This is a genomic window from Brevibacterium sp. GP-SGM9 (genome assembly GCF_047300845.1).
Taxonomy (GTDB): Bacteria; Actinomycetota; Actinomycetes; order Actinomycetales; family Brevibacteriaceae; genus Brevibacterium.
This window is the reverse complement of record NZ_CP178563.1, coordinates 971132-1027019: the sequence shown is the minus strand read 5'-3', so window position 1 is coordinate 1027019 and position 55888 is coordinate 971132. Positions and strand designations below refer to the sequence as shown.

Annotated in this window: 53 protein-coding genes (2 of these 53 cut by a window edge); 15 read left to right on the top strand and 38 right to left on the bottom strand. The window is 64.2% G+C overall.

Annotated features, from left to right (window positions below; translation table 11 throughout):
• From ACH82I_RS04645 to ACH82I_RS04630, 4 genes are all read right to left on the bottom strand, one after another.
• Window positions 1–1566: the 5' portion of an iron ABC transporter permease gene (locus ACH82I_RS04645; protein ID WP_413335832.1), read on the bottom strand. It extends 543 nt beyond the left edge of the window; only the first 1566 of its 2109 coding nucleotides appear in the window; the start codon lies at window positions 1564–1566; its stop codon lies off the left edge, out of view.
• A 3-nt stretch (window positions 1567–1569) separates the two neighbouring features.
• Window positions 1570–2607 carry an ABC transporter substrate-binding protein gene (locus tag ACH82I_RS04640; RefSeq protein ID WP_413335830.1) on the bottom strand — a complete coding sequence of 346 codons (1038 nt, stop codon included), beginning with the start codon at window positions 2605–2607 and terminating at the stop codon, window positions 1570–1572.
• 72 nt (window positions 2608–2679) lie between these two features.
• Window positions 2680–3504 (bottom strand): ABC transporter ATP-binding protein, encoded by an 825-nt coding sequence (locus tag ACH82I_RS04635; RefSeq protein ID WP_230743494.1) that lies wholly within the window; start codon window positions 3502–3504, stop codon window positions 2680–2682.
• Between the two features lie 16 nt (window positions 3505–3520).
• Window positions 3521–3688, bottom strand: a complete 168-nt coding sequence (locus tag ACH82I_RS04630) for a hypothetical protein (protein ID WP_413335828.1) — start codon at window positions 3686–3688, stop codon at window positions 3521–3523.
• An 85-nt stretch (window positions 3689–3773) separates the two neighbouring features.
• On the opposite strand from ACH82I_RS04630, the gene ACH82I_RS04625 reads away from it, so the two are divergent.
• Both ACH82I_RS04625 and ACH82I_RS04620 read left to right on the top strand, forming a co-directional pair.
• The gene (locus tag ACH82I_RS04625) at window positions 3774–4907 is read left to right on the top strand and encodes a metallophosphoesterase family protein (RefSeq protein WP_413335826.1); all 1134 of its coding nucleotides are present in this window, start codon (window positions 3774–3776) and stop codon (window positions 4905–4907) included.
• Complete coding sequence (locus ACH82I_RS04620) at window positions 4904–7555, top strand: AAA family ATPase (RefSeq protein WP_413335824.1); 2652 nt, start codon at window positions 4904–4906, stop codon at window positions 7553–7555. The genes ACH82I_RS04625 and ACH82I_RS04620 overlap by 4 nt, the downstream gene beginning before the upstream one ends.
• Window positions 7556–7583: 28 nt before the next feature.
• Here the strand turns inward: ACH82I_RS04620 and ligK are convergent, their stop codons facing one another.
• From ligK to ACH82I_RS04595, 5 genes are all read right to left on the bottom strand, one after another.
• The gene (ligK, locus tag ACH82I_RS04615) at window positions 7584–8267 is read right to left on the bottom strand and encodes a 4-carboxy-4-hydroxy-2-oxoadipate aldolase/oxaloacetate decarboxylase (protein ID WP_230743498.1); all 684 of its coding nucleotides are present in this window, start codon (window positions 8265–8267) and stop codon (window positions 7584–7586) included.
• Between the two features lie 62 nt (window positions 8268–8329).
• Window positions 8330–9373, bottom strand: a complete 1044-nt coding sequence (locus ACH82I_RS04610) for an amidohydrolase family protein (protein ID WP_230743499.1) — start codon at window positions 9371–9373, stop codon at window positions 8330–8332.
• On the bottom strand, window positions 9370–10563 hold the full coding sequence (locus ACH82I_RS04605) for a 4-oxalomesaconate tautomerase (protein WP_413335822.1): 1194 nt from the start codon (window positions 10561–10563) through the stop codon (window positions 9370–9372). The genes ACH82I_RS04610 and ACH82I_RS04605 overlap by 4 nt, the downstream gene beginning before the upstream one ends.
• A complete protein-coding gene (locus tag ACH82I_RS04600; RefSeq protein WP_413335821.1) occupies window positions 10560–11945 on the bottom strand; it encodes an MFS transporter in 1386 nt (461 codons plus the stop codon). Before ACH82I_RS04600 ends, ACH82I_RS04605 begins: the two co-directional genes overlap by 4 nt.
• Before the next feature lie 27 nt (window positions 11946–11972).
• Entirely contained in the window at window positions 11973–12848 is an 876-nt protein-coding gene (locus ACH82I_RS04595) for an amidohydrolase family protein (protein ID WP_413335819.1), read from the bottom strand.
• A gap of 180 nt (window positions 12849–13028) precedes the next feature.
• Here ACH82I_RS04595 and ACH82I_RS04590 point away from each other — a divergent pair, with 180 nt between their 5' ends.
• Entirely contained in the window at window positions 13029–13724 is a 696-nt protein-coding gene (locus ACH82I_RS04590) for a GntR family transcriptional regulator (protein ID WP_413335817.1), read from the top strand.
• A 122-nt stretch (window positions 13725–13846) separates the two neighbouring features.
• Here ACH82I_RS04590 and ACH82I_RS04585 read toward each other — a convergent pair whose 3' ends face one another.
• From ACH82I_RS04585 to ACH82I_RS04565, 5 genes are all read right to left on the bottom strand, one after another.
• Window positions 13847–15547: a class I adenylate-forming enzyme family protein gene (locus tag ACH82I_RS04585; RefSeq protein WP_413335815.1), complete on the bottom strand. Its 1701-nt coding sequence runs from the start codon at window positions 15545–15547 to the stop codon at window positions 13847–13849.
• 130 nt (window positions 15548–15677) lie between these two features.
• The gene (locus ACH82I_RS04580) at window positions 15678–17414 is read right to left on the bottom strand and encodes a class I adenylate-forming enzyme family protein (protein ID WP_230743505.1); all 1737 of its coding nucleotides are present in this window, start codon (window positions 17412–17414) and stop codon (window positions 15678–15680) included.
• A gap of 50 nt (window positions 17415–17464) precedes the next feature.
• Window positions 17465–18667 (bottom strand): acyl-CoA dehydrogenase family protein, encoded by a 1203-nt coding sequence (locus ACH82I_RS04575; protein ID WP_413335812.1) that lies wholly within the window; start codon window positions 18665–18667, stop codon window positions 17465–17467.
• Entirely contained in the window at window positions 18651–19484 is an 834-nt protein-coding gene (locus ACH82I_RS04570) for an SDR family oxidoreductase (protein WP_413335810.1), read from the bottom strand. Before ACH82I_RS04570 ends, ACH82I_RS04575 begins: the two co-directional genes overlap by 17 nt.
• Window positions 19481–20518: a phosphotransferase family protein gene (locus ACH82I_RS04565; RefSeq protein WP_413335809.1), complete on the bottom strand. Its 1038-nt coding sequence runs from the start codon at window positions 20516–20518 to the stop codon at window positions 19481–19483. The genes ACH82I_RS04570 and ACH82I_RS04565 overlap by 4 nt, the downstream gene beginning before the upstream one ends.
• Before the next feature lie 193 nt (window positions 20519–20711).
• Between ACH82I_RS04565 and ACH82I_RS04560 the strand changes: the two genes are divergently transcribed.
• On the top strand, window positions 20712–21683 hold the full coding sequence (locus tag ACH82I_RS04560) for an NADPH:quinone oxidoreductase family protein (protein WP_413335807.1): 972 nt from the start codon (window positions 20712–20714) through the stop codon (window positions 21681–21683).
• On the opposite strand, the gene ACH82I_RS04555 is transcribed toward ACH82I_RS04560, so the two are convergent.
• Both ACH82I_RS04555 and ACH82I_RS04550 read right to left on the bottom strand, forming a co-directional pair.
• Complete coding sequence (locus ACH82I_RS04555) at window positions 21680–23302, bottom strand: NERD domain-containing protein (protein ID WP_413335805.1); 1623 nt, start codon at window positions 23300–23302, stop codon at window positions 21680–21682. The genes ACH82I_RS04560 and ACH82I_RS04555 overlap by 4 nt on opposite strands.
• A gap of 168 nt (window positions 23303–23470) precedes the next feature.
• Window positions 23471–24856, bottom strand: a complete 1386-nt coding sequence (locus ACH82I_RS04550) for an MFS transporter (RefSeq protein WP_413335803.1) — start codon at window positions 24854–24856, stop codon at window positions 23471–23473.
• Window positions 24857–25212: 356 nt separating this feature from the next.
• On the opposite strand from ACH82I_RS04550, the gene ACH82I_RS04545 reads away from it, so the two are divergent.
• Entirely contained in the window at window positions 25213–26739 is a 1527-nt protein-coding gene (locus ACH82I_RS04545) for an APC family permease (protein WP_413335801.1), read from the top strand.
• Window positions 26736–27626: a universal stress protein gene (locus ACH82I_RS04540; RefSeq protein WP_230743513.1), complete on the top strand. Its 891-nt coding sequence runs from the start codon at window positions 26736–26738 to the stop codon at window positions 27624–27626. The genes ACH82I_RS04545 and ACH82I_RS04540 overlap by 4 nt, the downstream gene beginning before the upstream one ends.
• A gap of 145 nt (window positions 27627–27771) precedes the next feature.
• Here ACH82I_RS04540 and ACH82I_RS04535 read toward each other — a convergent pair whose 3' ends face one another.
• From ACH82I_RS04535 to ACH82I_RS04515, 5 genes are all read right to left on the bottom strand, one after another.
• The gene (locus ACH82I_RS04535; protein ID WP_413335799.1) at window positions 27772–29241 is read right to left on the bottom strand and encodes an amino acid permease; all 1470 of its coding nucleotides are present in this window, start codon (window positions 29239–29241) and stop codon (window positions 27772–27774) included.
• Window positions 29242–29407: 166 nt separating this feature from the next.
• The gene (locus tag ACH82I_RS04530; RefSeq protein ID WP_413335798.1) at window positions 29408–30130 is read right to left on the bottom strand and encodes a DeoR/GlpR family DNA-binding transcription regulator; all 723 of its coding nucleotides are present in this window, start codon (window positions 30128–30130) and stop codon (window positions 29408–29410) included.
• A 42-nt stretch (window positions 30131–30172) separates the two neighbouring features.
• Window positions 30173–31216: a 4-hydroxythreonine-4-phosphate dehydrogenase PdxA gene (gene pdxA, locus ACH82I_RS04525; RefSeq protein ID WP_413335796.1), complete on the bottom strand. Its 1044-nt coding sequence runs from the start codon at window positions 31214–31216 to the stop codon at window positions 30173–30175.
• A gap of 48 nt (window positions 31217–31264) precedes the next feature.
• Window positions 31265–32650 carry a four-carbon acid sugar kinase family protein gene (locus ACH82I_RS04520; RefSeq protein ID WP_413335795.1) on the bottom strand — a complete coding sequence of 462 codons (1386 nt, stop codon included), beginning with the start codon at window positions 32648–32650 and terminating at the stop codon, window positions 31265–31267.
• Entirely contained in the window at window positions 32647–34152 is a 1506-nt protein-coding gene (locus tag ACH82I_RS04515; RefSeq protein WP_413335793.1) for a GntP family permease, read from the bottom strand. Before ACH82I_RS04515 ends, ACH82I_RS04520 begins: the two co-directional genes overlap by 4 nt.
• Before the next feature lie 311 nt (window positions 34153–34463).
• Here ACH82I_RS04515 and ACH82I_RS04510 point away from each other — a divergent pair, with 311 nt between their 5' ends.
• Window positions 34464–35252: a MerR family transcriptional regulator gene (locus ACH82I_RS04510; protein WP_413335791.1), complete on the top strand. Its 789-nt coding sequence runs from the start codon at window positions 34464–34466 to the stop codon at window positions 35250–35252.
• 93 nt (window positions 35253–35345) lie between these two features.
• The gene (locus ACH82I_RS04505; protein ID WP_413335789.1) at window positions 35346–36059 is read left to right on the top strand and encodes a CPBP family intramembrane glutamic endopeptidase; all 714 of its coding nucleotides are present in this window, start codon (window positions 35346–35348) and stop codon (window positions 36057–36059) included.
• 81 nt (window positions 36060–36140) lie between these two features.
• Here the strand turns inward: ACH82I_RS04505 and ACH82I_RS04500 are convergent, their stop codons facing one another.
• The 3 genes from ACH82I_RS04500 to ACH82I_RS04490 form a co-directional block, all read right to left on the bottom strand.
• Entirely contained in the window at window positions 36141–37091 is a 951-nt protein-coding gene (locus ACH82I_RS04500; protein WP_413335787.1) for a VOC family protein, read from the bottom strand.
• A gap of 116 nt (window positions 37092–37207) precedes the next feature.
• Complete coding sequence (locus ACH82I_RS04495; protein ID WP_413335785.1) at window positions 37208–37465, bottom strand: hypothetical protein; 258 nt, start codon at window positions 37463–37465, stop codon at window positions 37208–37210.
• A gap of 64 nt (window positions 37466–37529) precedes the next feature.
• Window positions 37530–37946, bottom strand: coding sequence for a hypothetical protein (locus ACH82I_RS04490; protein ID WP_413335783.1), 417 nt, complete (start codon window positions 37944–37946; stop codon window positions 37530–37532).
• Window positions 37947–38120: 174 nt separating this feature from the next.
• Here ACH82I_RS04490 and ACH82I_RS04485 point away from each other — a divergent pair, with 174 nt between their 5' ends.
• The gene (locus tag ACH82I_RS04485; protein WP_413335781.1) at window positions 38121–38618 is read left to right on the top strand and encodes a hypothetical protein; all 498 of its coding nucleotides are present in this window, start codon (window positions 38121–38123) and stop codon (window positions 38616–38618) included.
• 189 nt (window positions 38619–38807) lie between these two features.
• Here ACH82I_RS04485 and ACH82I_RS04480 read toward each other — a convergent pair whose 3' ends face one another.
• The 5 genes from ACH82I_RS04480 to ACH82I_RS04460 all read right to left on the bottom strand — a co-directional run bounded on the left by ACH82I_RS04480 (window position 38808) and on the right by ACH82I_RS04460 (window position 43706).
• Window positions 38808–39869, bottom strand: coding sequence for a 2,3-butanediol dehydrogenase (locus tag ACH82I_RS04480; protein WP_413335779.1), 1062 nt, complete (start codon window positions 39867–39869; stop codon window positions 38808–38810).
• 153 nt (window positions 39870–40022) lie between these two features.
• Window positions 40023–40490, bottom strand: a complete 468-nt coding sequence (gene rraA, locus ACH82I_RS04475) for a ribonuclease E activity regulator RraA (protein WP_413335778.1) — start codon at window positions 40488–40490, stop codon at window positions 40023–40025.
• A gap of 81 nt (window positions 40491–40571) precedes the next feature.
• Window positions 40572–41597, bottom strand: a complete 1026-nt coding sequence (locus ACH82I_RS04470; protein WP_413335776.1) for a D-cysteine desulfhydrase — start codon at window positions 41595–41597, stop codon at window positions 40572–40574.
• A 42-nt stretch (window positions 41598–41639) separates the two neighbouring features.
• The gene (locus ACH82I_RS04465) at window positions 41640–42080 is read right to left on the bottom strand and encodes a hypothetical protein (RefSeq protein ID WP_413335774.1); all 441 of its coding nucleotides are present in this window, start codon (window positions 42078–42080) and stop codon (window positions 41640–41642) included.
• 279 nt (window positions 42081–42359) lie between these two features.
• On the bottom strand, window positions 42360–43706 hold the full coding sequence (locus tag ACH82I_RS04460; protein ID WP_230743534.1) for a dicarboxylate/amino acid:cation symporter: 1347 nt from the start codon (window positions 43704–43706) through the stop codon (window positions 42360–42362).
• A 279-nt stretch (window positions 43707–43985) separates the two neighbouring features.
• On the opposite strand from ACH82I_RS04460, the gene ACH82I_RS04455 reads away from it, so the two are divergent.
• Window positions 43986–44168: a hypothetical protein gene (locus tag ACH82I_RS04455; protein ID WP_230743535.1), complete on the top strand. Its 183-nt coding sequence runs from the start codon at window positions 43986–43988 to the stop codon at window positions 44166–44168.
• A 137-nt stretch (window positions 44169–44305) separates the two neighbouring features.
• Here the strand turns inward: ACH82I_RS04455 and ACH82I_RS04450 are convergent, their stop codons facing one another.
• The 4 genes from ACH82I_RS04450 to ACH82I_RS04435 all read right to left on the bottom strand — a co-directional run bounded on the left by ACH82I_RS04450 (window position 44306) and on the right by ACH82I_RS04435 (window position 47222).
• Window positions 44306–44533 (bottom strand): hypothetical protein, encoded by a 228-nt coding sequence (locus ACH82I_RS04450; protein WP_230743536.1) that lies wholly within the window; start codon window positions 44531–44533, stop codon window positions 44306–44308.
• Window positions 44534–44671: 138 nt separating this feature from the next.
• Complete coding sequence (locus tag ACH82I_RS04445) at window positions 44672–45007, bottom strand: hypothetical protein (RefSeq protein ID WP_230743537.1); 336 nt, start codon at window positions 45005–45007, stop codon at window positions 44672–44674.
• A 108-nt stretch (window positions 45008–45115) separates the two neighbouring features.
• Entirely contained in the window at window positions 45116–45811 is a 696-nt protein-coding gene (locus ACH82I_RS04440; RefSeq protein ID WP_230743538.1) for a response regulator transcription factor, read from the bottom strand.
• Between the two features lie 55 nt (window positions 45812–45866).
• Window positions 45867–47222, bottom strand: a complete 1356-nt coding sequence (locus ACH82I_RS04435) for a sensor histidine kinase (protein WP_230743539.1) — start codon at window positions 47220–47222, stop codon at window positions 45867–45869.
• A 258-nt stretch (window positions 47223–47480) separates the two neighbouring features.
• Between ACH82I_RS04435 and ACH82I_RS04430 the strand changes: the two genes are divergently transcribed.
• Window positions 47481–48332: a DUF4352 domain-containing protein gene (locus ACH82I_RS04430; protein ID WP_230743540.1), complete on the top strand. Its 852-nt coding sequence runs from the start codon at window positions 47481–47483 to the stop codon at window positions 48330–48332.
• Window positions 48333–48448: 116 nt separating this feature from the next.
• On the opposite strand, the gene ACH82I_RS04425 is transcribed toward ACH82I_RS04430, so the two are convergent.
• Genes ACH82I_RS04425 through ACH82I_RS04410 form a run of 4 tightly spaced genes read right to left on the bottom strand, consistent with a single transcriptional unit; the run spans window position 48449 to window position 51654 of the window.
• The gene (locus tag ACH82I_RS04425) at window positions 48449–49237 is read right to left on the bottom strand and encodes a fructosamine kinase family protein (protein WP_230743541.1); all 789 of its coding nucleotides are present in this window, start codon (window positions 49235–49237) and stop codon (window positions 48449–48451) included.
• 52 nt (window positions 49238–49289) lie between these two features.
• Window positions 49290–50051, bottom strand: coding sequence for a 3-keto-5-aminohexanoate cleavage protein (locus tag ACH82I_RS04420; RefSeq protein WP_230743542.1), 762 nt, complete (start codon window positions 50049–50051; stop codon window positions 49290–49292).
• Window positions 50052–50057: 6 nt separating this feature from the next.
• The gene (locus ACH82I_RS04415; RefSeq protein ID WP_413335769.1) at window positions 50058–50960 is read right to left on the bottom strand and encodes a macrolide 2'-phosphotransferase; all 903 of its coding nucleotides are present in this window, start codon (window positions 50958–50960) and stop codon (window positions 50058–50060) included.
• Window positions 50941–51654, bottom strand: a complete 714-nt coding sequence (locus ACH82I_RS04410) for a DUF998 domain-containing protein (protein ID WP_413335767.1) — start codon at window positions 51652–51654, stop codon at window positions 50941–50943. Before ACH82I_RS04410 ends, ACH82I_RS04415 begins: the two co-directional genes overlap by 20 nt.
• 198 nt (window positions 51655–51852) lie before the next feature.
• On the opposite strand from ACH82I_RS04410, the gene ACH82I_RS04405 reads away from it, so the two are divergent.
• From ACH82I_RS04405 to ACH82I_RS04395, 3 genes are all read left to right on the top strand, one after another.
• Window positions 51853–52773, top strand: a complete 921-nt coding sequence (locus tag ACH82I_RS04405) for a hypothetical protein (protein WP_413335765.1) — start codon at window positions 51853–51855, stop codon at window positions 52771–52773.
• Window positions 52774–52855: 82 nt separating this feature from the next.
• Complete coding sequence (locus ACH82I_RS04400) at window positions 52856–52999, top strand: GPGG-motif small membrane protein (protein ID WP_230743546.1); 144 nt, start codon at window positions 52856–52858, stop codon at window positions 52997–52999.
• Window positions 53000–53156: 157 nt separating this feature from the next.
• Window positions 53157–54413 (top strand): phospholipase D-like domain-containing protein, encoded by a 1257-nt coding sequence (locus ACH82I_RS04395; RefSeq protein WP_413335763.1) that lies wholly within the window; start codon window positions 53157–53159, stop codon window positions 54411–54413.
• A gap of 7 nt (window positions 54414–54420) precedes the next feature.
• Here ACH82I_RS04395 and ACH82I_RS04390 read toward each other — a convergent pair whose 3' ends face one another.
• The gene (locus ACH82I_RS04390; RefSeq protein ID WP_413335761.1) at window positions 54421–55356 is read right to left on the bottom strand and encodes a LysR family transcriptional regulator; all 936 of its coding nucleotides are present in this window, start codon (window positions 55354–55356) and stop codon (window positions 54421–54423) included.
• A gap of 112 nt (window positions 55357–55468) precedes the next feature.
• Here ACH82I_RS04390 and ACH82I_RS04385 point away from each other — a divergent pair, with 112 nt between their 5' ends.
• Window positions 55469–55888, top strand: partial view of an MFS transporter gene (locus ACH82I_RS04385; protein ID WP_230743549.1) — the 5' portion only. The gene runs 915 nt beyond the window's last position; only the first 420 of its 1335 coding nucleotides appear in the window; the start codon lies at window positions 55469–55471; its stop codon lies beyond the right edge, outside the window.

Below are 55888 nucleotides of genomic sequence, written 5' to 3'. Positions count from 1 at the left end.
GAGCACGAGCCGATCCGTGTTCATCCCGCCGCGCCAGGCCAGGGCGTAGACGAGGGCGAAGGCCAGGAGTGCGCCGATGATTCCGACGGTGGAGATGAGGACGATGTTCGCGCTCGGCACGAGGGTGATGACGATGACCGCGCCGAGGCCCGCACCGCCGGTGATGCCGAGCAGCCCCGGCTCGGCGAGCGGATTGCGGGCGCTGGCCTGAACGAGGGTGCCCGAGAGACCGAGGGCGGCTCCGGCGGTCAGGGCCGCCGCCACCCGCGGGGCACGCGAGTCGAATGAGAAGTCGATGACCGGAGCCGCCTGATCACGCAGCCATAGCATGACGTCGCCGAGGAGGTAGAAGCGTTCGCCGGTCAGCAGAGCGAGAACTACCACGATCACCACCAGCACACAGCCGCAGACGATGACGACCGCGGCCCGCCGTGTCCCGTGCACGCGTGAGCGTGCCGCCGAGGTGGCCTGAGCCGGACCGGAGGAACGCATCGAGCGGGCGAGGAGGACGAGGACGATGGCGCCGAAGATCGTCGTCGTCACCCCCGAGGGCAGGGTGATCGCCGCGGTGGCCCCGACGAGAGCGCGCAGCACGGCATCGGCGAGGATGACGATGATCGCACCGATCATCGCGGTGGCGGGAATGAGCACGGCGTGCTTGGACAGCACGGGAACGGCGCGCGCCAGCAGACGGGCGATGACGGGAGCGCAGAGACCGACGAAGCCGATCGGTCCGGCCAAGGTCACGGCTGTGGCGGTGAGGATGACGGCGAGCAGGATCCCGATCGCCCGGGTCGAGCGGATCGGAACCCCGAGCACCGAGGCGGCGTCATCGCCGAGGCTGAGCAGATCGAGGCGACGGGAGAGGACGACGGCCAGGACGATGATGATCCCGATGACCGGAATCGAGCGCAGTGCCGCGGTGCCGTCGAGCTGATTGAGCGTGCCCGACCCCCAGGAGAACAGGCTCGTCGTCTCCTCCTGGAAGAGGATGAGCAGGGTCGAGGTGCCCGCCTGCAGAGCCATGGCGGTCGCGGTGCCGGCGAGCACGAGGCGCGTGGTCGAGGACGCCGCACCCCCGGCCAGGCCGAGCACGAGGGCGGCCGCGAGCAGCCCGCCGATGAAGGCGACACCGCCCGAGGCCCAGACCGGTATCGCGATCCCGAAGGCCGTGACCACGGTGACCGCGAAATAGGATCCACCGGTGACCGCGAGAGTATCCGGTGAGGCCAGCGGATTGCGCGCCAACGACTGGAACAGTGCACCGGCGACGCCGAGGGCGATCCCGACGAGGATGCCCGCACCCACGCGCGGCAGCCGGGACCCGATAAGGATGTCACGGGCACTGGGGCCCGCCTCGGCGGGGGAGGAGGTCAGACCGACGAGCGCCCGGAACAGGTCGCCGAAGCCGATCCCCGAGGTCCCCTGGGTGATGTGCCAGGCGGAGAGGAGAACGAGGACGACGAACAGCCCGAGCAGGGCCCCGGTGGCCGAGAGGGCCCCGGCGACGCCGACCTTCTTCGTCGACGTCGCCAGCTCCTGGCGCTGATCTGTGGGTGCGAGCATGGACTACTTGGTCAGAGCGTCGACATAGGCATCGAGGGCCTGCTCCGAGGACTTGGGTCCACCGAAGGTCCAGATGCCGGCCGGGAAGGCATAGGTGCGGTCATCCTTGACGGCGGGGATGTTCGCCCAGATGTCGTTCTTCTTCAGCAGCTCGACGTAGTCCTCGGATTCCGGATCCTCGGTGCCGGTGTAGAAGAAGTTCGCGTCGCCGACCTTCGAGATTCCCTCGATGTCGGTCTGGCCGAGTCCGTAGGCGGGGTCGACCTCGCCGTCCCAGACGTTGTTGAGTCCGAGTTCCTCGCCGAGTTCGCCGAACAGCGAGCCCTGGCCGAAGGGACGGATGGCGACGTTCGAGCCGTTGACCCAGCCGTCGAAGTAGACGAAGTCCTTCGTCGGCAGATCGGCATCGGCGAGAGCCTTCTTCGACTCCTCGACCTTGGTGTCGAAGTCGGCGAGCACGGACTCGGCGCGCTCGGTCCGGCCGGTCGCCTCGGCGACGGTGGAGAACGTGTCCTTCATGTACTTAACGGGGTCCTTCCCGTCCGCGCCGGTCATGGCCATGACCGGAATGTCCTGCTCCTCGAGCCGCTTGGAGATCTTGTCATCGCGCGAGGTCGCCTCGATGATGACGAGGTCCGGGTCGGCCGAGAGGATGGTCTCGACGTTCGGTTCCTGGCGGGTGCCGACATCGGTGGTGTCCTCGGGCAGCTTCTCCGCGGTGTCCCACGTGGTGAAGCCCTTGGCGTCGGCCACGGCTGCCGGGTTGACGCACAGGGACAGCAGATCCTCGGTGTACTGCCATTCGAGCGAGACGACCTTCGCCGCCGGCTTGTCGAGGCTGATCTCCTCGCCCGTGTCATCGGTGAGCGTGACCGGGTCCTCGGAGGTCGCGGTCGAATCGTCGGCGCAGGACGTCGAGGCGGTCGACGTCTCGGCGTCCTGCGCTTCGGTGTCGGTGGTTCCGCAGCCGGCCAATGCCAAGGAGCAGATCGCCGTCGCCGAGGCGAGGGCGACGAGGGACTTTCGCGGCAGGGTTGTCATGGGCTGGGTTTCCTTCTGCTGAGCCGATCGGCGGATTCGCCGATCGGGATGGTGGTGTGGTTGGTGCCGTAGTCAGCGGGTCGCGGCTGCGCGGCGACGTCGCTTCGGAAGAGCCTCAACGCGGACGAGTCCGGTGTCCTCGTCGATTCGGGTGGTGATCGGCAGGCCGTAGACCTCGGTGAGGTCCTCGGCCGTGAAGACCTCCTCGCAGGTGCCCGCCGAGCGGATGCGCCCCTGTTCGAGGAGGACGACGTGATCGGCCACGGTGGCTGCATGGCCGAGGTCGTGAAGGACGACGCCGATCGCGGTGTCGTGGTCCTCGGCGAGTTCGCGCATGAGGTCGAGGATCTCGGCCTGGTAGCGCAGATCGAGGTGGTTCGTCGGTTCGTCGAGCAGCAGGACGCCGGTGTCCTGGGCCAGGCAGGTCGCCAACCATACGCGCTGGAGCTCACCGCCGGAGAGCTGGTCGACCGGACGGTCGGCCATGCGGGCGGTGCCGGTGAGCTCGAGTGCCTGGTCGATGGAGGCGCGGTCGGCATCGGTGAGTGCGGCGAATCGCTTGCGATGCGGGTGCCGACCGTAGGCGACGACCTCGCGGACGCTGACCCCCGACGGATGCGGCCGGGACTGTGAGAGCAGGGTGACGACGCGGGCGAACTCCTTGGCCGTCAGCGCAGAGGAGGGGGTGTCCGTGCCGTCGGCATGGATCGTCACCTCGCCGGTGGAGATGGGATGGAGGCGGGCGAGTGAGCGGAGCACGGTGGATTTGCCGCTGCCGTTGGGCCCGATGAGAGCCGTGACCCTGCCAGGAGTGATCGACAGGGAGACGTCGTGGACGACCCGGGTGCGGTCGTAGCCGAGGTTGAGGTCGGTGGCGGTCAGAGCTGTCGCATTCACAGTTGATCAGCCTAACCTAAGTCTGCGGTTCGAGTCTCGCACTTGAGATGTCGTATTCCTGCGGGGCGGGGGCTGAGTGAGTCTCGGACGCTCCGATCCGGCCATCTGCCCAGGTGGTGGCCAGCCCTGCGTGGTCACGGGCGACGTGGTCGGCCGTCGAGAACGCATCGCTGATGATGAACATCACATCTCGTGTCAGTGACGATCCGTAGGGTGGGCAGTCAATCATAGGATGGTGTCGAGGACGAGCCGAGGTCGAGGAGAAGCAGATGAGGTTCATCGCCACGGGTGACTGGCAGCTGGGCATGACGGCGCACTATCTCAGTGCCGAAGCCCGTCCCCGGTTTCATCGCGCTCGCCTCGATGCGGTCAAGCGGATCGGACAGATCGCGGCAGAGCAATCGTGTGACTTCGTCCTCGTCTGCGGTGACGTCTTCGAAACCAATCAGCTCGATCGGGCGATCATCGCCCGCACCTTCGAAGTCTTGGCCGCATTCACCGTGCCGGTCGTCCTGCTGCCGGGCAATCACGATCCCCTCGACGCCGCCTCCATCTACGACTCCCCGGCCTTCACCTCCCGGAAACCCGAGCACGTCCACGTGCTCCGTGACAGCGAACCCTTCGAGGTGAGCGAAGGCATCGAGGTAGTCGGTGCGCCCTGGTTCTCCAAGCGTCCGCAGACGGATCTCGTCACCCAGGCGACGGAGAACCTCGCCGAGGTGGCCCCCGGGTCCGTGCGCATCATCGCCGGCCACGGGGCGGTGAGTTCCCTCGACCCGGATCGAGAGTCGTTGGCAACGATCGATGAGACCGGGTTGAGGGCCGTGCTCCGGGAGGGGCGGGCGCAGTTCGTCGCGCTCGGCGACCGGCACGCGAGCTACGAGGTCGACGACCGAATCTGGTATCCGGGAGCCCCGGAGGTGACCTCGCGACGGGAAGACGATCCCGGCAACATCCTCCTGGTCGACATCGATGCCCAGACTCATGAGGCATCCGTCGAGAAGATCCACATCGGGCAGTGGTCCTATGTCGTCATCGAAGAGGACCTCAACTCGGACGAGGATGTCGCCCAGTTGGAACAGCGCCTCTCGGACATTCCCGATAAGGACAGAACGGCCGTGTGGCTGGTCCTGCAGGGAACCCTGTCGACGGCCGCGAAGGCGCACCTCGATGACATCCTCGACCATGCCTCCGACCTGTTCGCGATGGTGTCCGAGTGGGGACGGCACACCGACATCGCCGTCATCGCCGCCGATGAGGATTTCGCTGGTCTGGGCCTGAGCGGATATCTCCAGGCCAGCCTCGATGAGCTGGCCGAAACGGCCACCGGGGAGGACCAGTCGGCGTCGGCCGCCCAGGATGCTTTGGGCCTGCTCTACCGGTTTGCGAGGAGCGGATCATGAAATTCCATTCCATCCACCTGCGCAGCTATCGGGGCATCGAGGACGCGCGGGTCGAATTCGCCGAGGGCGTGACCATCGTCGAAGGACCCAACGAGGTCGGCAAGTCCTCGATCCATGAGGCCATCACCCACCTGCGTGAGGACAAATCCAGTTCCCGCAAGGCCAGCATCAAGGAGACACAACCGGTCGGAGTCGACGCCGGTCCCGAGGTCGAGCTGCACCTGAGCACTGGAGACTACGAACTCAAGTACCGGAAGCGATGGATCAGGCAGCCCTTCACCGAGCTCAACGTCATCCGGCCCCGTCCGGAGCAGCTGAGCAGCGATGACGCCCACGACCGTTTCCTGGCGATCCTTGCAGAGACGGTCGACGTCGACCTGCTCGTCGCCCTCGACGTGGCACAGGGGGAGAGTCTCGCACAGGCGCCATTGGCCCAAATCAAAGCCCTGCACAATGCCCTGAGCGAATCGGGCGCCGAGGTCGCCGATCACGACGACTTCCTCGAACGCATCGAAGCCGAATACTCAAAGCACTTCACGAAGTCCGGGAAGCAGACGGGGGAGTACAAGGACGCGAATGCCCAAGTCCCGATCGCCGAGGCCGCCTTCGACGAACTGCGCAAACGCAGCGAGGCGATGGACGAACTCGTGGAGAACCATGCTCGAGCGAGTGCGCGGCTGGGATCGGTCCGCACGCAACTGAGTGAGGCGGTGGAGGAACGAGAAGCAGCGGAGGAATCAGCGCAGGCAGTCGCGGAGCTCAAGGCGGTGCTCGAAAGGGCCGAAGACAATGCGAAGACCGCCCACCGCGACGCCCAGATCGCCCGCGAGGCGCTGGACCGTCGCACCACGCTCATCGGTGATGTCGCTGCCGCCGGTGAGACTGTGGCAGCGGTGGACAAGACGGTCACCGAATTGGAAGCCTCGCAGAGCGACAAGGACGCCGAGGTCGATGGAGCCCAGAAGGCTCTCGACGCGGCCCAGACCGTGCTCGATGCCGCTCGAGCACGTGCGAAGAGAGCATCCAAGGCGGTGGCTCGGGCCCGCGCCAGAGCCGAACTCTCCGACCTCACCCGCCGTCTCGAGGCGATCCGCGAGCACGAGGAGAAGAAGAGCCGGGCGCAGGCGACGATCGGGTCGAACACGGTCACAGGCAAGGACGTCGAGAAGCTGAGTTCGCTCGAGACGGAAGTGCGGATCGCGGAGAATGCGAAGACCGCCGCCGCGGCGCAGATCGACGTCAGGCAGCTCGGAGACCAGCCGGTCAGCGTCGACGGATCCGATCTCGGCGAGGGGAGGACCGAGGAATTCGCGGCCGTCAAAGACGTCAGCATCCGAGTCGAGGGCATCACCGAGATCGCGGTGCGCCCCGGCGCCTCACCGGTCGAATTGGACCGAGCTCTGTCCTCGGCGAAACAGGAATTCGAAGCAGAGCTTGACCGCCTCGGCGTCGAGACGGTGGCACAGGCGCGGGAACGATCCCACACACGCGCCGACGCCGAGGCTGATGTGGCCGAGGCGAATTCCACGCTGGCTGTGCTGCTCGATTCCGAGAAGCGTGAAGACCTCGAAGCCAAATTGGCTCGCGCCCAGCAGCTCGCCGGCGGAGAAAGCTCCGATGGGGACGAAGGCGAGGTCGCTGACCACGCTGACCGCGGCGACAGCCCGGATGAGAGCGGCCTACGATTGGCGGATCTGGAGACAGCTGTTGCCGCTGCGGAGAAGGACACCGACGAGGCTCAGTCCGAAGTGGATGCCTCCCGTCTCCGCCTCGACCGCAGTCGCGCCTCCCGGGACGAGGCGCGAGTCGAAACGGTTCGAGCTCAGACCAGTCTGCAGGAGGCCCGGACTCAGCGCGATCGGCTGACGGCGAGCCTCGAGACTGCGCGTTCGGCAGAGTCCGATGAGGTGTTGCAAGCCGCGGTTGAAGCGGCCGACGCGAACGCGGCGAATGAGAGAGACGAAGTCGAGATGGCTCGGGCGTCCTATCAGGCAGCGGATCCGCAGACGCTGGAGATGCAGCTGCAGAATGTGCGCCAGCTCGTCGGCAGCAAGGAGACCCAGCGCGAAGAGGTCCGGCAGGAGGTCGATCGGCTTTCTGCTCTCATCGACGATCGGGCGAGCGAAGGCATCTACGACAGACTCAAGGCAGCCGAAGAGGAACTGGAGTCGGCCCAGAAGAAGCAGACGCGATTGGAACGGCAGGCCACGGCGATCGACCTGCTGCGCTCCACGGTGCTCAAGCACAAGGACGAAGCGCAGCGGAAGTACGTTGCTCCCTTCAAGGAGCAGATCGAGAAGCTCGGCCGACTCGTCTTCGGGCAGGGGCTGTCAGTGGAGGTCTCCGAGGATCTCGAGATCGTCTCCCGCACCCTGGGTGAGCAGACTGTTCCCTTCGAGTCGCTCTCCGGCGGGACGAGGGAGCAGCTGGCGCTGATCGGCCGACTCGCGGTCGCGACCCTTGTCGACGGGGACGCGGGGGCACCGGTGGTCCTCGATGACGCCTTCGGCTTCGCCGATGCCGAGCGCCTCAACGCGCTCAACGTCATCCTCAGCACCGTCGGTCAGAGCGCCCAGGTCATCCTGCTCACCTGCCAGCCCGACCGCTTCGCCCGCCTCGGCGGAGCGAAGACGGTGAGCCTGAGCTGACTGTCGACTGTCTGCTTTTCGACACAGTTCAGTCGAGGTACTGCAGGCCAGCCTTCTCCAGTGGCCCACGCATATCGTAGATGTCGAGACCCAGCTTTCCATCCATGAATTGCTGGCGTTTGGATTCTTCATTGTCTTCTCGTTTCTGCGCAGCGTCTGCGACCTCCGCAACTCGAGCACGGGGCACCACGACAACCCCGTCGCGATCGGCGGCGACGACATCGCCGGGATGCACCAAGGCGTTTGCACAGATAACGGGGACATTGACTGAGCCGAGCGTTGCCTTGACTGTTCCCTTGGCGTTGATGGCACGAGAAAAGACCGGGAAGCCGAGTTCCTCGAGTTCGGCCGTGTCACGGCATCCCCCGTCTATCACCAAGCCGCGGCCGCCGCGGGCAATAAGCGAGGTAGCGAGGAGCTCGCCGAAGAAGCCGTCCTCGCTCTCGGTGGTGCATGCGGCGACGACGACATCCCCCTCTTGCACTTGTTCGGCTGCGACGTGCATCATCCAATTGTCGCCAGGTTGCAAGAGCACTGTCACCGCTGGGCCACACAACTCGGCGGTGGGGTAGATCGGTCGGATATAGGGTCTCATCAGACCCACGCGCCCCAGTGCCTCATGGACGGTGGCGACTCCGAACGCACTCAAACGCCTGACGTCTTCAGGATCGGGGCGAGCGATCTTCGTATGGACTTTGCCGAGGTCGAACATGGTGACTTCCCTTGCTGCCGATGACCCTGAGGTGCTGACGGCGATATTGTGAGTGTTTTGGTCTAGACGTGCTGCGTCGATGTTCGACGCGAGTATGAGGCAATTCGCGCCTCGAGCCGCGGGTAGACCCGCCGAGCATTGTGCTCGAAGATGTCCGCGCGCTCCTCTTTGTCCAAGTCGGCATTGTCGATATATCGGACAGTGTCGTCGAAATTGAAGCCCGTAGTCGGATCTACAGTCCTCACGGCTCCGATCATCTCCGAAGCGAAGAGAATGTTCTTGATGGGGATGACTGAAAGGAGCTCGTCGATCCCCGGCTGGTGATAGACACAGGTATCGAAGTACACGTTCCCGAGAATGTGCTGCTCAAGATCGGGCCTCCCGAGCGCCTGTGCCAGCCCGCGGAAACGTCCCCAATGATATGGGGCAGCACCACCGCCATGAGGTATGACGAGCCGGAGTTCGGGATATCTGCCGAAGAGGTCTCCCTCGATCAGCTGCATGACCGCAGTTGTGTCGGCATTGAGATAGTGGGCACCCGTCGTGTGAAACGCAGGATTGACGGATGTCGATACGTGGACCATCCCCGGCAGTCCGTGCTCGATCATCTTTTCGTAGATCGGAAACCACGATTCGTCTGTCAGCGGGGGCGAGGTCCAATGGCCGCCGGAAGGGTCAGGATTGATGTTGAGTGCCACTACGTCATGCTCATTTACGCACCGGTCGATCTCCTCAATGCAGCTGGCAGGATCGGCGCCGGGGGACTGGGGGAGCATAATCGCCGGGGCAAACCGGTCAGGGTACAGACGAGACACTCGCGAACATAGGTCGTTGCATATACGTGCCCAGGCGCTGGATGCCGAGAAGTCACCGAGGTGGTGAGCCATGAATGACGCGCGGGGAGAGAAGACTGTCAGGTCTATTCCGCGCTCGTCCATCAGCTTCAGCTGATTGCCCTCAAGAGATTCTCTAATCTCGTCATCGCTGATCTCAGGTCCGCTCGCGTGTGGCATCGGCCCATTGTCAAGCGAGGCTATCTGGTCATCCCTCCAATCACCGAGCGGAGATGGCGCAGTTGTGTAGTGTCCGTGGCAGTCGATGATCAACTATGTGTTCTTTCTATGCGGCTATCTGACGTGCTGTGCTCCGGAGCCCAGACTTGTTTGGGGACCAGGACCTGACCCGCCATGATCATGCGAGCTGTTCTGGTCAGCCCGGCCCGAATGATGTGGCCCTCGTGGATGTGGAGGTCGACCGGAAATACTCCGCTGGGATGCTCGATCTTAAGAGTGCGTTGATCCCCGTCTCCTGAGTCGGCAAGCGGATGAGCAATGGTTCCGTCCATGCAAGCAGCAGTTGCCACTGTCAGTGCCGCTAGGACCCCGATCGATTGGTGAACTGTGCGTGGAATGAAGCTCCTCGTCGCGATGGCGCCGCCCTGCGTAGGCGGCGAGAGAAGGGTCATCTTCGGGTAGTTTTTGTCCTTCACATCGCCGAGGCCCATCATTCGACCTGCTTCGAGCCGAAGGTGCTCGATCTTTTCCCCAAGGTCGTTGGACGTCATGAGTTCGTCAGGAGTCTCTGTGCCGTCGACCCCGAGGTCGCGAGCCCGCAGCAAGACCAGTGGTTGGCCGTTGTCAATCATTGTGCCTTCGATACTGTCGCCGCTCGGAAGGTTGAGAGAGTCGATCGGCCTACCAGTCGGCAACAGGCCCGGCGCTATTGAACCCGCAGTATTGACGAACATGATCGATATTGGACTCGACCCCCCACTGACACCATCGATTTCAGTAGATCCGTCATAGCTGACTGTTCGTCGATCATCACCGGGAATTTGAGGCGTTCGGATCGAGATGGTGGCAATGAGGCCCGTGTTGGTGGTTCTTACGGTGACTTCTGTCGTGTCCGAGCTCGGAACGATAAGCCCTGTCTCGACAGCAAATGGGGCGACCGCGGCGAGCATGTTCCCGCAGTTGGCGGTGGTCTGTACCGACGAGGCGTCGGGTTGCAGCTGCGCGAATTCGAAATCGAGATCTACTTCTGGAAGCGGCGATTGGGAGACGATGCCTACTTTGCTTGTCAGTGAGTTCCCGCCCCCGATCCCGTCGACCTGGAGCGGATGGGGACTGCCCATCACAGACAGAAGAATCTGATCGCGTTTCTCGACATCGGCAGGTAGATCGGGCCCGAGGAAGAAGGCCCCCCTGGAAGTGCCTCCGCGCATCAGGCACATCCGGAGCGCAGTCTGGTCGCTTCGAGATGTGAAGAGTTGACGCGCGTTGTCAGTTGGATTCATTGCTTGTCCCCAATCGGTGAGTTAGCAGGTGCCTCGAGGAGGATTTCGCCATTCTGGACGGGTGCCACTTTGGTGTTCTTGCCAAACAGGGCAAGCACGATTGCTCCGAGCACCCAGGTGGCCGCAATGAATACGAACACCGATGCGTACCCCGAAGATGTGTACAGCGAAGCGATGACCAATGGGCCGACCGCGTTGGACAGACGGCCGATACCGTAGGCGATGCCGGTTCCCAGCGACCTGGTGCGGGTGTCGAACAGCTCGGGAGAGTAGGCGTAGGCCAAGGATGTGTAGCCTCGTTCGAACATATTCACCAAGAAGCCGAATACGACGATCATGATTGGGTTAAATGTGAGGCCGTAGAGCAGTCCCGAGAGACCGATAGTCGTTCCGAAGATGACGAGCAGCCATTTGCGTTCGAACTTGTCGGTGACGAAGGCCGCCAGGAGCGAACCAAGCGGTGCTCCGATCGTGGCCAGCGCGACGTAGAGAATCGAGTCCTCTACACTGATGCCCTGTTTCGACAGGAGCGTCGGCGCCCAGCTTGAGTAACCGAAGAATCCGACTGTCTGCGTCACCCACAGGACTGCAAGCACGAGCAGGGGAACGAAGTAGCGCCGCTGCAAGAGGGTGCGAAAGCCGGACTTCTTCTGTTCGCGAACCTCGGCGACTGGGGCCAGCGGTCGGGGGAGAGGTTCACCTGAGAAATCCGAAACCTTGGTTTCCATTTCTCTCAGGACGTCCTCGGCGCGGGCGAAGCGTCGTTTGCTCTCAAGCCACAGCGGCGACTCTGGCAGGTACCGAAACATGAAGATGATTACGACGCCGAGCGTGCCCCACAGGAAGACAAGACGCCAAGACCAGTCGCTGATCGGCACGACCGCACTTGCTATGAGGTTGGTCGCGGGAGTGCCGCAGATGCCGATCACCATGGCGTATGCCAAGTATTTTCCGCGGACCTTTGCGGGAAAGATCTCGTTGACATAGATGACGGCGACGACAGTCATTGCAGATAAGCCGGCACAGGTGAGGAATCTCAGGATTCCCATCGCATAGACATTCCAGGCGAACACTGTTCCGGCGGAGAAGATCGAAAACCACAGGGTTGTGTAGAGGAATGCTCCCTTCCGCCCGACTCGATCTGCCAGCCATCCGCCGCCGAGCGATCCGATGAACATGCCAATAAACGAGATTGATGTGATGTAGGCAATGTGATTGACGTCCAGCCCCCAGACCAGTGCGATCTTGGGAGCTGTCGTCGAGAAGGTATTGATATCGGCAAATTCGAAGAAGTAGGCCACCGCCACCACCACGATGATGACTTTGTGGAATCGGGTGATGGGCAGCCGGTTGATTCTATTGGCCGAGTTCGTCGTCTCCATGGTTCAGTACGCTCAATTCGGAAGAGGTCAGGCCCAATAGAGGGCGTTTGGGTTGTCGACCAGGAGTCGGCGCAGCTGTGCATCCGATTCCGTGATCTCAGTGAGGTAGTTCAGCAGGACAGCGTCGTCGGGCATGTGGGTCTTGAGATTCGGGTGTGGCCAGTCGGTGCCCCACAGCACGTGGTCCGGAAATTCAGCGATGACCCTGCGCGCGAATGGCACAACGTCTTCGTAGATACGTGTGTTGCCTGCTACGGCAAATGGCCCTGATTGGGAGAGTCGCTCCGGACAACTGACTTTGACCCACGCCGATGTGCGGTCGACAAATGAGATGAAGCGAGAGAACTCGGCGTCAGCTGCCGATGCGGAGACATCTGGTCGGCCCATGTGGTCGATGACGAGAGGCACTGGCAGTCCGGCGAGAAAGCCTTCGAGCTCGGGCAGGTCGGCGGCTTCGAAGTAGATGACGATATGCCAACCGAACGCTTTGATCTTCTCTGCGATGAGCGAGAGCTCGTCGTACGGAGAATGGTCCACAAGTCTCTTGACGAAGTTGAAACGTACACCGCGAACCCCCTGTTCGTGCATCCCTGAGAGTTCCTCTTCCGTGATGTCCGAAGAGACTGATACTACGCCACGGGTTGAGGCGGGAGCGCTGGCGAGAACGTCTATCAGGGCTGCATTGTCGGTGCCGTGGCAGGTGGCTTGGACAACCACTCGCCGTGCGATTCCGAGATCCTGGTGGAGCCGGAACAGGTCTGCCTTTGAGGCATCGCAGGGTGTGTATTTTCGTGTCGGGGCGAAAGGAAATACCTCACCCGGTCCGAAGACATGGCAGTGCGAGTCGATGCTTCCCTCGGGAAGCACGGTCTTCGACTGAGTTCGGTTGCGTTCCCAGTCCAACCAACCTGGAGTTGGTGCAAAGGACATCATTGTCGCCTTTCTGACGTAGCTATCGTCGCTGATGTAAGAGACTCTACATGTTAACAATATTGTTGACAATCGCGACCGGAATCATCGTTCGCCTTCACCACCAGATAGTCTGTGGAAGTTGAGTTCACGTAGATTGTGGGAAGGGTAAGAATGGGCGTCTCACCTGAGGCATCGTCGGCAGAACCGAACGCACAGTCGAAAGCCGTGCCCCGAATGACGGCTGCTGAACTGGGTCGTCGGCTTCGTGATGCCATTATGAGCGGACAGCTTGTGCCCAATCAGCGGCTGGTCGAAGCGGATCTGGCCGCGGAGTACGGTGCTTCGCGGGGCAACGTGAGAATCGCCCTGACCGAGCTGAGTTCGGAAGGGCTGATTGAGCGAGTGCAGAATCGAGGTGCGCGTGTGCGTGCCGTCTCACCGGATGAAGCAGTTGAGATCACTGAGGTCAGAGGGGCACTCGAATCATTGTGTGCGCGAAAGGCCGCCGAACGGGTATCTCAATCGGAAATCGAACTGTTGCGTGATATCGGCAGGCGGATGACGCAGGCCGTGGAGCGCGGCGACCGGGACGCCTATTCTGCTGGAAACACGGAACTGCACGCGCTCATCATCAAGGTCAGTGGCCAGCAGGTTGCTGCCGAGACGATCAACCGGCTGAGAAGCCAGGCCGTCCGCTACCAGTACAGGCTCGCGCAGAGACCGGACCGGCCTGCCCAGTCGTTGCCCCAGCACCTGTCAATAATCGATGGAATCTGCAGTCAAGACGCGGAGGCGGCTGCCAGCGCAATGCAGGACCATCTCAGAAGCGTTGCGGCAGAGATAAGTGCAACGGAAGCTTCCGTCTAGAACTTCCCGCATCAGTGTGTCGCTGATGGCACACATGCGAAATTGCCGGCGGATTGACATCGCCGAGCATCGAGACGGCCGCCCGTGCCTGTTTCCGCAACTCTCTTCTTGAGGAACTCAGGTCACTCCGAGGCGCTAGCCTGCTCTCTCGCTGCCTCGGCCGCGGCGACGGCATCCGCGCGGATCGTGCGGCGCAGGATCTTGCCGGAGCTCGTCTTCGGCAGTTCCTCGATGAAGGTCACCTGGTGGGGTGCTTTGAAAGCGGCGAGGTGTTCGCGGCAGTAGGCGATGATCGATTCGGCACTCGCCTCGGCGCCGGGACGGACGGTGACGAATGCGGCGACGTCTTCGCCCCTGTAGTCGTCGGGGAGACCGATGACGGCGGCTTCCTGGATGGCCGGGTGGGTGTAGAGGACATCCTCGACTTCACGAGGCCAGACCTTGAATCCGGAGGCATTGATCATGTCCTTCATCCGATCGACGATGTAGAGCCACCCGTCCTCGTCCATGAAGCCCACATCGCCGGTGAGCAGCTCTCCATTCGGGATCTCGGAGGCCGTCGCTTCGGGGTCATTGAGATAGGCAGGGACGACGGCCGGCCCCGAGATCGCGACCTCGCCGACCTGATCGGGGCCGAGGGGCTGTCGGGAGTCGTCGAGGATTCGGATCATCGTGTCCGCCTGCGGCAGTCCGCAGGCGAGATTTCCGCTGGCCGGATCGACCGGAGCTCGCAGACCGGCCGGGACACTCGCGGCCTGGGCGCAGGTCTCGGTCAGACCATAGCCCTGCCCGAGGTAGAGGCCTGTCTTCTCCTCGAACCTGATGGCGAGGCCTTCGGGCAGGGGAGCGCCACCGGACTTGACCCGCTTGAACGACGCGAAATGGTCCTTCGTGAAGTCAGGATGTCCCAACATCGCGGTGAAGACGGTGGCGGGGCCGACCATGAAGGTCGGCTTCTCGCAAAGGCACAGTTCAAGCATCGCACCGGCATCGAAGCGATAGTTGAGGATGAGCCGAGCACCTCCGGCGACCGCCGAGAGGAACTGGCTGACGAATCCGGTGATGTGGAAGAGCGGAGCCAGCGTCGCATAGCTTTCCTCGCCCGGAGCGAAATGCGAAGTGCGCACTGCCTGCCGGGAATTGCTCGACAGGTTCGCATGAGTCGGCGTTGCTCCCTTCGGCTTACCCGAGGTGCCGGAGGTGAACATGACAAGAGCGGTGTCCTCGGGCGAAGGAGTGTGCGGGGTGAACTCGGGACCGAGACGCTCCTCGACGACGGTGCGGAAGTCGAAGCGCTCGGGAACCTCGGGAAGTGCGGCGAACTTTCCGAAGACGCGTTCGGGTCCATCCATCTGGAAGTCGAGGTCATTGCTGAGCACGACCAGGGGCAGAGCATCGGCATAGGGCTTGACGCGGTCGAGATAGGCGGCTTTCGAGACGACGAGGCCCCGGACCTCCGCCGCCTCGAAGATGTGCTCGAGTTCCCCGCGATACATCGGATTGAGAGGCAGCACGCTGCCGCCGGCCTTCCAGATGCCGTAGGTGGCGATCATGAAGGCGGGAGTGTTCTGCTCGTAGATGCCGATTCGGTCGCCGGCCCTGATGCCCTGCTCGGTGAGGAATAGAGCGAAGGCCGAGGTGTAACGGTCGAATTCGCCCCAGGTGAGTGAGAAGCCGTAGTAGCTCAGGGCGATCTCGTCTCGGTGGCGTTCGACCGTGCCTGCCAGATCGGCCAAGGTGGTCGAAGGTTCCAATTTGTACGGGCGGACGGCTTCGTCCCCCATCGTCGCCAGCCACGGCCGAGACTCGAACCAATCGCTCATGTCCGAAACACCTTCTTCGCTCTGCATCGTGGATCTCATGGTCGGCGGTGCTGTCGACCCCACGAGTAAGAACGCTACTTCTTCGCTCCTTCAGAAGCAATCGAACGATCGCTCAGACTGAGCGCCCGCCTCACTCCGAGGAGCTCGCCGCGGCCCTCGCTTCCTGTGCGGCGGCGACGGCGTCCGCCCGGATCGTGCGCCGCAGGATCTTGCCCGAACTCGTCTTCGGCAGCTCCTCGATGAAGGTCACCTGGCGCGGTGCCTTGTAGGAGGCCAGCTTCTCGCGGCAGAACTCGACGATGTCGGCTTCGCTGACCGAATCGGCCTCGGGCCCCGACTGCAGCGTCACGAACGCAGCCACACTCTCGCCTCGGTACTCGTCGGGGATGCCGACGACGGCAGCTTCCTGGATCGCCGGATGAGTGTAGAGGACGTCTTCGATCTCGCGCGGCCAGACCTTGAAGCCGGAGGCGTTGATCATGTCCTTCTTCCGGTCGACGATGAAGAGCCACCCGTCCTCGTTCATATAGCCGACATCGCCGGTGCGCAGCTCTCCACCGGGAAGCTGCTCGGCTGTGGCCTTCTCATTGTTGATGTATGCGGAGACGACCTCGGGTCCGGAGATCGCGACCTCGCCGATCTCATTGGGCCCCAGCGCCTCACCGAAGTCATCGAGGATGCGGATCATCGTGTCCGGCTGCGGCAGTCCGCACGAGAGGTTCCCGCTGTCGGGGTCGACCGGTGCCCGCAGCCCGGGTGGGACAGTCGCGACCTGTGCGCAGGTCTCGGTGAGACCGTATCCCTGTCCGATATAGACCCCGGTCCTGTCCATGAACTTCTTCACCAGTCCTTCGGGCAGGGGCGCACCTCCGGACATGATGCGCTTGAACGAGGAGAAGTGCTCCGCGGAGGCGGCCGGATGGGACAGCAGAGCCGTATACACAGTGGCAGGTCCGGCCATATAGGTCGGCCTCTCCCGGAGGAAGAGCTCGAGCAGCGAACCGGGGTCGAAGCGGTAGTTGGGGATGAGGCGGGCGCCGCCGGCGACACCGGCGACGAACTGGCAGATGAATCCGGTGATGTGGAAGATCGGCGCCAGGGTGAGGAAGCCGTCGCCGGGTTCGAACGTCGCCGTGCGCACGCAATAGCGCGAATTGCTCGACACCGAGGCATGAGCTCCCGACGCGCCCTTCGACTTGCCCGAGGTCCCCGAGGTGTAGACGACGATCGCTTCGTCCTCCGGTGCCGGAGCGACCGGAGTGAAGTCGGTGTCGAGAAGCTCCGCGACGACCGCCTCGAAATCGGGGAGGTTCGGAACCTCATCGGCCCCGGGATTCACCCCTGGAACGCCGGGCAGCTCGGCGAACATCGAGAAGATCTCGTCGGGGCCGTCGATCTGGCAGCTCCTGTCATCACTGAGCACGACGACCGGCACGGGTGCGGCATAGGGAGCCACCCGGCTCAGGAACGCCGCCTTCGAGACCATCAGTCCTTTCACCTCGGCGTCGGAGAAGATGTGTTCGAGCTCCCCGCGGTACATCGGATTGAGGGGCACGACCACTCCTCCGACCTTCCAGATCCCGTAGGTGGCGATCATGAAGGCGGGAGTGTTCTGGTCGTAGATGCCGACCCGATCTCCCGCGCCGATGCCGCGTTCGTCGAGGTAGGCGGCGAACGCCGTCGAACGGCGGTCGAATTCCGACCATGTCAGCGAGAACCCGTAATAGCTGATGGCCTCCTCACCGCCGTATGCGGCGACTGTGGCCGCCAGGTCCTCCAGCGGCGTGGAGGTCTCCAGGACGTGCGGTTCCTGTGCGAGCTCGCCCCAGGTCTTCAGCCAGGGGCGGGTGTCGGCCCATGTGCTCATCGGGTCACTTCCTTCATCATCGAACGGGTGCCGAACCGAGTGGTCGGCTGCTACCGGTGCTTCTTGATCTCATTGCGGGCGATGCTGCGTTTGTGCACCTCATCGGGTCCGTCCGCCAGACGCAGGGTGCGCATGTGCGCCCACATGCTCGCCAGCGGGAAGTCCTGGGTGACTCCGGCGCCGCCGTGGACCTGGATCGCCCGGTCGATGATCTTCAGCGCCATGGCGGGAGCCACGACCTTGATCTCGGCGATCTCGTTCTTCGCGACCTTGTTGCCGTGCTTGTCCATCATGTCCGCCGCATGCAGGGTCAGGAGTCTGGCCTGGTCGATCTCGATGCGGGCCTCGGCGATCCAGTCCTGGATGTTCGACCGGGAGGAGAGCTTCTCGCCGAAGGTGACTCGTGATTCGGCACGTCTGACCATGAGCTCGAGTGCTCGTTCGGCCGCGCCGATCGCGCGCATGCAGTGATGGATCCGGCCCGGTCCCAGGCGGGCCTGGCTGATCGCGAAGCCTTCGCCTTCGCCTTTGAGGATGTCCTTGGCCGGGACATGCACGTTCTCGAACGTGATCTCCGCGTGGCCCTCCCGGTCGTGGTAGCCGAACACCGGCAGGTTGCGCACAACGGTGACACCGGGGGCGTCGATCGGGACGACGAGCATCGACTGCTGGCGGTGCACCTCGGCGTCGGGGGAGGTCTTGCCCATGACGATGAGGACCCGGCAGTTCGGATGCATGCCGTTGGAGGCGAACCATTTGCGGCCGTTGAGGACGAATCCGTCGTCGGTGGCCTCCATGCTCATCTCGACGTTCGTCGCATCGGAGCTCGCGACCGCCGGTTCGGTCATTGCGAACGCCGAGGCGATCGTGCCCTCGAGCAGCGGGCGCAGGTACTTCTCCTTGTGCTCGGCGGTGCCGAAGCGGGTGAAGACCTCCATGTTCCCGGTGTCCGGGGCGTTGCAGTTGATGGCCTCCGGGGCGATCTCGATGCTGCGGCCGGTGATCTCAGCCAAGGGTGCGTATTCGAGGTTGCTCAGCCCCGGACCCCATTCGGGGTCGGGATGGAAGAGGTTCCACAGGCCCTGGCTCTTCGCCTCGGCCTTGAGGTCTTCAAGGATCTGCGGCTGCGTGTGCGGGCTGTCCGCTGCGGCCATCTGCTCGGCATAGACCGGCTCGGCCGGGTGGACGAACTCGTCCATGAACGTGCTCAGACGCTCCTGGTACTCACGTCCGCGTTCAGTCGTCTCCAGCATGCGTGCTCTCCTCGTTCGGTCGGTTCTGGTCGTTGAGTCTGTCCTGGTAGCGGCTCATGCCCGCAAGCCAGCGGTCGTAGTCGCTGCCCTTCATCCGGTACATGTCGAGCACCTCGGGGTGGGGGAGGATGAGGAATGTGCCCGCTTCGACTGCGTCGAGGGCGATCCTCGCGACTTCGGCGGGGGTGAGCACCTGACCGGCCTCGGTGACGGCGCGTTGGGCCGGGCCCGAGGCTCCCGCGGCGCGCAGCAAATCCGTGTCCACTCCCATCGGGCAGATGACGGAGGCCCGGATGCCGTCGCCTCGGTAGGTCAGGGCGAGCCATTCGGCGAAGCCGACCGAGGCGTGCTTGGTCACGCTGTAGGCGGCCGACCCGATCTGGGTGAGCAGACCCGCCGCCGAGGCGGTGGCGACGAAATATCCGCGCCCGGCCTTCTGCCAGCGGGGCACGAGAGCCTGGGCGGCGCGGACGTGCGCGCGCAGGTTGACGTCGATGATCGTGTCCCAGTCGGCGTCCGAGGCGCCCAGGTCGGCGGGTCCGATGATGCCGGCGTTGGCGAAGTACATGTCCACCCCGCCGAGGCGGTCATCGGCGAGGGCGATGAGATCGGCGATCCCCTCCACCGAGGCAGCGTTCCCGACCCAGGCGTGCGCTCGCGGGCCCAGCTCCTGTGCCCGCGCCTCCACCGTCGGGGCCAGGTCGGCGAGGACGACCGAGGCGCCGCGGGCGATGAGTTCGCCCGCGAGTGCCGCACCGATGCCTCCGGCGGCACCGGTGACGACGGCGCGGCTGCCGTCGAAGGTCGTCGCACTCATGATGTCTCCAGCAGGGTCAGCGCCTGGCCCGCGAGGTCTTCGACTCCCGCGCCGGCCGTTTCCGGATCGAGGTCGAGGTCGCCCATCTTGCCCGTGGCCAATCGCGTGTAGACGCCCTCGCGGATGCATGCGAGCTTCCACATCGCGAAGGCCGAGTAGTAGCCGACGTCGTGGACTTCGTGACCGCTGACCGACTGATAGCGCTCGATGAGCTCCTCGCTCGTCGGGAATCCGTCCTGCGGGGTCGGCACCCAGATGCTCGTGTACTCCTCGGGGACGGTGAGCATGGCGATGAAGTAGCCGAGATCGGTGAGCACCTCGCCGACCGCAGTCAGCTCCCAATCGACGACGGCTGCCACGGTGCCCTGCGGCGTGAAGATCATATTGTTGGGTTTGAAGTCCCCGTGCGCCAGCCCGACGGGACTGTTCGCCGGATCGGGCATGGCCTCGAGCAGGACGTCGTGGACTCTGTGGATCATCGGCGTCTCACGCATGGAGATCGCTTCGACCTGGCCCAGCCACCGACGCAGCTGCCGTTCGATGAGACCACCGGGGCGACGCAGATCGCCGAGCCCCACCTCGTCGATGTCGACCTGGTGGATGGCGGCGAGGGTGTCGATCATTCCGAATGCGCATGAGCGCCGGTCGTCAGGTCCGGGCCCCTGCGGGATGCGCGCCCAGTCGGCGGGTTCGTTGATCGCGAAGCCCGGGCAGTGGTCCATGAAGACGAAGGGAACATCGAGCACCTCGGGATCATCGACGATGTCGATCACGTGCGGGACCGGGACATCGCTGTCATGCAGGGCCGCCATGATCCTGCCCTCGCGGGCGACGTTGTGGGCGCTGCCTCCGGAGTGGCCGAGTGGGGGCCGTCGGAGAACCCACCGCGGATGACCATCGATGGTGATCGTGAAGGTGAGATTCGACCGACCGATCGACATGATCTCGACGTCGAAGTCGGTGACGTCGAATCTGTCTTTGAACCACGCCCCGATGCGGTCTGCGTCGAATCCTGCTGGTACTGCGGTCACCATCGACCTCCCGAGTGAACAATCGTTCAATTTGGTTCAGATTATTCAACGTTTGCGGTTGAGTCAAACCGAAATCGTGATGCCGCTCACCTCGGGGTGTGATAGTGATGAGGGAACGATCGATCGGCTGTGCGGGCATCGTCCCGACCGCCGAACCGATCGCAACCGAGACTCAGATGCCGTCAGTGAGGAAAGCATGAAAGCAATTCGAGTTGCCGCCCTGACCGGGCCGGACGATGTCGAGCTGGCCGAGGTGGACCGCCCGCAGCCGGGGGAGAGGGAGGTCCTCATCGAGATCGCCTATGCGGGTGTGACCTTCCCGGAGCTGCTGCAGACCCGGGGGCAGTATCAGACCAAGCACGAGCTGCCCTTCGTGCTCGGGTCCGAGGCATCCGGAATCGTCGCCGAGGCGGGACCCGGGTCGCGATTCGCCGTCGGCGATCGTGTGGCGACGATCACCGGAGCCGGGACCTACGCCGAATTCGCCGTCGCCGGTGACGATCAGGTGATGGCCCTGCCCGACACCGTGAGTCTGGCCCACGGTGCGGGAATGCCGATGAACGTGCTCACGGCCGACTTCGCGCTGCGCCTGCGAGCCGGAGCCCGGTCTGGGCAGAGTCTGCTCGTCCACGGCGCCGCCGGCGGTTTGGGATCTGCGGCGGTGCAGGTGGGCCTGGCCATGGGACTCGAGGTCATCGCCGTGGTCTCGACGCAGGAGAAGGCGAAGTTCGTCCGGGAGTTGGGAGCTCAGCAGGTCGTTTCGGCCGAGGGCTTCAAAGACGCCGTCAAGGAGATCCGGCCCGGTGGCGTCGACTTCGTCTTCGACCCTGTCGGCGGGGATCGCTTCACGGATTCCACTCGTGTGCTCGCGCCCTTCGGTCGTCTGCTGGTGCTCGGATTCACCGCCGGAGAGATTCCGAGCATCAGAGTCAACCGGCTGCTGCTGAAGAACATCTCCGTCGACGGTGTCGCCTGGGGAGCCGCGACGGTCGGCGATCCCTCGCTCATCGCCCGGCAGTGGGAGGTGCTGGACGAGTACCTGATGGCGGGACGGCTGAATCCGCGCATCCACGCCACCTACCCGCTGGCGAAGGCGGCCGCGGCGATCAGAGAGCTCGACGAGCGAACGGTGATGGGCAAGATCCTGCTCGAGGTCGCAGGAGGCTAAGCGCCCGGTGCGTCGTCGTGGTCGAGGGCGCTCAGGTCTCCGACCACGACGAGCTTCGTCGTCGCCCGCGACATGCCGACGTAGAGCATGTCGATCGCCCGTGACCGGTCTCTGAAGCCATTGATGCACAGCACGACCACGGGGCGTTCAAGTCCCTTGAAGCCGAGGACATGGCCGTAGAAGACGTCTTCGGCGGCGAAGAACTGGTCCCAGTAGGCCGAAGTGCCCTCGGCTTCGACGATCTCGCGTTGGACGGGATGTCTGCTGCCCGTGGTCAGCAGCGCAATGTCACCGGGGTCCCATCCGGCATCCATGAGGGCCTCGACCTGCCCGTCCGCCTCGGCGAGGGCCGACTCTGCGTCGGTCTCCACCCATTCGATGTCCTCGCCGGGACCGTTGCGGGGGATCGGGCGTTCGAGAGCGAATCCGGCGAATCCGGCGACGATCTGTTCGGAGTTGCGCAGATTCTCGTCGAGTTGGATGGGGTTCATCGTGATCGGAGATTCGCCCTGTCGACCGAAGATCCGCTGCCGTTCGTCGGTGAAGACATAGAGCGTTCCGTCGACCTGGTTGCGCAGGCAGGACTGCACGGCCTCCCACCACAGCAGACTGAAGTCCTGGCCTTCGTCGATGACGACGGCATCGAACAGGCTCTTGCGCGGCCGCTCATCGGCGAGGTCCTTCAGGCGCAGAGGCAGCTCGTGCTCCCAATAGTCCGAATCGTCATCGCTGCCCGGTTCCGCGCCCCAGGAGACCGGCAGGTCATGAAACAGGCCGACGAAGGCCGGCCGATCGCTGTCCGGCCACTGGGCGGTGAAGAGTTGGAGGAAGCGTCCGAGGCCGCGGGAATAGCACATCAGCGCCACCCGCAGTCCGGCTTGAGTCAGCGCCCTGGCCTTGAGCAGGGCCAAGTAGGTCTTGCCCGAGCCGGCACCGCCGCTGATCTCCGCCCGATTCTGGTGTCGGAGGATCCGGATGAGCTTCGCCTGCTCTCGGCTGAGGGCATCGGCACGATCGGAGATCTCCGCGGCCCGCAGTCGGACGTTCTCGACGGCCCGATTGGTCCGACGCAGATTCTTGAGCACGTACTCATGCGGTGCGGAGAGGTCGTGACGCTCCGGATCGAAGTCGTAGCGCAGCTGAGCCGAGATCGCTCCGGCGAGCGAGTCGAGCTGCGTGGAGTCCGCGAGCTGACGGCGCGGAGCATCCGGCTGGTCCCAGTCTCTGGGCAGCTGCGTATAGGGCAGAACCGCGAAATGGCTGATGGGTCCTGGCATCGTCGAGACCCGGGAACGGAGGTACTTGACGAGGTTGTGCTTGGCGACCATCGCCTGGTGAAGTGGAGACTCCTTGAGCCGGTTTCGATGTCCCTGCGCGTCTGTGGTGATCCATCGCCCGTCCTCGATCTCAACCCGGCCGCCCTTGACCTCGATGACGGCGATGCCGAGTCCGGGCCAGAGGACGAGGATGTCGATTTCGATGTCCTTGTCGTCTCCGGTCAGGTGCTGGCCGTGAACCATCGTCGCCTCGGCGGGCAGCTGCTCGCTCAGAGCGTTCCACACGGCTTCCTCGGCGGCGGAACCATGGAAATCAGGCTGCGGGGGTATCAACGTGACCATGGGTTGAGACTAACCCACTACAGGCGGGATCGGCGGAGCGACGTGCACGATGATGAACTGGCTGAGTGCCTGTGAGGACAGAGTTCGGGCCCGCCGGAATTACTCCGACGGGCCCGAACTCTGCACTTGTGTCACTCTGCACTTGTGTCACTCTGCACTTGTGTCAGTTCACTTCTTGTCGTCGACGAGTTCGTTGTCGTCGAAGACGACGTCCGCTCCCTCTTCCGGAAGACCCGCACCGCGCAGCGAGGCACCCTTGGTCTCCTTCATGAAGATCGTGGCGATGAATCCGATCACGCAGGCACCCATCACATAGTACGCGGGGATGATCGGGTTGCCGGTCGATCCGATGAGGGCATCGTTGACCGACGGCGCCGTTCCGCCGAAGAGCGCGGTCGAGACGTTGTAGGAGATCGCGAAGCCGGCGAAGCGCACCGGGCCGGGGAACATCGCCGGGAACGTCGCCGAGATCGTCGACAGCTGCGGGATGTAGAGGACGCCGAGAACCGCCAGACCGACGAGGGCCCAGACGAAGCCGTTGGCCATGAGCATGAACATCGGGATGGAGGCGACGAAGAGTCCGATGAGGGAGAAGTACCAGACCGGTTTGCGACCGACCTTGTCCGAGATCATGCCGCCGAAAGGGATGAGGATCATCATGAAGGCCTGGGCGAGGAACATCACCGTCAGCGAGGCGTTGCCGTCCATACCGACCGGATCTTTCAGATAGGTGGGCATATAGGACAGAAGTGTGTAGTTGACGACGTTGACCGCGACGACCATGCCGCCGAGGATGAGGAGCTGCTTCCAGTAGTCGGTGAAGAGGACCCGGAAGACCTCCTTGACCGACTTGCCCTGGTCGCTGTCCTCGAGCTCCGTGTACACGCGGGATTCGTCGAGCTTGGTTCGCAGGTAGAGTCCGACGACGCCGAGGACGCCGGCGAGGATGAACGGGAGCCTCCAGCCCCAGTCCATCATGGTCTCTTCGCCGAGTCCCAGCTGGAGCAGCAGGACGATGAGCGAACCGGCGGCCATGCCGGCCAGGGTGCCGAACTCGAGGAAGCTGCCGAAGAATCCGCGACGATGATTGGGTGCGTACTCGGCCATGAAGGTCGCGGCACCGCCGTATTCGCCGCCGGAGGAGAATCCTTGGATGACGCGCAGCAGCATGAGAATGATCGGCGCCGCCACGCCGATGGTGGCATAGCTCGGCAGCAGCGCGATGCAGAAGGTGGAGCCTGCCATGAGCAGGATCGTCAGCGCGAGGACCGCCTTGCGACCGAGCCGATCGCCCATCGGGCCCCAGACGATTCCGCCGAGAGGACGGAAGATGAACGAGACGGCGAAGGTGAGCAGGGCGAGCAGCTGTCCATGTTCGCCGGGGAAGAAGTGTTGGGTGATGTACGCGACGGAGACCGCGTAGAGGCCGTAGTCGAACCATTCGGTGGCATTGCCGATCGCCGAGGCGGCAACGGCCTTGCGCACAGTCTTCAGGTCGGGCGTGGGTGGGGACGCGGGTGTCGCGAAATTCGGGTGGGAGTTGGGGTTGCTCACGAGATCCTCCGATCGTCTGGGGCCGCCGATCGAGCGGTCCGCTGGGAAGAAGCGACTATGAACGCTACGAGGATCTGCCTAGCCTTTCAACGTGGACTCGCTGTCAAGCCGGCGGCGTGTCTCTGGCGAAAGGTCCACTTTATGGGGCTTCTGACCAGGTGTGATGCTATGAAGTGAGGGAACTTCATCTGTTGGTGAGGTTCACAGGGAACACCAAAGATATCGTTACGCCAAGCTGGTTGACTTCGAAATCGATCAGTGGTCTCACCCCGTCGACGGGCTTCGGTGGTGGTAGTCTGCCGATCATGTGACCTGGGACAAGCGGGTGCTGGGCCTGACCACGAGGAGAAATGCTCATGGGAGTGCTGAGGAAGAAGGATGTCAACGACGTCATCCATCAGAACGATGACGCCGGTGAAGGCGGGCATCTGCGGAAGAATCTCGGTGCCAAGGACCTCATCGGATTCGGGATCGGCATCGTCATCGGCACCGGCATCTTCACCCTCACCGGTCTCGAGGCCAAGGAGCATGCGGGCCCCGCCGTGATGATCTCCTTCGTCATCGCCGGTGTCGTCGCTCTGCTGGCCGCCCTGTGCTATGCGGAACTCGCCGCCGCCGTGCCGACAGCGGGCAGCTCGTACACCTATGCCTATTCCACGATCGGTGAGATCTTCGCGTGGATCATCGCCTGGGATCTCATCCTCGAGTTCGCCCTTGGGGCCTCGGTCGTCGCCCGCGGCTGGTCGGGATACATCGCCGGAGTGTTCGACCTGCCCTCGGCGTGGTTCGCCGAAGAAGGGTCGATCGTCAACCTCGGCGCGATCTTCATCTCCCTCGTCCTCGGCTGGGTGGCCATGCGCGGGATCCGCGAATCCAAATGGGTGACCAACGGCCTCGTCATCATCAAGGTCCTCGTCTGCATCTTCGTCATCGTCGTCGGAGTCTTCTACATCAAGTCAGCCAACCTCGTGCCCTTCATTCCGCCCGCACAGCCGGTCGAGGAGGGTGCGACTTCGGGACTGCAGGCACCGTTGTGGCAGTGGGTCACCGGGATCGAACCTTCGAGCTTCGGCGTCGTCGGAGTCTTCGTGGCCGCCGCGGTCGTCTTCTTCGCGTATTCGGGATTCGAAGCGATCGCCAACCTCGGCGAGGAGACGAAGAAGCCTTCCCGCGACATGCCGATGGGGCTGTTGGGTACGCTGGCGATCTGCACCGTCCTCTACGTCGGGGTCTGCCTCGTCGTCACCGGCATGGTCCACTATTCGAAGCTCTCCGAGGGTGATGCGGTCGCCGATGTGTTCACGCAGAACGGCCTCGGCTGGGCGGGCATCCTCATCGGCATCGCCGCTGTCGCCGGACTCAGCTCGGTCATCCTCGTCGATATCGTCGCCATGGGCCGCATCGGCTTCGCCCTCTCCCGCGACGGACTGCTGCCCGGCATCTTCGCCCGCATCCATCCCCGCTGGGGAACCCCGGTGCTGATGACGGCCTTGACCGTCGGCTCAGTGGTGCTGCTCTCCGGGCTGGTGCCGATCTCCGTGCTCGCCGAGATGGTCAGCATCGGAACCCTGTTCGCCTTCCTCGTCGTCTCCCTCGCCGTGATCGTCCTGCGCAAGACCTCACCGAACATGAAACGCCCCTTCCGGACGCCGTGGGTGCCGATTTTGCCGGTGGTCTCCGTCCTCTCCTGCCTCGGCCTGATGGCCAGCCTCGCGGTCGAGACCTGGTTGCGCTTCCTCGTCTGGCTGCTGCTCGGCTTCGTCGTCTACTTCGCCTACGGCAACCGGAAGTCGCGTCTCGCCCGCCGGGAACGTGAGGGAGTCGACCCCGGACCGACCGATACCGGTGCCGGGACGGTCACCACGGAGGCTGATCCGAAATGAGCGTCCTTGTCGGTTTCGGCGTCGACACGAAGAGCCGTGCGAGCGTCCGCTTCGGCGCCGACCTCGCCCGGACTTCGGGGGAGCCGCTGATCCTCTGCTGCGTTGTGCAGGATCGATTCTCCTCGGCGCAGATGTCGGACTTCTCCGGGGTCTCCGATGACTGGAAGAAGGAGATACGGGGCATGACTTCGCAGGCGATCGCCGATGCGAAGTCCGCACTGCCCGATGACGCCACCGCCGAGGTGGTCGTGCGGACCGGGCGATCCGTGACCAGGGTCCTCCACAACGAGGCCGTCGACCGCAATGCGCAGGTCCTCGTCACCGGATCCTCCGTCCGCGGGCCCTTGGGTCGCATCGTGCTCGGGAGCACGACCGATCGCCTCGTCCACTCCTCACCGCTGCCGATCGCCTTGGTGCCCCGCGGGTACAACTCCGACCGCACCGAGGTCAGCAGGCTCGTCTTCGCCGTCGACCCCTCACGCCGGACCGAACGCTACTACGACTCGGTGGCGCGCCTGGCCAGATGGCTGGGCGTCGGCATCGAGGTCGTCACCTTCGCCGTGCGCTCTTCGAAGCCCTCCGGTCTGGGGGCATTTGCCGACCAGGGCGTGTATTCGACCTGGAAGGAGCAGGTCCTCCGCGGTCACCGGTCGATCGTGACGGCCGTGGAAAGCGGAGAGGGAAGTGCTGGCGTCACCGGCACCTCCATCATCACCGGTGACCGGTGGTCGAGTGCGGTCAATTCGTTCGACTGGCAGGACGGTGACGTCCTCGTCGTCGGCTCGAGCGAGTCGGCCCTGCACGGCGTCTTCCTCGGATCGACCGCGACGCACATCATGCGGCACTCGCCGGTGCCGATGATCATGCTGCCCCAACCTCGGCGCTGAGCGGGGAAGCCGAAGGTCCGGTGGCCGTCTGCTGCGGACACCGGATCTTCGTCAATTCGCTCGTGTGGTTGTCACTGCTGTGAGGCCGCCGCAGCGATTCTCACCTGTCTGATCCCACCCGGATCTCACTCGGCTGTTTCGGATCTCACTCGGCCATTCGGCTCGCCTTGGCTGCGGCGGCTTTCGTGCGCTGATCCATGGCCGGCGAGGTGTCGATGCCGCGCGCGGTGAGCTTTCTCTTCACGAGCGGCCAGAGGACGACGAGGACCGCGGTGGCCACGAGGCTGGTGCCCACCTGCACCCGACCGGATTCGCTGAGGAGCATGATGACGACGATGCCGAGGACGACGAGGATGAGGAAGAAGTTCAGTCCCGGAGTCAGCCACGACTTCAGGGTCAGCTTTTCCCGTTCCTCGTCAGAGAGCTTCGCGCGCATCCGCCACTGGGCCAGGGAGATGAAGACGTAGACGAACAGCGCGACGAGTCCGCCGGAGTTCATGATGAAGTCGAAGATGCCCGAGGCCGGCATGGTGAAGTTGGCGACCACCGCTGCCAGAGCGCCGAGGCTGGAGGCGATGAGTGCGGCAACGGGCACGCCGGTCTTCGAACGCTTGCGGATGATTCCCGGAGCATAGCCCTTGTCGGCCAGCGAGGCGAACATCCGCGATGCGGAGTAGAGGCCGGAGTTGAGCACGGAGATGACGGCGGTGAAGAGCACGATCGTCATGATCGCCGAGGCTCCGGGCAGACCGAAGAGACCGTAGACGTAGGCGAACGGAGCGATGGTGTCCGGATCCGGCAGCTCATCCCAGGGCACGGCCATGACGATGATGAAGACGCCCCCGACGAAGAAGAGCATGATCCGCCAGATCACGGTGCGGGTGGCTTGGTTGATGCCGCGTGCCGGGTCGACGGATTCGGCAGAGGCCATGACTGCGATCTCGGTGCCGAAGTAGCTGAAGATGACGGTGGCGACGCCGATCATCACGGCGCTGAAACCCATCGGCATGAAGCCGCCGTGGTTCCAGAGATTGGGCACGGACAGGCTGGCATTGGGCCACACGCCGAGGACGAAGAGAGCCCCGACGACGAGGAAGACGACGATCGTGATGACCTTGACGCTGGCGAGCCAGAATTCGACCTCGCCGAAGACACGGACGGAGAGGATATTCGTGCCGATGAACACGATGACGAGGACGAGCGAGAACAGCCACGCCGGAACAGCCGGGAACCAGCCGGTGAGGATTCCTCCGCCGACGACGGCCTCGTAGGCGATGACGCCGACCCAGAAGTACCAGTACAGCCAGCCGACGAGGTAGGCCGCCCATCCGCCCATGGATTCGTTCGCATATTCCATGAACGATCCGACGGAGGGCTTGCGCGCCGACATCTCACCGAGCATCCGCATCGCCAGGAAGACGAGGAGTCCGCCGATGAGGTAGGAGATGATGGCGGCAGGGCCTGCCGACCGGATGACATTGCCCGAGCCGACGAAGAGGCTGGCGCCGATGATCCCGCCGAGGGTGATCATCGTGATGTGGCGGTTGCGCAGCTTTCCGCTGTCGCTGGGCGACGCCTCAGTGCCGTCGGTGACGGCCTCTGTCGGTTCGCTCATCGTGCATTCTCCTTGAGAACCAGGGCCGCGACGTGGGCTGCGGGGTCTCCGACATCCGCTGCCTCGTCACTGGCCGACAGGCGGTCACAGTTGAAACCGCCTCCGGGATTCTACACAAAATGTGTTCAACAGAAAGTCGATTCGTCACCCTGCGGTCACGCGTGGTTCACCGCGCACGCGGCCCGCTCTCATCGATCCACATCCAGCCCTCAGGCATGGGCGCCCACGCGGCCACATCCCGTCCGGCCTTCGAACTGTCGGCGAGGACGACGACGGATCGGGCGCGTTCGGCGATGAGCTCCTTCGTGTGCGCCTCGTCGAGGGTCGGTTCGCCCAGGCCGTTCTTCTCATCCACCGCATCGGCGCCGAGGAACGCGACGTCGACGTGGATCCGGCCGAGGGCATGGTCGCTCAGCGCCCCGGTGGTGCCGTGGGACTTCGTCGACACCTCGCCGCCGACCATGATGACCTTCGGCCCCATCGGGTGGGCCAGGGCGAGGGCGATCTCGAGGCCGCGGGTGATCACGGTGAGTTCGGCGCGGTGCCGAATGCGTTCGGCCACACGCACGGTCGTCGATCCGGCGTCGAGGAAGATCGTGCGCACGCTCGAGTCCCTGATATGGGTCAGCGCCCAGGTCGCGATCGTATCCTTGGCCTCGGCATTGAGCTCCATCCGCTGGCCCAGCGGCGGTTCGACATATCCGGCAGCCGTGGCCCCGCCGATGGTGCGGATGACATCACCAGACTCGGCCATCTCCCGCAGATCCCGACGGATCGTCGACTCGGAGGTGTCGAGTTCGGACGCCAGGCGAGGGATCGACCACGAACCGGTCTTGAGCAGCGAGAGGATGTCATCGCGGCGCTTCTGTGTTCCCGTGCGGATTGCCATGTCTCGCTCCTTCTTTCCCTCGTCTGTCCACCGCACAGAAGCTTACTGCGGCAGGTACTCCTGGCGGATGCCATCGACGAAGGGAGCGTAGCCGATCGCCGCCCGGTAGGCCGAGCGCATGGTCCCGGGATCTGCGATGCCCTGGCCCGCGATGTCGAAGGCCGTGCCGTGATCGACCGAGGTGCGCAGAATCGGCAGGCCGACGGTGACCGAGATCGTGCCGTCGAAGTCGAAGGTCTTCGAGGCGATGTGGCCCTGGTCGTGGTACTGGGAGAGGATTCCGTCGAACCGACCGGACAGTCCCTGGTGGAACACCGAATCGGCCGGGATCGGGCCGGCGACCTCGAGCTCGCCGGCGTTGACACGCTCGACGGCGGGACGCAGGATTTCGATCTCCTCATCACCGAAGGCCCCATTCTCGCCCCCATGCGGGTTGAGCGCAGCGACGGCCAACCTCGGCGAGTCCACTCCGTAGAGCTGGAGGGCTCGGTGGGCGCGTTCGATCGAATCGACCTGCGTGTCGACGGTGAGAGCGTCGATGGCCTTGCGCAGCGACATGTGACGAGTGGCGAAGAAGATCTGGAGCTTGTGGTCGGGGACCTTGGTGTTCTCGACGACGAACATCGTGTCCTGCTTCGTCACCCCGGTCAGCTCTCCGAGCATCTCCGTGTGGCCGAGGTGCTTCGACCCGGACTTCCACACGGCCTCTTTGTTGATCGGGCCGGTGACGATGCCGGCGATCTCGCGGTCCATCGCGGCGTTCGTGGCGATCTCGATCGCGGTCACGGAAGCCTGGCCGGCGCGGGCATCGACGACACCCCAGTCGGGCAGATCCGAGCCGAGCACGCCGATGTCGAAGACGTCGATGACGCCGGTACCCGCCGACGGGGTCGACCAGTCGGTGATCGTACGAAGTTCCACATCGAGGCCGAGGACCTCGACGGCGCGTCGCATCACGGCCAGATCCGCGACAGCCACGCCGTGCTGATCATCTCGTCCGGCGAACTCGGAGAGAACCTGGGCGGTGATCTCCGGGCCGATGCCCACCGGGTCGCCGACGGTCACAGCGAGTACTGGTGCGGTCATGTCATTCTCCTCATGTTGGTGCATCTGTTTCGGTGGTGTGCTGGCCGGTCATCGCTGCCGGACGGGGGAGGCCGCGGCCAAGAGGTAGTCGATGCACTTGACTGCGGTGCTCGAATCCCCGATGAGGCCGCCCTTGGTCACGATCGGCAGACCGTCCGCGCCGCCTCCGACGAGGTGGCCGCCCACGGCCAGGGGGACGATCTCCTTCTCGACCTCCATCCCGACCGCGCCGACGGCTCTCATCACTTCTGCCGTGACATCGCCGCCGGTCGTATAGAGCCCGGTGATGACGGGCGAGGTCATGACCGCTGCCGTGATCGTCGCCAGCCGTTTCGTCGTCAGCTCCGACTGCTCATCGCTGAGATCGAGAAGATCGGCGGACTCGAGCACGGTGGCGATGATGATCGCCTGTGCCGAGGTGACTTCGTCGACCAGTGCGAGTGTGGCCTCGACATCGGGGAGGTTCTCCTCATCGAGGACGGTGCGGATGAGGGTGATCCTCGGGTCCTCGGCGAGCGCGGACAGTTGGGTGCGGGTCACCTCGGTGGCCGAGCCTGAGATGCCGAGGATCGCCCCGCCGGGCCGAGTCAGCAGCAGGGACTGGGCGAGGGCGAGGCTGCCCGGTCCGGGATCGACGGTCACCCAGTCGAGCAGCTCGCCGTGACGCAGCCGGGCCTGAGCTCGGGCGCCGCGGTCAGGGTCCGTGGTGTCATCGTCTGCGATCTCCCTGGTCACCGCGGCAACCACGGAGCCGACAAGACCGACGTGCTCATCGGTCAGGGCGTCGGCGATGATGATGTCGGTGCCATCGGCGATGGCGTCGAGGATTTCGGTTCGGATCGCTGCGTGGCCTTCCAGCACCGTCGAGATCTCGATGAGCCGGCACTTCAGCTCGGTGCCGGTCCGCAGGATCGATGCGACGTCGGAGGTGTGCATGGGGGAGCGGACGTCGCGACTGAGTTCGGTGTGCTCGAGGAGTCGACCATGGAGGAGCTGCCGGCCTTGGGCCGTCGTCCGGCCGGCGGTGGGAAAGGCGGGAATGCAGAGGCCCATGATCCGCTTCTTCTGCCCACCGTGCTCGACGACCAAGCCGGCTGCCCGGCTGCGGGCGTTGAGGGCCGCCTGAGCGGAGGGGCCGACATTGCCGCGCAGCGTCGTGTCGATGCGGCAGGCGACGAGATCGACGTTGCCGGCGCCGGTGACGAGAGCATTGGTGAGCTCAGCGGCATCCTCCGCTCCCAGGTGACGGGAGTCGGCGTTGAGGACGACGGCGTCGTAGTCATCGAGCAGACCGTCGAGGTCGACGTTCTCACCTCCGCTCGTTCCGCTCACGGTGATCGTGCGCAGACCCGCCTCGGCGAAGAGGGCACCGCAGGCGTTGCCGCCGGTGAGGTCGTCGGCGACGATGAGGATGCGGGGGCTGTTCTCGCTCATACGATCAAGTCGAGCACGAACAGGAGCGGAATGGAACCCGCCCACACGGCAGTGGTGATGCCCGACCAGCCCTTGATGGCGTTGATGCCGTCAAGTCCGGCGAAGCGGGTGACGACCCAGAAGTACGAGTCGTTGAAGTAGGAGAAGACCATCGACCCGGCGGTGCAGGCCATGACCGCGACCAGCGGACTCAGACCCAATGGTGCGATCAGGGGTGCGGTGACCGAGGCGGCGGTGATCATGGCGACCGTACCCGAGCCTTGGGCGATGCGCACGAGGGTGGCGATGATGAACGGCACGAGGAAGGCCGGCAGGCTGATCGAGGCGATCGCCTCTGCCAGGGCATCGCCGACACCGGATTCGGTGAGCACCATGCCGAAGCTGCCGCCGGCACCGGTGATGAGCAGGATGAGGCCGGCCGAGGCGGCACCGTCGGCCAGCCAGTTCTGGACCTTGCTGCGCGGGGTCACCCGGGGCAGGAGCGTGTAGACGGCGAGGACGAGTCCGATGATGAGCGCGACGACGGGGTTGCCGAGGAAGGCCAGCGGTGCGACCCAGGCGGAGGGTTCGTAGGCATCGCCGGCGAGCTCGCCTTGAGCGTTCTTGTCGATGGCCGTGGACACGGTGTTGGCGACGATGAGCAGCAGCGGGACGATGAGGGGGAGGAATCCGAGGAACGCTCCGGGCTTCTTCGTTGCTCCGGAGTCGGTGTCTGCTGCGTCGGTGGCTGAGTCCCCGGCTTCGGTCGAGTGGTCGGCGTCCTCACCGGTCAGTGTGGCCACGCCGCGGTGCTCGGTGTCCTCGCTGCCGCCTTCGACGGCACGTGCTCCCGCCGAGGTGGCCGTGGCCGATCCGTACACGTCGTGCTTGACCTTCTGGTTGAGCACGGGCTCGAGCTTCGGTCCGATCCAGCGGGCGTAGATGACGACGACGGGCAACAGGAAGACGGTGAAGATGACACCGGTGAGGATGACCGCACCGATGTCAGCGCCGAGGATGCCGGTAGCCGCCAATGGTCCCGGGGTCGGCGGAACCATGTGGTGGGTCAGGGTCATGCCGCAGCCGAGCGCGAGCGCCAGAGTGACGTAGCCGCCGCGCTTGACGCGGGCGATGGAACGCGCCAGCGGGTTCATGATGACGTAGCCCGAATCGCAGAAGACCGGTATGGACACGAGCGAACCGACGGTGCCCATGGCCCAGGGTTCGCGACCCTGGCCGAAGGCGCGGAGGAACGCGCGTGCCAGAGAGTCGGCGGCCCCGGAAACCTCGAGGATCTTCCCGATTCCGACGCCCAGGCCGATGACGATGCCGATGCTGGCCAGCGTGTTTCCGAAGCCCGTGGTGATCGCGTTGACGAGCGCGAGCAGGTCCTGACCGGCGACGATGCCGGTGACGACGGATGCGACAAGCAGGGCGATGAAGGCGTCGAGGCGGGTCGCCAGGACGATGACGACGATCGTCGCGATCCCGGCGATGAGCGCCAGGATGAGTTGCAGATCCATGAGTTCCTCCGCGGTGAGGCCGGATCGCTGGGCGAACCGGGGTGTGGGTGGTGCCGTGGTCGTTGCTGTTCTCGTCCGCAGCGATCACGAGTCGATCGCGGCGGACGAGAGAAAGATGAACAGTATGAGCAAGTATTATCATAACTGCGCATTCATGCAATGTCTGCCTGGGGTGCGGCATCCGGGATCGCGGCGAGTGTGCAGAGGGAAACTGTCCGGATAGGCTTCAGACCAAGGGCGCGGAGAGTGCGCCGGGCAGTCCGAGCAGGCAGGTGCTTGGATTCTGCGAAGTCAGGAGGGGGTTGCTGCCGATGGCATGGAGTACCCGCGAAATCGCCGATTTGGCCGGGACGACGGTCAAGGCGGTGCGTCACTATCATGGCCGTGGTCTGCTTGCCGAGCCGGAACGGGCCTCGAATGGCTACAAGCAGTACCGTGCCGAGCATCTGGTGAGACTGCTGCAGATCAGGCGACTGAGCGAACTCGGCTTCTCGCTCGGCCAGATCAGAGATTTCGACTCAGGCCTCGTCGACGATGATTCCGGGGAGTCTGAGCGATCCGATGGCCGGGCCGAGGGGATGGAGGCCATGCGTTCGACCCTGGAGGCTCTCGATGAAGAACTGGCGGCCGACATCGCCCGGCGACAGCAGATGCGCGATGACATCGCTGCCATCCTCGAGAACGGTACCGCCATGGACCTTCCGAGTGGATTCGGCACCGTCAGAGGTGCTCTCACCGAAGCGGATCGTGGACTGCTGCTCGTCTACTCGCAGGTTCTCGATGCGAAGTCGATGGCTTCGATGCGGGCGATGCTCGCCGAAGTGAACTCGACCGAGGCGTCTCGGGAGTTCCAATCCCTCCCCGCAGACGCGGCCGAAGAGACCCGAAGGGAACTGGCGCGGCGCTACGCACCGCAGATCAGGGAGATCGGTGAGAAGTACGGATGGGCCGACCGCCTCGGCGAGGTGCCGCATCGCAAGCGTCGGCAGATGGAGGAGACGATCGGTACGGCAATGGTGCAGCTCTTCAATCCGGCCCAGGTCGACGTGCTGGTGAGGGTCGAAGTCATCAATGCGGAGTCGGATCAGGGCCGCGGCTGAGAATTGTTCGCGGTCGAGGCTTGACCTTGCCCCTAGGGCAGGGCTTTCGGTGAAGATGTCAAGGAAATCGGATCTCTTCGGAAGGACCGAATCATGCAGTTCCCGATCGACACCACCATCCATTCGCCCCGCCGAGTGAGCCGACCCGGCTGGGCAGAGATGATCGTCGGCCTCATCGCCTACATACTCGCATTCGGGGCGGTCTTCCTCATCCTCAAGGCGGTCCCCGACGATCTCGCCGTTTTCAACGGCATCATCCAACTCGGGCTCTCGGGAATCATGGGTCTCGTGGCCTTCGCCGCCGCAGTTGCCGTCAAGCGCCGCGGCATCGCGGCCTTCGGACTGCGGAAGGCCTCCTGGAAGTCGCTCCTGCTCGGGGCCGTTCTCGGTGTGGTCTGCTGGATCCTCGGCACGATCGCATCGCTGATCGCCTACTCGGTCAACGGCGGGCTGGACAATGTCCAGGGCGACTACCAGGCCGCCGCGGTCGGCGGAGTCCTCGCGGTCATCGGCACGGTGATCACAGGCGCGATCCTCACACCACTGGGCGAGGAACTCTTCTTCCGCGGTGTCCTCACCTCGGGACTGCTGCGCTTCGGTCCCTGGATCGGTGTCATCGTCAGCGCTGCGGTCTTCGCCCTCGCCCACGGAATCAACCCGGTCCTGCCCGTCGCGTTCATCGTCGGGATCATCAACGGCGTGCTGTTCCACCGGACCGGTTCGGTGTGGCCGGGAGTCGTCGTCCACGCCTTCAACAACGCCTCGGCAGCGTTCGTTCCCGTGGCTCTGGCGGCGCTCCTGGGCTGAAGAGTCGCCGAGGTGGACCTGGAAATGGGCCCTGGCCGGATATGAGATTCCGGCCAGGGCCCATTGTGCGAGCCTCCGACTTCAGCGGGCGAGTGCCTCGTCGACCGAGCTGACTCCCGTTCCGACGGTGACCTGGGTGCCCCACGGATCGGTCAGGCGGACGGAGCCTCCGTCGTCGGCGAACTGTATCTTCCGAACGTTCAGTCGCGCGACGAGGGCGTCGAGATCCTCGCGTCCGGGGACGGTGATCGCAACGTCACCGAGTCCGAGCGCTGCCGCGCGGGGGCCTGCGCCCTTGCTGTTCCAGGTGTTCATCGCGACGTGGTGGTGGTAGCCGCCGGCCGAGGCGAAGAGCACGCCCGGCATCGAGGCGAAGGTCGGCTCGAAGCCGAGGGCGTCGACGTAGAAGGCGCGAGCTGTCGGCACATCGCCGACCTGCAGGTGCACGTGGCCGACCTTGCCCGGCTGAGCTGAGGTGTTCGCGACGATGCTGTCATCGAGGTGTTCGGCGAGGAAGGCGTTGGGGTCGAGGTAGATCGTGTCCATGCGGACCTCGCCCTCGTCGGTGTGGATCCACTGCGAACGGTCGCGGTCGACGTAGAGCTCGATGCCGTTGCCTTCGGGGTCGGTGAAGTAGAAGGCCTCGCTGACGAGGTGATCGCTCGAACCGACGAATCGACTGTTGGTGTTCTGCGCCGCGTGCGCCACGGTCGCCGCCAGCGAGGCCTGATCCTCATAGAGGAAAGCCGTGTGGAAGAGGCCTGCCTGACGGGGATCGACAGCGGGCAGGCCGGGGGTCGAGACGAGCTTGACCATCGGAGTGGTGCCGCGGCCGAGCACACGGTGGACCTCGGAGCCGCGGGAGACCTCTTCGAGCGGCACCATGGCAAGGGCGTTCGCGTAGTACGAGGACATGTTCTCAAGATCCCCGACACGCAGGGTGACCGCGTCCATGCCGGTGGAGGCGCTGAGCGTGGAGTCGTTGACTGCAGGCGATGCGATTGCCGACTGAGTGCTTTCGATGGTGATCATGGTGTGCTCCTGCGGGTGGAAGGTGATCTCGTTGAATATTCAACTAAAGTTTACCCCGAAGTATTCCCCTCGGCAATAGAGGGCACTCGGCGGCCGGAGCAATCGAGACTGAGAAGTCAGCGATCGTCGTATCGGTCGGGAGTGCTCCGCGAAGATCCGCGATCGCGGACGTTGCGACGTCGTCGGCGGTCGATCCAGATCGCCAGTCCGGCGCCCACGATGCCGAAGGCCGGCATCATCGTGCCCAGAAGCTTGCCGAGGATCGAAGCCGAGCCCGTATCGTCGATGAGCAGCGGGGCCAGAAGGTCTTGCAGGATGACTGCCAGGAGCAGCCCGCCGATGAGGCCGAGTATCCCGATTCCGATGGCGCGCATGCATGGTCCTTTCTGCTGAAGGCGTCGCGAGCGCCTGGTGGCAATTGACCGCTCGCTCGGCTCGTCACTGACTTTCGGAGGAGACCGCTGTTCCTCTGAGGCGCTGCAGCCCGAGGGCGATGACTCCGGTGGCGAGGCCCCAGATGAGATTGGTCAACACCATGGGAACGATCGCGATCGGATTCGCCAGAGGCCCGTCGAGTCGACCGTCGAGGATCGGTGAGAGCACTGCGCTGAGGGCGGTCGCTGCCACGGCATAGACCAGCCCTGCCAGAACGAGGGTGAGCACCGGTCGAGGCGTTCGGCTGAGTCCGACGATGGCGATCCATGCCGCCGATATGCCGAGGGTGAGCAGTATCGGTACTGCCGGTGAGGTGTCGACGCCTGTCTGGTTCATGATGATTCTGCTCAAGGAGCGGACGAGAGCCAGAGCGCCGAGTCCGAGAATGAGGGGCCAGTGGAGATTTCGCATCTTTTCCATGTCCACAACGCTATTGAGCGCGAGACGGTCTGCCATCGGCCTGGGCGAGTTATGATCCCCTCTTGGTGCGCACAGCGTTCTACGTCGAGAGGCGATGGTCTTTCGGAGTCGAATGCGAACCGGTGCGGGCGCCCCTCGTTACTCCACCGGAGCGTGCGTCGATAGGGTGGGGCCATGAAGACCCGCGCTCGTATCGTTTCGACCGTTGCCGCGCTTGCGGTGCTCGCGCTTGGCGGCTGCGCCTCCGATGACGGCAGTGACCAAGATGATGTGAGCGGACAGACCGCCGAGATCCCTTCCGGTGATTTTGCGAGCACTCAGGACATGGAAGACTTCCTCACCAACAGCATCGACGATGTCGACGTGCACCGCGAATCCGAGACCAACCCGGACTTCGACGCCGCCAAGGACGCTGACCGTCTGCACGTCGAGTTCCCCTCTGCAGGGAAGAAGGGGACGGACCGGAAGGCCTCGGCTGATGCGGTCCAAGCCTCGGGCGTTGCCACCTTCGACTACGACGTCCTCATGATCACCGGAACCACAGACACCGGAACCTGGTCGTATATGTACAGTTCCGACACCGTCGCCGAACTGACTGCCGATGACGCCGTGGTCGAAGCTGATTCAGTCTGGGAGCACGCCGATCAGGATTTCGACTCTGTGCACAGATGAGCACAGGTCAACGATCGGGGCCGACTGCCGGCATGGCGAAATGCTGAACGTCAGTAGCGCTCGTCCTTGACCCCGGCAAAGTCCCTGACTTCATCGGAGAGACCGAGGTCGGAAGCGCCCGTCGACTCGACCGGGAAAATCGGGCCGAGCCGACGGGACGCATGTGGAACGTGTCAGCTCACGGTCTGGTCAGGCCCGGGGGTCGACGATGATCTTCACATGCCGTTCGTTGTTGTTGATGAGTTCGTCGAAGCCGCCGCTGACCAGTTCGTCGAGTCCGATCCGGCCGGTGATGAACGGGGCGAGGTCGAGTCTGCCGCTGCCCACCAGTTCGATCGTGGCGGGATGGTCGCCGGAATAGCCGATGGTTCCCCGCAGGTCGATCTCCTTGAGCACGAGCTTGGGCATGTCGACCTCGGGCTTGTGCCCCCAGATGGAGACGTTGACGATGACTGCGCCCGGGCGGACTGCGTCGAGGAGCATATCGAGAACGACAGGTACTGACGAGCATTCGAAGCCGACATCGGCACCCTCGCCGCCGGTGAGTTCGCGGACCCTCTCGGCTACGTCGCCTTCTCGCGGATCGAGCACCTCGTCGGCGACCCCTGTCGAACGTGCCATCGTCTTCCGTGCCTCGGAGAGTTCCGAGATGTAGACGGTGAGCCCTTCGGCCTTGAGCACCGCAGCGGTGAGCAGGCCGATGGGGCCTGCTCCGCCGACGATCGCGACCTGCCCGGACTTCGCGCCGGAACGCACGACGGCATGATGGGCAACCGACAGCGGTTCGATGAGGGCGGCCTGGTCGAGCGGAATATCGCCGATCGGATGGACCCAGCGACGTTCGACGACGATCTTCTCCGCCAGCCCGCCTCCGCGGCCGCCGAGGCCGATGAAGTTCATGTCCTTGGAGAGCTGGTAGCTCTGACCGATGCTGGTGTCGACATCGTCGCTGATGATGTAGGGCTCGACGACGACGTTCTGTCCCACTTCTAGATCGGTCACTTCTTCGCCGAGGCCGGTGATGGTGCCGGAGAACTCGTGTCCCATGGTCACGGGGGCCGATTCACCCGAGATCGGATGCGGATGGCCGGCCGGAGGGACGAAGATCGGGCCTTCGAGATACTCGTGGAGATCGGTGCCGCAGATGCCGCACCAAGCGACATCGATGGCCACGCTTCCCGCTTGCAGCTCGGGTTCGGGAATGTCCTCGATGCGGATGTCATTGCGGTCGTAGAAACGTGCTGCCTTCATGGGGTCTGCCCTTTCGTCGGTGACTGCGAATCCTGTCGTGTCTTCTGACACGACTCTATTTCCCTCAGCCGCCCCGTGCATCGGAGGTTTCTCGTCAGATGAGAACCTGTGCCCCGCGCCGACGGAAGCGGTCAGATGTGGAAGAGGTCCCGTCTACTTCTCCACCACGACACCGTCTGCGTCGACGAAGACCATGGCGCCGGGACGGATCGTGGCTCCACCGATCTCGACGGTGCTGTCGACCTCGCCCTCGCCGTTCTTCGCGCTCTTGCGGGGATTGCTCGCCAGTGCCCTGATGCCCAGGTCGAGTTCGGACAGAGCCTCACGGTCACGCACCGCACCGTTGATGACGACTCCGACCCAACCGTTGTTCACCGCCGCCTCGGCGATCATGTCGCCCATCAGGGCGGTCGCGATCGAACCGCCGCCGTCGACGATGAGCACGGCACCATCCCCGGGTTCTGCCAGGGTCGACTTCACCAGGGCGTTGTCCTCGTAGCAGCGGATGGTTCGTGCCGGTCCAGAGAACGACCGGATGGACCCGAAATCGGTGAAATCGAGAGCGATCGAATAGAGATCCGGACCGCGATCGTCCCAGAGATCGGCGGTTGACACTGTCATCTGTGCTCCTCATTCGCAATCTGCGTCATCGTACAAGTGCTCGGACGCCCCGCGCCTTCGCACCTTCTCCGCCATTATCGTTCAGGCCAGAGCCTGCGCGCGAGCGTAGAGGCCGGGGACTCCGCCGGAATGGATGAAGACGATGTCGTCGTCGGGACCGAACCGTCCGGAACGGACCAGATCGACCAGCCCCGCGGCGGTCTTGCCGGTGTAGACAGGGTCGAGCACGATGCCTTCGGTGCGCGCGAAGAGTCTGAGGGCTTCGACCATCTCGGGTGTGGGCAGCGCATAGCCCGGCCCCACGTAGTCCCCGAGACCGACCACTGCCTCGGGCGGAACGTCGGGCAGTTCTAGGAACGACGCTGTCTCGGCCACGAGCCCGGCGATCTTGGGTTCCTGCTCCGCGCGCGTGCGGCTGACGTTGATCCCGATCACGGGGAAACGATTGTCGGAACCGTGGAACCCGACGATGAGACCGGCCTGCATTCCGGCCGACCCGCTCGGGCACACGATGCTCGGGGACTCGAGCCCCGCCTCGGCGAATTGGGGGAGCAGTTCCTGAGCGCAATCGACATAGCCGAGCGCGCCGGTGACGTTCGATCCGCCGACAGGAATGACATAGGGGCGACGCCCACGGCCCTCCAGCTCACCGGCCAATTCCTGGGCCCGGGCGGGCAGATCCGTGCCATGGGGATGGACGTCCACTGAATCGGCGCCGAGGAGGTCGAAGAGCAGAAAATTTCCTGTGTACTCGGGAGGGTTGCCACCCGATTCGGTAGGAATCGGATCGCCTTCGGGCCCCAGGTCCTCCTCGAGCACGAGATGGCAAACGAGTCCCTCGCGCCTGGCCGCAGCGAGCGTGAGCCGACAGTGGTTGGACTGCACCCCGCCCATGGTGACGAGGGTGTCGGCACCATGGGCGAGGGCATCGGCGATGAGGAATTCGAGCTTGCGGGTCTTGTTTCCGCCTTGGGCCAGGCCCAACAGGTCATCGCGTTTGATCCAGATCCGCGGCCCATTCAGTTCGGTGCTGAGCCGGTCAAGCTGCTCGAGCGGAGTGGGGCCATTCGTGTATCGGCGGCGGGGAACTGCGTTGAGGTCGATCATGTTTCCGCAGTCTACTGCGGCGGATCGGCGGTCGACCAGGACTCAGTCGTCGAACCTGATCTGGCGAACCGCGTGGTTCGAACCATTTGCCGACTTCTCATTGCTGACTCCGAGCGTCATCATCTCACCAGTATCGAGGTTGGTGTAGGCCACGTAGGTTGAGCCGGCCGCCGAATCCGCGGCGATGCGGTGCCACCGACTCGCATGCGCGTCACCGTGCTCGGAGAGCGTCTTCACCACCGCGTCCGTGGCGAGCTTCTCGACCTCCACCTCCGACCCGACGCCGAAGGCCCTGACGAGGTCGTCGGCGTACTTCAATGAGGTCGTCGGATGGCCGGAGCTCTGTGTGTCCTTGGCTGTGGTCGCAACTGACGTCGAGTCTGTGGATGCGAGTGCGGGTCCTGCGGTGACTCCGATTCCGGCCAGACCTGCGACGGTGGCGATTCCCAGTGCGGCTGTCCGTTTGCGAATGCTGATTCTCATGGCGTCGATCCCTCCTGCTCGTCATGTGTCATCGACGTCGACCAGTATTGCCAGCATTCGTGTGAACCGGACAGCACAGTCTGTGCGGTGTCTCAGAACGTATTTCGGTTCGACAAACCATTCGTTTCAACCATGTGGCAGTGACTGTTACATGGCAGGATTACTTGCTGAGATGTATCGGGTTTTTGAGCGCAAGGCCATGTGTCGGCTGCACGACCGCTGGCCGCGCTCAGCGACCGAATATGACACTTTCTCCAAAACGATGAGACGCAATCGTAATCACGAGTCGTTGCCTGCGACGGACTGGTTCTGAGTGCTGTCTTCATCGTTGCGCTCGGCCTCGTCTGGTCCGTCCATCCAGTCCTTCCCGTCGAGAATCCGGGCGACGAGCATGCTGCTGGCCTGATCGCCGACCGAGTTGACGGTAGTGGCAGGCGGGTCGATGACGGTACCGATGATCTGGATGATCGGCAGTGCCGCGCCGGGGAATCCGTAGAGAGTGATGATCATCAGTTCGCCGATGAACCCGCCCGAGGGAATCCCGGCCATGACCATCCCCGCCAGCAGAGCCACAGCGATGCCGATGAGGATGTTGCCGGGAGTGAAGAAGTCGCGCTCGAACACCGCGAAGAGGAACGCGATCTTGAGGATCGCGGACAGGCTCGAACCCTCCATATGGATTGTCGCGCCGATCGGGATGATCGTCTCTCTGATGTCACGAGGGACGCCGATGCGCTCACCCGCGCGAAGATTCGCCGGGATCGCGGCCACCGACGAGGAGGTTCCCAGGGAGATCGCGGTCGGCTCGATGATATTCGACCAGAACTTCGTGATCCCGTGTCTGCCGCCCGCGAGAAAGGAATAGAGCGTGAACGCGAGAACGAAGTAGACGATTGCCACCGGGTAGTAGACGAGAAAGGCGCGCACATAGTCGCCGACCAGCTGCGCCCCGAGCTCACCGATCAGGGCGGCGAAGTAGGCACCCAGGCCGATCGGGGCGTAGTACATGATGATCGAGGTGAACTTCAGGAACACCTCGGCCCCGGAGCTGAGGAAACCTGCAAACGGCTTTCCTCTGTCGCCGATGCTGCTCGTGGAGATGCCGACGATGACGGCGAAGACGATGAGGGCGAGCATGTGCTCGGCGGAGAGGATCTTCGAGAAGTCGTCGACAGTGACCGTCTGAACAAGCTGATCGCCGATCGACCCGACGTCCTCGACGTCCTCCGGCTGGCTCATCTCGACTTGGACCCCGTCGGTCGCCTTGGTGACCCACAGGGCCGAGATCATGACCACGGAAGCGATGATCCCGGTGACCGCGAAGACGCCGAGCGTGCCGCCCAAGATTCTGCCCAGGCGCTTGGCAGAGGACATCCCCGCCACCGCCGAGGAGATGGAGAAGAAGACGAGCGGCACAACGAGGGTGAACATCAAGTTGATGAACACCGTACCGAAGGGCTTGACGACTGTGGCACGTTCCCCGAATACGAGTCCGACGATTGCGCCGATGGCGACGCCGGTGAGGATGAAGAGCGGGAAGCGGTAGTTGCGGAGAATACGACCGAATCGTGATCCGGATCGGTCAGCAGCGGGGGAGCGGGTCCCGGAGTCGGCGGGCGACGGCATCGATCCTGCCTTTCACTCGGAGTGTGCACGGTGCAGCCGTGTGAGGGTTCACGGCTCGGACGATGCTATTGCACACGGGGCAGAAAAGGTCACTGGTCTCATTGGGGTGGTCTTGTCGGTGTTCGCGCCGAGGTCTAAGAGCGGAGGAGATCGTCCTCGCGCTCATTGTGATCGAAATGGTGCCCGGAATCCGTGCTCGGGCCGTATCGCCACCGCCGTCGGAGAGCGCATGATGGAGGAAACGGATTCGCGCACAGCGTTCCGATCGGAGGTTCAGTGATGTCTGAGAATGTGCAACCGCAGCCGGGCGAGGACGAACTCGGGAACGACTCGGAGGAGTCGAGCAGCGTCGGCGCGGAGAGGACCGAAGCGGACAGGCTCCGTCACGTCCACGAAGATGAGATGGTCGACGAGTGGGAAGACGAATCCTTCCCCGCCAGTGATCCGCCAGGACACTATTGAAGCTGTCGGGGAGATTTCGGCCCAGGTCGGAATGACGAGGGCGTCGCCACCTAACTTTTGGACTCACGATCCGTGAATGACGACGCTCTTCGTTGTGTGTTCCCGGCCTGGGTTTTCAGCGCAGGGCAGGCCGAGTTTCAGTCCTCGTTATCGGGATTGTCCGTGGAATCGGTACGGACGTTCGCATCGTCGGAATCGTCCGTCGATACGGACGCGTTCTCAGGGTTTTCGTCGTCTCTGCTCGCGTCGGCCTCGTCGTTTCTAGTGCCGAAATCATTTTCATCGACGAGCTCGGAAGTCGGTGCCGCCTCGGCGGCTTCGTCGAGATTCTTGGTGGCTTTGCGCATGCCGTCTTCAATGGGCACGATGTTCACCTTCCGCAATCGGCTGTGAGGTGGTCGTCAGTCTACGCGCGTCCGCGGGCCAGGGATACTGCTGAGTCAAAGGCACGGCGAGCGAAGCCGACCGAGGCCGACGGTCGAGCGTCGGATGGAGAACGGCGATCAGGCCACCAGCATCCAGATGAGCGCGGCGGCGTTGGCAGCGGCAGTGAACGCGGGGCCGATGGTCTTCAACCGGTCGGAGATCACGGCTCCGATCACGGCGTCGATTCCCTGAACGAGGATCATCGCGACGGCGACTGCGGCCACAAATGCCTCCGACGAGCAGAACAGGCCGATGACGGCGACGACGACAAGAGCGGCGCTGCGCGCAAACGCATACATCGATGGTGGTCGTGAATCGTTCGCGGACGAACACAGTCCGGCAATCGCATACCCGCAGCTGACGATCGAACTGATCAGAGTCACGATCGCGCAGGTCCAGAAGGCGAGGGTCATGGATTCAGTTTATAGATGCGTACTCGGTCTCGGTCGCGACTCGCAGCGGTCCTTTCGCCGGAGAGGAGGGTGGGACCGGCCGACGCTTCTCGGCGTCTGTCCGGCGAGTCAGTGTCCCGCAGCCGAGGTCCCGAGGCTGTCCACTCCGGCGCGTTCGACAAGGACGGCGATGTGTACGCGATTGCTCGTGTCCAGTTTGATGTTGATGCGGTTGAGGTGGGTCTTCACCGTAGCCGTGCTCATGAACGTGGCCTCAGCGATCTCCTGGTTGGACAGGCCCTGGGCGACGAGGACCGCGATCTGAAGCTCACGTTCGGTGAGGTCGGCGAGCAGTTCTGTGGCCTCACGCTGCAGGCGCTGATTCTGGCCCGTCGTCACCTTTGAGATCAGCTGCTGCATCGACCGCGGCGAGAGGATCGGCTCTCCTGCGTGCACCTTGCGGATCGCATCGGCCAAAGCAGTCGGTGCGACGTCCTTGAGCAGATAGCCGGCCGCTCCGGCCTCGAGTGCGCGGAAGAGATAGTCGTCGGTGTCGAAGCTCGTGAGCGAGACGACCTTGGGCGGACGGGCGCTGTTGATGAGCCTTTCGATGGCCTCGATCCCGCCGATGCCCGGCATCCGGATGTCCATGAGGACGACATCCGGGAAATGCAGAGCCACTCGTTCGAGTGCCTCCTCGCCGCTCGACGCCGAACCCACGATCTCGATGCCCTCGGCGGCCTGGAGAATTCCTCTGATCCCGGTGACGACCATCGGATCGTCATCGACGACGATCACACGAATCGGGGCAGCGTTCTGGGTCATGATCGATACATTACCCGAGGGCAATGACACCGATAGTCTGACCGCGAGGGCTCCCTCAGCCTCGGCGTGCGAACGGCGGAAGAACCACCTCGACGACGAACGAGCCGTCGCGGACACCGGCCAAGGCGTCTCCCTCCAGCATCGCCGCTCTCTCCCGAATGCCTTCGAGCCCGGCACCCGATCCGGTCCCCGCTAAGGGAGAATCGGCATCGGGCCGGGAAGAACCCACGCGGGGAGCAGACGTCGGATAAGGCGGAATCCCGGGGACCGCCTCGGCGAGGGGCGACTGCCGCGGCGGGAGACGGTTCGTCGACGCAGGAGCCGGATTGGCCACCGCGATCCGTGCGCCTTGGTCAGCCGACACCGTGACTTCAAGAGTCACCGGCGAACCCGGGGCATGCTTCATCGCATTCGTCAGCGACTCCTGCACGATGCGATACACCGCCCGGTCGAGAACGGTCGGCGCACTCTCGACGTCCTGAATGACGATCGAGGGCCGGATGATCGTTCCCGTGGACTGCACCGAGGCGACGAGCTGCGGGATCGATCGCATTGAGGCCAGGCTCGGGGGAGTCGACGCCTCCTTCTGCGGTCCGCCGCCGGCCAGCGTCCCCTCGCGGACCCCGCCGACCAGATGCCGCAGGTCCTCCAGGGAGGCATGCGCCTCCTGCCGCAGCGCCGAGGCGGTCGAGGCGACATCGTCATCATCCTTGCTGCCGAGCTCGAGGGCACCGCTGTGCAGGGAGATGATCGAGAGTCGGTGGGAGAGCGTGTCATGGAGCTCCCGTGCCAGGAGTTCGCGTTCGGACCGGCGGGCGAGTTCAGCCGACAGGGATTCATTGCGCTGGGTTTCGCGGGCCGCGATCGTCTCGACGACTCTCATCCGCCGGGTTCGTCGCAGCAGGGCGCCGACGCCGAGGCTGATGCCGAGTCCGATGACCGCCGCCGCGATGGTCACGAGAGTGATCGCGAGCAGCGCGTCTGCCGGGGGAGCGGGTGCGTCGAGATTCGTCATCTGCTCCGGGTCGGGCAGGAAGAGGATGGCGAACGGGTTGAGCTGGGCCGGGGCCAGGCACATGCGCACCGTGGCGGCGGCGACCAGCACCGTTCCCACCGCCGAGGCGATGATGGCCTGCCGCTTGGATCCCCGGATGACGAGGTGGAAGAGGCCGATGAGCAGGAGAAGGGCATCGCCCCATCCCGCAGTCAGCAGGGCGCCGGCAATGAAGGGAGCCCACAGCCACTTCTGACGGAGGAACACAGTTGCCCATACGGGGACGAGGAGGAGGATCGCGACCATTCCGGTGTTGCTGATGACGCCGCCTGAGAATGCCCAGGTGTTCGAAGTCAAGGCCATCGCCGAGGTGAACAGTCCGATGACGAAGAGAAGAGCGCCGACGAGGACGCTCACGAGAATTCTCAGGGCGCGAGGCATCCGCCGGCGCCGCGCGCTCGGGAGGCTCTCGTGGCTCGAACGAGGAATTGGTTGACCTGACACACATGAATAGTAACCGCGGGCTCTGACACGCGTAGTCGACCGATCGGGTGGAACGGGTCCACCGATCGGCCAACCGGTTCGATCCGACGGATGGACGTGGAGCAGGGCGATTTCTCCGATGCTTGACGAGTCAGCACTTCGCAGCTTTTCACTCAGCGTTCAAGGAGCATCATGTCCAACCCACACGACCCTCAGTACCTGGGACATCCCCAGCAGCCCGGCCAGACCACTCCTGCCGGGCAGCCGACGCCGACCACATTCCAACCTGCCGCTACGGCTCCGGGGCATTCGGGTGCACACGCCGGATACCCCGGAGCACAAGGCGGGTATCCAGGAGGGCAACCCGGTTATCCCGGAGCGCAGTTCCCACAGCAGGCCTATCCGGGGGCGGGTTACGGGCAGAAGCCGCCGAAGCGGAAGAAGCCGCTGCTCAAGCGCTGGTGGTTCTGGCTCATCGTCATCATCGTGGTCATTGCAATGTTCAGCGCCATCGGGGGCGGGGGAGACGACGCCACCGATGAGACGGGTGCATCGTCCGCGCAGGACGAAGCGGGCACGGGGTCGGAGGACAAGGGTGAAGGTGCTCCTGCCGAAGAAGGCGGCGCACCGGCTGCGGAGAAGGCGGCCTACGGCATCGGCGACGCCGTCGCAGCCGATGGGTGGGAGATCACCGTCGACAAGGTCGAGGACGGTGTGTCATCGGTCGGCGACGAGTTCCTCGGCACCGAGGCACAGGGTCAGTTCGTCACCGTCGCACTGTCGGTGAAGAATACGGAGTCCGAACCGGACTACTTCTTCGAGGACAACATCAAACTCGGCGATGACAAGGGCAACAGCTACTCCGCCGATTCCGAAGCGGGAATCTACGTGGACGAGAACTCGATCCTCTTCCTCGAGGAGATCAACCCGGGCAACACCGCCAAGGGTGTCCTGGTCTTCGACGTGCCGAAGGATGTCAGTCCCGATCGCCTGACCTTCGAAGGCGGCGTCTTCTCCGACCCGGTGGAGATCGCACTGAGTTGAAGGGGAGATCCCACTGGGCTGAAGGGGTGACCGCGCAGGCTCTGGACGAATGAGTGCGGCGGCACTAAGGGGAGCGGCTCGGTCCGATAGTCGGACCGAGCCGCTCTCGACTCTGCTCAGTCGTTCAAAGCGGTGGCGCGGTCGATGATCGCACTCGCTGTGCGGAGCGTCTGCCCCGCGAATCCGGTCCCGAACAGCTTGACGTGAGCAAGCAGGGCGAAGAAATTGTGAACCGGCACGTCTCCTCGCCACCCCTCGGGCAGCGGATGTTCGGTCTCATAACCGGCGAAGATCTCCTCAAGGAACGGTGTGCCGAACAGGACAAGCAGCGCCAGATCCTCAAGTCTGTGGCCGCCGTGGGCGGCTGGGTCGATGAGGGCACAGCCGTCAGGGGTCCACATGAGATTGCCGGACCATAGGTCACCGTGGACTCGGGCCGGAGCTTCGGTGCCCTGTCCGGAGATTCCCTCGAAGACCCCGGAGGCAATGCTCTCGATCGCCGAGGTGATCGTGTCGTTTTCATCGGTCGAAAGCTGATCTCCGATCGCCGAGGCCAGTGGTCTCAGCCGCATGTTCACCCAGAAGTCGGTGAATGAGTCACACGAGGCGACGTCGACTTCAAACGGGGAGTCGAGGGGACCGAACCAGGCCGGTTCGGCCGGTGCCCAGCCGAATGCAGGGGCACCGGAATCGTGCAGACGTGCAAGCTGCCTGCCGAAATCGGTTGCCGACCGCGCATTCGGCGAGGCCTCTTCGATGCGCTCAAGACGCAGACTCTGCTGATCATGATCGATGACTTCGACGACAGGAACCACGTCCGGTTCGGCCAACCACGCGAGTCCGGCCGCTTCGGCGGCGAAGAATCCGCGCGGGGCATCGGCGCGCTGTTTGATGAAATCAGGCATGACTCCAGCCTAATTCGCGTCCACATACGTGCAATCCCGGCATGCTTCGAGGTCAGGACAGCTCGGACATCAGCATCGCCGCCGTGGCGACGAGGTCACCGTTGCCTTCGGCCTCTCGTCCGTCGGGCAGGACGGGAGTGTCCTCGAGCCCCGTCCTGATTCCGTGTCCGCGGCGGATGGCGCGGGCGTTGACGACCCAGGAGGCGATCCCATCCCCGTGATGGACCTGGGGCAGGCGGATCCCGGCGTCAGTCACGACCTTCTCGATCGCCGCGGCGTGCGCGATGGCATCATCGGGGTCGGCATTGAGAGGCTCGACAAGGACGCGTCGGCAGGAGCCGGCGATGCCGGCGTCGACGAAGCGGTGGGCGTCGTCGAGGTGGAGCAGGCCGGCCTCGATCTCCACTCCTCGGCCGAGCAGTAGCTCGCAGACCTGGAGAATTCCGGGCTCTCCCTGGTTGGCGGTGACAAGATCCGGAAGCTTGGTCCATTCGGAGATGAGTTCGAGCCGCCGGGCCGGGTCTCCCTCGATCTCGGCCGATGTGCTCAGCGAGATCGGGACCCCCGGGCAGGCTGCACGGACGGCGCGGACCGTCGCAGCGCTCGCCTCGGCGTCGAAGGTCTGCCTGCCCTCGCTGTCGAAAGGGTGAAGATGGACAACCTGTGCTCCCGCATTGACGGCCGCCCTCGCCTGCGCCGCAATATCATCGGGCGTGCGCGGAGTCGCCGGATGGTCACGATCCCCATTGAGCGCGGCATGGAGCATCGGCTCGGGGCTGCCGGGCTGGCCGGTCGGTTCGATGGTCGACATCATGGATGTTCAGCTCTCCTTCGGTTGCAGCTGTTCTCGAGCAGCGTGCAGGTGCCTCTCGTCCCCGGTCTGCAGCGCATAGAGGCCGAGGTCGACCGGCGAAGTCGAGAACATATGGGCGCAATGCTCGGCGAAATGCGACCATACCGTCCCACCCCGCTCGACGTACCGGCGAAGCGTCGCATCGAACGCCGCCGAGGAGACGCTGGCCTGATGGAACACGAAATCGCGTGCGGGGTCGCCGATCGCCGCAGTGGTCCAGTCGAGGACGCCGACCATGCGCTCGCCGTCCATGAGCTGATGGGCCGGGTAGACCTCTCCGTGTGTGACCGTCGTCGACGTCGGCCAGAACCGGTCATCGTCGAGCCAGGACGACCACCGAGACATGAGTTCCGTCGAGACCTCGAACTCACTGCTGACCCGCCGGATGTCCTCGCGTCTGCGCTGCCTGGACTCGGCGGAGGAGAGGTCATCGATGCCGGAAGAGCGCACCAGTGAGGGATCGAGAGTGTGCAGCTCGGCGAGGAAATCGGCCAGGGACTCCGCGTAGACGGTGGATTCGACATCGAAATGCCACCGAGGCTCACCCGCATCGTCGATCGTCAGCCCCGGACTCCCGGGCAGCAGCGGGTAGGCGATGAGATCGTCCGTGTGGATCCGCCAGTCGGGAACATCGACGTCGAGCAGCGGACCGACCGCTTCGAGGAAACGCCCCTCGACGCCTGCCCGCGCAGTGACGTCGGGGCGGCGGGGAATCCTCAGCACCCACGCGGAACCGTCGACCACCTCGGCGATGGCGACCCTGAAATCGAGGCCGATCTCGTTGACGGTGATGGTCTCCGGACGGATGTCGAGCTGGTGAGCGGCCGCACGCTCATAGATTCCGGCGGCGTCATCGGGAGGCGTCTGCATGTCTCCACCTTTGCGCACCGGCGTACCTGAGGACAAGCGTTCCGACGAGCATTTCCCAAGCGAGAATCGCATAGAAGGTCATCCGCTCCCAAACCCCGTCCTCCAGCAGCGTCGCCGGCAGAAGCCGCATATCGACCTGGAGCATGAGCATCCCGAACAGGCCGATCGCACCGAGGGCGATGCTCCACCCGCCGAGGCGGCGGTGCGAACCGGCGCGCAGCAGGGAGATTCCCGCGACGATCGCCGCCGCATTGCCGCCGAGGAAGGCCGCGGCCGCGCCCAGCACGTGAACGGTGTCGAGTCCGCGCTCGATGTTCGCCTGACCGCCGTGGACGACGGCGACTGCGACCATGCCGAGGGAGTGAGCAAAGGCGAGGACGACGAATGTGCCCCGCAGGGGGAGTCTGAAAAGACGGCACAGCAGCGCAGCTCCCACGGCGAAGAGCAGTCCCTGAGCAGCAAAGGCAACGGTGATCAGCGGGTGCAGGGGCGAATCGACGGCACGCCCGCCCAGGATCTCGACATCGGGAACGCCGAGGTCGCTGATGTAGTTCACGGCGTAGGAATACCCGGGGAACACGGAGGCGGCGAGTGCCTCGGCGAGGAGGTAGAACAGCCCCGCCGACAGGAAGCAGATCGCACCGGCCACGGTCGTCCCCGACGAAGCGGACAGGTCACTTCGATGTTCAGACATGGTGCCCATGCTAAACGCGTTCATCGAAACAGACGGACCGCCGAAATGTGCGCACAGGTATTCGCAATTGGATCGACACGCGGTTTACGCTGTATACGAAATGGTTGTCTTCGCGTGTCAGGCGTGCAACGATGGGCAGGTCCTGCCAACGGGGCCACTGATTGATGAGAACCGAATATCTAGCAAGGGAGAGATTTCATGAATGCCTCCACGATCATCTGGATCGTCGTCGCAATTGTCGTCGTCCTGATCGTCATCGGTATCATCGCTGCCGTCACTCGCAAATCTGCGGCGAAGAAGCGCGAACTCGAAGAGAAGCGTCGTCGGGAAGAGGCGGCACGGCTCCGCGAGGAGGCCTCCGCGGCACAGCCGCAGGTCCACGCTCGCGAGGCCGAGGCCGACGAGCGGAAGGCCGAAGCGAAGCGAGCCGAGGCGGAAGCCGAAGCTCAGGCTGCGGAAGCCAAGAAGCGTGCGGCCGAGGCCGAGCAGCGCTCGGTGGAGGCCAACCGGCTGAGCAGCGACGCCGACCAGCGCGAACAGGCCGTCGTGGCAGAGCGCCGCGAGCAGGAAGAGCGCCTGCGTCGGGCCGACGAGCTCGATCCCGACGTCGGCACCGGAACCCACGTCGACCCGCGTGCTGCTCACGGGCAGGGTGGTCCCGTGGCCCCGGCCGATGACCGGTCCGCAGTGCGGCCGGATCAGGCGCACGACGGCCGCGCCGTGCGTGAGCCGGACCCGCGCCAGGCAGACCAGCACCATGTCGACCCGCGCCAGGCAGACTCGCGTCATGCCGATCAGCCCCACGTGGAGCAGCAGCGCCCCGCGGAGCAGCGTCCGGCCGCCCAGCCGGAGAATCCGGTGCGGCAACCCGACCAGGCGCGAACCGATCCGCGAATCGACCCACGGGCCGATTCGCTCGATGACTCACGGATCGATCCCCGCAACGATCCCCGCACCGATGCACGGACCGATCCGCGCACGGATGCACACGTCGATCCTCGGGGCGACCCACAGCGCTCCGCTCAGTCGGACCCGCTGGCTGACGGTCGACCAGGGGCCGGTGCCCCGCACGATCCGGACTTCCCGAACGACAACGGGGCCGGACCGAGCAAGCACTGAACCACAGACCCCGGCGCATGAACGACATCGCCGGAAACAATCGGTGCCGCCGATCGCGGCACCGCAGAACCTAGGAGTCACTTTGGCTTTCATTCTCTGGATCATCGCAGCGATCCTCGTCATCTCAGGCATCTTCGCCATCTTCCGCAAGCAGCTGCTGTGGGGCATCGTCCTCATCGTCGTCGGCTGCCTCGTCGGACCCGGCGGAGTGAGCATCTTCACCTGAGCGACGCTGTCTCGATACGACCGCGGCTCCATCCGAAAAGGATGGGGCCGCGGTTCTGTTTCCCGGGTTCGAATCAGCAGCGATGGAGGGAAGACGGAGCGAATGTCGGGGCAGCGCCCAATCGCGACGGACAGCGGAGCCGATACACTCGATCGTTATGGGATCGACTGCGCTTAATCTTCGTCAAGGATTCGACCGTGTCCGCAGCATCGCTCCATGGGCCGCCGCCGGAGCGGCATGTGCGGTGCCCCTGACCGTCGGCGTCTCGATGGCGATCGACATGATGCGCAAGCGCGATCGAGAACAGCGGGAAGCCCCGCGGCCCGGCACCTTCCACGCCAGTGTCGAAGGCTCCTCGCTGAGCATCTTCACCGATGGGCAGACCCTCTACGACGACATGCTCGCCGAGATCGCTGCGGCGACGGACTCGATTCAGATGGAGACCTTCATCTGGAAGAACGACGAGGTGGGTCAGAAGTTCATCGATGCGTTCAATGCCGCGGCGGCGCGCGGGGTGGCGATCCACATCATCTACGACGGATTCGCCAACTTCACCATTCCACAATCCTTCTACCGGCAGCTGGACCATCGCATCAAGGTCCTGCGCCTGCCGACCGTGGCCCGCAAATTCTGGAGAGGGCCACTGCGCTATTCCGGATTCAACCACTCGAAGATCCTCGTCATCGACAACGATGTGGCTTTCGTCGGCGGATACAACATCGGCTCCCTCTACGCCACTCACTGGCGGGACACGCATCTCAAGGCCGAGGGCCCCGGCACCTGGGGCCTGCACCAGTCCATCGCTCAGGTCTGGAACGAATACCACAGCGAAGACGATCGGATCCCCTGGGTCGCTCCTACCGCCTGGGAATCCAAGCTGCGGGTTGCAGCGAATCAGCCGGTCCAGCTCGTCTATCCGATCCGGTCGATGTACATCAACGCCATCGAACGCGCTCAGGAGCGGATCTGGCTGACGACGCCGTACTTCATCCCCGACCAGCAGCTCCTCCGATCGCTGATGGAAGCGGCCGAGCGCGGCGTCGACGTGAGGATCATGGTGCCGCAGCAGTCGAACCACGTCCTCGGCGACTCCGTATCGCGCGGCTTCTTCGAGCAGATGGTGCGATCCAAGGTCACGGTCCTCCTCTACGAAGCGTCCATGATCCACGCCAAGATCGCCACGGTCGACGGCAAGTGGTCGACCGTCGGCACCGCGAACATCGACAGACTCTCCCTGTCCTTCAACTACGAGACCAACGTCGAGGTCATCGACAATGACTTCGCGGCGGAGATGGAGAAGGTCTTCCTCAGCGACGCCGAACACTGCAATGTTCTCGGCCCCGACTGGCTCGATCGCCATGCTCTCACCCAGTTCGCCGAGTGGGCGCTGAAGCCCATGCGACCCTTCCTCTGACCGGGGTTCAGGCGCCGTCGAGATCCTCGCCGAGGCGGGTCATCAGCTTCGCGGTTTCGCGAGTGAGGGTGTCCAGCGTGAAGCGCAGAGTGCAACGGTTCTCTGTACCTGCCCGGGTGACTGCGGCGATGTGCCGGGTGGGAGTGTGCTCGCCGCTGAGTGGAATCCGGCGGACCGGGTGCAGGTCCTGAGACCGGGACAGGCGGGAGGCCACACAGACGCCGAAGCCGTTGTGGACGAGCGCGGTGCCGGTGTTCCAGTCGTTGGCGTAGTGCCCGATCTTCGGCGTGAAGCCGGCGCTCGCGCAGTTGGCGACGACGAGCTGGTGATAGGTGGTGCCGGGGCGCCCGAGGATCCAGGTCTCCTCGGCCGTGTCGGCGATCGAGACGGTGCTGCGTTCGGCCAGCGGATGGCCCGTGGGCACCATGAGGTCGAGCGGGTCGTCGATGAGGAAGTGCTGGGCGAAGCGCTCATCGGCGCCGGCTGGCGTGTCCGAGGTGACGGCGACGATGCCGATGTCGGCATCGCCGGAGAGTAGCAAGTCATAGCACTCGCCCGGTTCGGCTTCGATCGTCTGTGTGATCAGGTTCGGAAACTCCTCGTTGAGCACGTGCATCGTGCGGGGCAGCAGCACGCTGGCCGCGGTGGAGAAGCCGCAGAGGGTGAGCGAACCGGACACCGTCGAGGCATAGGCATCGAGGTCGGAGAGGGCCTGTTCCCATTCGGTGCTCATAACCTCGACATGGCGCAGCAGCGACCGAGCCGCCGGGGTCAGCCGGATGTTGCGTCCGTGCTGTTCGAGCAGTGTGACCTTGAGTTCAGCGGCGAGCTGTCTGACCTGGTGGGAGACCGTCGACGGTGAGTAGTGAAGGGCCTGTGCGGCCGCTGTCACGGTGCCGTGCCGGTCAATCATGCTCAACATCGTGAGTCTGTTGTCAATCATGCGACCCCATCGAACGATAGTCTTTGTTTTCCTACGATAGACAAGAATACTCTCTGCCCCTCATGATGAGTCCGTGGGCCACCATCGATTCGTCTGAGAAGGAGAGTTCCGCTTGCCCGAGTACGCACGCATCATCGGTTCGAAACGTCAGCTGTGGATCGGAGCTGCCGTGCTCTTCACGCTCTCCGCCGCGGCCAATCTGGCCAGCCCGCTCTACCCGCTGTTCCAAGAGTCCCTGTCGATGACCGACCAGACGATGACCGCGCTCTACGCGGCCTACGTGCTCAGCTGCCTGCCCTCGCTGCTGATGTTCGGCTCGGCCGCCGACGCCTTCGGCCGCAAACCCGTGCTGCTGGCCGCGATCGGCTGCGTGAGCGTCGGAACCGGTCTGTTTGCCTTCGGCACGGTCGGAGTCGCCGGTCTGTTCGCTGGACGCATCCTCCTCGGCATCGGTCTGGGACTGGGCACCGGAGCCGGGATCGCGCTGATGGTCGAGGCCTCACCGGCCCGTCGGCCGTGGATGGGGTCGACG

What these genes read in the sequence shown, in the direction of transcription:
- ACH82I_RS04605 (WP_413335822.1), bottom strand. Translation starts at nt 10,563, where the DNA reads ATGAATCCAACTGACAACGCGCGTCAACTCTTCACATCTCGAAGCGAC.
- ACH82I_RS04405 (WP_413335765.1), top strand. Translation starts at nt 51,853, where the DNA reads ATGAATGCCTCCACGATCATCTGGATCGTCGTCGCAATTGTCGTCGTC.
- ACH82I_RS04390 (WP_413335761.1), bottom strand. Translation starts at nt 55,356, where the DNA reads ATGATTGACAACAGACTCACGATGTTGAGCATGATTGACCGGCACGGC.
- ACH82I_RS04590 (WP_413335817.1), top strand. Translation starts at nt 13,029, where the DNA reads ATGGGCGTCTCACCTGAGGCATCGTCGGCAGAACCGAACGCACAGTCG.
- ACH82I_RS04410 (WP_413335767.1), bottom strand. Translation starts at nt 51,654, where the DNA reads ATGTCTGAACATCGAAGTGACCTGTCCGCTTCGTCGGGGACGACCGTG.
- ACH82I_RS04395 (WP_413335763.1), top strand. Translation starts at nt 53,157, where the DNA reads ATGGGATCGACTGCGCTTAATCTTCGTCAAGGATTCGACCGTGTCCGC.
- rraA (WP_413335778.1), bottom strand. Translation starts at nt 40,490, where the DNA reads ATGACAGTGTCAACCGCCGATCTCTGGGACGATCGCGGTCCGGATCTC.
- ACH82I_RS04515 (WP_413335793.1), bottom strand. Translation starts at nt 34,152, where the DNA reads ATGGATCTGCAACTCATCCTGGCGCTCATCGCCGGGATCGCGACGATC.
- ACH82I_RS04580 (WP_230743505.1), bottom strand. Translation starts at nt 17,414, where the DNA reads ATGAGCACATGGGCCGACACCCGCCCCTGGCTGAAGACCTGGGGCGAG.
- ACH82I_RS04495 (WP_413335785.1), bottom strand. Translation starts at nt 37,465, where the DNA reads ATGCGCGCCATCGGAATCGGGATACTCGGCCTCATCGGCGGGCTGCTC.
- ACH82I_RS04625 (WP_413335826.1), top strand. Translation starts at nt 3,774, where the DNA reads ATGAGGTTCATCGCCACGGGTGACTGGCAGCTGGGCATGACGGCGCAC.
- ACH82I_RS04445 (WP_230743537.1), bottom strand. Translation starts at nt 45,007, where the DNA reads ATGACCCTCGCCTTCTGGACCTGCGCGATCGTGACTCTGATCAGTTCG.
- ACH82I_RS04455 (WP_230743535.1), top strand. Translation starts at nt 43,986, where the DNA reads ATGTCTGAGAATGTGCAACCGCAGCCGGGCGAGGACGAACTCGGGAAC.
- ACH82I_RS04600 (WP_413335821.1), bottom strand. Translation starts at nt 11,945, where the DNA reads ATGGAGACGACGAACTCGGCCAATAGAATCAACCGGCTGCCCATCACC.
- ligK (WP_230743498.1), bottom strand. Translation starts at nt 8,267, where the DNA reads ATGTTCGACCTCGGCAAAGTCCATACGAAGATCGCTCGCCCCGATCCT.
- ACH82I_RS04585 (WP_413335815.1), bottom strand. Translation starts at nt 15,547, where the DNA reads ATGAGCGATTGGTTCGAGTCTCGGCCGTGGCTGGCGACGATGGGGGAC.
- ACH82I_RS04415 (WP_413335769.1), bottom strand. Translation starts at nt 50,960, where the DNA reads ATGCAGACGCCTCCCGATGACGCCGCCGGAATCTATGAGCGTGCGGCC.
- ACH82I_RS04540 (WP_230743513.1), top strand. Translation starts at nt 26,736, where the DNA reads ATGAGCGTCCTTGTCGGTTTCGGCGTCGACACGAAGAGCCGTGCGAGC.
- ACH82I_RS04420 (WP_230743542.1), bottom strand. Translation starts at nt 50,051, where the DNA reads ATGATGTCGACCATCGAACCGACCGGCCAGCCCGGCAGCCCCGAGCCG.
- ACH82I_RS04480 (WP_413335779.1), bottom strand. Translation starts at nt 39,869, where the DNA reads ATGAAGGCAGCACGTTTCTACGACCGCAATGACATCCGCATCGAGGAC.
- ACH82I_RS04510 (WP_413335791.1), top strand. Translation starts at nt 34,464, where the DNA reads ATGGCATGGAGTACCCGCGAAATCGCCGATTTGGCCGGGACGACGGTC.
- ACH82I_RS04535 (WP_413335799.1), bottom strand. Translation starts at nt 29,241, where the DNA reads ATGAGCGAACCGACAGAGGCCGTCACCGACGGCACTGAGGCGTCGCCC.
- ACH82I_RS04430 (WP_230743540.1), top strand. Translation starts at nt 47,481, where the DNA reads ATGTCCAACCCACACGACCCTCAGTACCTGGGACATCCCCAGCAGCCC.
- ACH82I_RS04500 (WP_413335787.1), bottom strand. Translation starts at nt 37,091, where the DNA reads ATGATCACCATCGAAAGCACTCAGTCGGCAATCGCATCGCCTGCAGTC.
- ACH82I_RS04530 (WP_413335798.1), bottom strand. Translation starts at nt 30,130, where the DNA reads ATGGCAATCCGCACGGGAACACAGAAGCGCCGCGATGACATCCTCTCG.
- ACH82I_RS04565 (WP_413335809.1), bottom strand. Translation starts at nt 20,518, where the DNA reads ATGGTGACCGCAGTACCAGCAGGATTCGACGCAGACCGCATCGGGGCG.
- ACH82I_RS04570 (WP_413335810.1), bottom strand. Translation starts at nt 19,484, where the DNA reads ATGAGTGCGACGACCTTCGACGGCAGCCGCGCCGTCGTCACCGGTGCC.
- ACH82I_RS04575 (WP_413335812.1), bottom strand. Translation starts at nt 18,667, where the DNA reads ATGCTGGAGACGACTGAACGCGGACGTGAGTACCAGGAGCGTCTGAGC.
- ACH82I_RS04465 (WP_413335774.1), bottom strand. Translation starts at nt 42,080, where the DNA reads ATGAGAATCAGCATTCGCAAACGGACAGCCGCACTGGGAATCGCCACC.
- ACH82I_RS04440 (WP_230743538.1), bottom strand. Translation starts at nt 45,811, where the DNA reads ATGACCCAGAACGCTGCCCCGATTCGTGTGATCGTCGTCGATGACGAT.
- ACH82I_RS04640 (WP_413335830.1), bottom strand. Translation starts at nt 2,607, where the DNA reads ATGACAACCCTGCCGCGAAAGTCCCTCGTCGCCCTCGCCTCGGCGACG.
- ACH82I_RS04520 (WP_413335795.1), bottom strand. Translation starts at nt 32,650, where the DNA reads ATGAGCGAGAACAGCCCCCGCATCCTCATCGTCGCCGACGACCTCACC.
- ACH82I_RS04505 (WP_413335789.1), top strand. Translation starts at nt 35,346, where the DNA reads ATGCAGTTCCCGATCGACACCACCATCCATTCGCCCCGCCGAGTGAGC.
- ACH82I_RS04470 (WP_413335776.1), bottom strand. Translation starts at nt 41,597, where the DNA reads ATGATCGACCTCAACGCAGTTCCCCGCCGCCGATACACGAATGGCCCC.
- ACH82I_RS04630 (WP_413335828.1), bottom strand. Translation starts at nt 3,688, where the DNA reads ATGTTCATCATCAGCGATGCGTTCTCGACGGCCGACCACGTCGCCCGT.
- ACH82I_RS04460 (WP_230743534.1), bottom strand. Translation starts at nt 43,706, where the DNA reads ATGCCGTCGCCCGCCGACTCCGGGACCCGCTCCCCCGCTGCTGACCGA.
- ACH82I_RS04620 (WP_413335824.1), top strand. Translation starts at nt 4,904, where the DNA reads ATGAAATTCCATTCCATCCACCTGCGCAGCTATCGGGGCATCGAGGAC.
- ACH82I_RS04490 (WP_413335783.1), bottom strand. Translation starts at nt 37,946, where the DNA reads ATGGAAAAGATGCGAAATCTCCACTGGCCCCTCATTCTCGGACTCGGC.
- ACH82I_RS04485 (WP_413335781.1), top strand. Translation starts at nt 38,121, where the DNA reads ATGAAGACCCGCGCTCGTATCGTTTCGACCGTTGCCGCGCTTGCGGTG.
- ACH82I_RS04545 (WP_413335801.1), top strand. Translation starts at nt 25,213, where the DNA reads ATGGGAGTGCTGAGGAAGAAGGATGTCAACGACGTCATCCATCAGAAC.
- pdxA (WP_413335796.1), bottom strand. Translation starts at nt 31,216, where the DNA reads ATGACCGCACCAGTACTCGCTGTGACCGTCGGCGACCCGGTGGGCATC.
- ACH82I_RS04425 (WP_230743541.1), bottom strand. Translation starts at nt 49,237, where the DNA reads ATGCCTGATTTCATCAAACAGCGCGCCGATGCCCCGCGCGGATTCTTC.
- ACH82I_RS04560 (WP_413335807.1), top strand. Translation starts at nt 20,712, where the DNA reads ATGAAAGCAATTCGAGTTGCCGCCCTGACCGGGCCGGACGATGTCGAG.
- ACH82I_RS04555 (WP_413335805.1), bottom strand. Translation starts at nt 23,302, where the DNA reads ATGGTCACGTTGATACCCCCGCAGCCTGATTTCCATGGTTCCGCCGCC.